This is a genomic window from Phenylobacterium sp., from assembly GCF_037189685.1.
Lineage (GTDB): Bacteria > Pseudomonadota > Alphaproteobacteria > Caulobacterales > Caulobacteraceae > Phenylobacterium.
Map to the genome: position 1 here is coordinate 1 of NZ_JBBCIT010000001.1, position 56,507 is coordinate 56,507.

Consider the following 56,507-nt stretch of genomic DNA (forward strand, 5'->3'; position numbering starts at 1 on the left):
CCCGGAGGGGCCGGGGCAGACAGCTCCCCCGGAGGGGGAGCAATTCTGGCGCTACGTCTTCAGCCGCCAGCCGGTCCGGAAGATCACCGTCACCGCCGCCAGGCAGAGGGCCAGGAATCCCAGGGTTGCGGCCAGGCTCACCCCGACCCCCACGTCCGACGTGCCGTAGAAGCTCCAGCGGAAACCGCTCACCAGGTAGACCACCGGGTTGAAGAGGGCGATCGTCTTCCAGACGCCCGGCAGCATGTCGATCGAGTAGAAACTGCCGCCCAGGAAGGCCAGCGGCGTCACCACCAGGGTCGGCATGATCGACAGCTTCTCCCACCCGTCGGCCCAGATGCCGGTCAGGAAGCCGAACAGGGCGAAGGTCACCGACGTCAGCGCCAGGAAGGCCAGCATGACGAGGGGATGGTTGATCTCGAACGGCACGAAGAGGCGTGCGGTGGCCAGGATGATCAGGCCCAGGATCATCGACTTGGTGGCCGCCGCGCCCACATAGCCCGTCACCACCTCGGCGGCCGAGACCGGCGCCGAGAGCACCTCGTAGATCGTGCCCGAGAACTTCGGCATGTAGATTCCGAACGAACCGTTCGAGATGCTCTCGGTCAGGATCGACAGCATGAGCAGGCCCGGCACGATGAAGGCGCCGTAGCTGACCCCGTCGATCTGCGGCATCCGGCTGCCGATCGCCGCCCCGAAGACGATGAAGTAGAGCGAGGTGGTGATGACGGGCGCGGCCACGCTCTGGACGATGGTGCGCAGCCAGCGGTGCATCTCGAAGAGGTAGATGGCCCGGACGGCGTGCAGGTTCATGCGCGGCCTCCCCGGACCAGGCTGACGAAGATGTCCTCGAGGCTCGACTCGTGGGTGCGCAGATCCTTGAAGTCGATCCCGCGCTCGGCCAACCGCTTCATCAGCTCGGCGATCCCCGTGCTCTCGGCCTGGACGTCGAAGGCGTACGTCAGCTCGGTCCCGTCCGCTCCCAGCTCCAGCGGGAATCCGGGGATGTCGGGCGCGCCGGCCAGCGGGGCCTGGAGCTGGATCGTGAGCTGCTTCTTGCCCAGCTTGCGCATAAGGACGGCCTTCTCCTCCACCAGGATCAGCTCGCCGTGCGAGATGACGCCGATGCGGTCGGCCATCTCCTCGGCCTCCTCGATGTAGTGGGTGGTCAGGATGATGGTCACGCCCTGCCCGCGCAGGCCGCGGACCATCTCCCACATGTCGCGGCGCAGCTCGACGTCGACGCCCGCGGTCGGCTCGTCGAGGAACAGGATGTCCGGCTCGTGGGACAGCGCCTTGGCGATCATCACCCGCCGCTTCATGCCGCCCGAGAGCGCCATGATCTTCTCGCCCCGCTTGTCCCAGAGGCTCAGCGATTTCAGCACCCGCTCCAGGTGCGCGTCGTCGGGCGGCTTGCCGAAAAGGCCGCGGCTGAACTTCACCGTGGCCCAGACGGTCTCGAACGCGTCGGTCGAAATCTCCTGGGGCACCAGGCCGATCTTGCCGCGCGCGGCGCGGAAATCCTTCTGGATGTCGTGCCCGTCGGCCGTGACCTTGCCGCCGGTCATCCGGACCAGGCCGCAGACGATTCCGATCAGGGTGGTCTTGCCCGCCCCGTTGGGGCCGAGCAGGGCGAAGATCTCGCCCCTGCGGATGTCGAGGTCCACGCCCTTCAGGGCCTGGAAGCCGCCGGCGTAGGTCTTCGTCAGGCCCTGGATGGAAATGATCGGCTGCACGTGCGCTCCCTGGAGGCTCCAGATAGGAGTCTCAGGACGCGGCGGCCAGAGCCATCCCGACAGGGTCCGCGCCCGGACGGCCTCTTAGCCGGGCGCGGCGCCGGATTCTGTCAGCAGTGTTGCGCCGGCGCGGCTCCCATCGGCCGCATCTTCAGGTCGGCCAGCAGCGCGTCGTCGGCGTTGCGGCCGGGGTTGTCGGTGGTGAGCAGGCGCGCGCCGACGAAGATGGAATTGGCGCCGGCCAGGAAGCAGAGGCTCTGCAACTCCTTCGACATGTGCTCGCGGCCGGCGGCGATGCGCACCATCGACTTGGGGCAGACCAGTCGCGCCACCGCGATCATGCGCACGAACTCCAGCGGATCGACCGCTTCGGAGTTTCCCAGCGGCGTGCCCGGAATGGGCATCAGGTCGTTGATCGGCAGGCTTTCGGGGTGCGAGGGCAGGATGGCCAGCTGGTGGAGCAGCCCCGCGCGGTCGCGCCGGGTCTCGCCCATGCCCACGATGCCGCCACAGCAGGTGCTCATGCCCGCGTCGCGCACGGCGGCGAGGGTGTCGAGGCGATCCTGGTAGGTCCGGGTGGTGACCACCTGGTCGTAGTAGTCCGGGCCAGTGTCCAGGTTGTGGTTGTAGTAGTCGAGCCCGGCCGCCTTCAGCGCCTTGGCCTGGTCGGGGGTCAGCATGCCGAGGGTGGCGCAGGTCTCGAGACCCAGGGCCTTCACGCCCGAGATCATGGCGGCGACCTTGGGCAGGTCGCGGTCCTTCACGTCGCGCCAGGCGGCGCCCATGCAGAACCGCTGCGCGCCGCCGGCCTTGGCCTCGGCGGCCTGGGCGATCACGGCGTCGGCGTCCATCAGCTTCGAGGCCTTGGTGGCGGTCTTGAAGTGCTGGGACTGGCTGCAATAGCCGCAGTTCTCGGGGCAGCCGCCGGTCTTGATCGACAGGAGCTGGGAAAGCTGAAGCTCGGCCGGGTCGAACCAGCGCCGGTGGACCTCCGCGGCCCGGAACACCAGTTCGGTGAACGGCAGCTCGAACAGCGCCTCGATCTCCTCCAGCGTCCAGTCGTAACGGGGCTGGGCCGGGTCGGCGATAGGGCCCAGAGGACGCCGGTCAAGGGGACGCAGGGGCGCATTCATGGGTCTTTACTCCACGGAAGGAACGGCCCGGATAGACCGGTCACGCTGCGGTGGGCAACGAAAGTCGCATAAAGAATTCTTTATGTGAAAGTTGATCCCCCGCAGGCGCGCGGCTATAGGGGCCGTCAACGCTGACATTCCGATCAGGATCGAAGATGACCGACTATGTCGTGAAGGACCTGTCGCTCGCCGACTGGGGCCGCAAGGAAATCGAGATCGCCGAAACCGAGATGCCGGGCCTGATGGCCACGCGCGCCGAGTACGGCAAGGCCCAGCCGCTGAAGGGCGCCCGCATCGCCGGGTCGCTGCACATGACGATCCAGACCGCGGTCCTGATCGAGACGCTCCAGGCGCTGGGCGCCGAGGTCCGCTGGGCCTCCTGCAACATCTTCTCGACCCAGGACCACGCCGCCGCCGCCATCGCGGCCAAGGGCACGCCGGTCTTCGCCATCAAGGGCGAGACGCTGGTCGAGTACTGGGAATACGCCCACAGGATCTTCGAATGGCATGACGGCGGCTATCCGAACCTGATCCTGGACGACGGCGGCGACGCCACCCTGCTCTGCGTGCTGGGGCCCAAGGCCGAGAAGGACCCCTCGGTCCTCGACAACCCGCAGAACGAGGAAGAGGAAGCCCTCTATGCGGTGATGAAGCGGTACCTGAAGGAGAAGCCCGGCTTCTACACCGCCATCCGCGACGCCTGCCGGGGCGTGTCGGAGGAGACCACGACGGGCGTCCACCGCCTCTACCAGATGCATGAGCGCGGCGAGCTTCCCTTCACCGCCATCAACGTCAACGACAGTGTGACGAAGTCGAAGTTCGACAACCTGTACGGCTGCCGCGAAAGCCTGGTGGACGCCATCCGCCGCGGCACCGACGTCATGCTGGCCGGCAAGGTGGCCGTCGTCCTGGGCTACGGCGACGTGGGCAAGGGCTCGGCCGCCTCGCTGCGCAATGGCGGCGCCCGCGTCATGGTCACCGAGGTCGACCCGATCTGCGCCCTGCAGGCGGCGATGGAAGGCTATGAGGTCGTCACGATGGAAGACGCCGCCGACAAGGGCGACATCTTCTGTACGGCGACCGGCAACAAGGACGTGCTCACCGTCGACCACATGCGGCGGATGAAGAACAACGCCATCGTCTGCAACATCGGCCACTTCGACTCCGAGATCCAGATCGCCGGCCTGCGCAACTTCAAGTGGGACGAGATCAAGCCCCAGGTCCACCACGTGGAATTCCCGGACGGCAAGAAGATCATCGTCCTCAGCGAAGGCCGCCTGGTGAACCTGGGCAACGCCACGGGCCACCCCTCGTTCGTGATGAGCGCCTCGTTCACCAACCAGACGCTGGCCCAGATCGAGCTGTGGGTGAACGGCGCCAAGTACGAGAAGCGCGTCTACACCCTGCCCAAGCACCTCGACGAGAAGGTGGCCATGCTCCACCTCGAGAAGCTGGGCGCCAGGCTGACCACCCTCTCCAAGGATCAGGCCGACTACATCGGCGTGACGGTCGAGGGGCCGTTCAAGCCCGAACACTACCGGTACTGACCCGTGGCCCGATCCCTGCGCGCCGCGCGCGCAGGGTTAGCGGGAGATTACCATAGGTGGTTAAATGGGCGTTATTCACCATTTCTGGTAGAATATCGCTGGTTCACCGCAAGGGGCTGCGTTAGGGGCGATTTTCGTGCCCCTCGCCCTGATCCTCTCCTCGTTCGTCGCCGCATCCCGCATCGGCGGGGCGGCGCAGCAATATGTGCTGGCGGCGCACCGCATCGACCCGGTCCTGGCGCCGACGGTGATGTTCGGCCGCACGCCGGCGCGGGGCGGGCGCGGCGAGGTCACCTCGCCCGACGTGTTCCGGCGGATGCTGGGCGACATCGAGGCCGACGCCCTGTTCGGCATGGTCGACCTGATCATCACCGGCCACTTCTCCGATCCCGAGCAGGTCGAGATCGCCGCCGGGGTGATCGAGCGGGTGCGCGACGCCGACCACGCCGCCGCCGCGGGCGCGCGGCCCCTGGTCATCGTGGACCCCATCCTGGGCGACGCGCCCAAGGGCCTCTACGTGAAGTACGAGGTGGCCGAGCAGGTGGAGAGCCGCCTGGTCGGGCTGGCCGACTGGATCACGCCCAACCTCTGGGAGCTGGGCTTCCTGGCCGACCAGAAGATCGAGACCCTCGCCGAGGCCCGGCGAGCGGCCCGCGCGCTGGGTCGCCCCGCCCTGGTCACCTCGGTCCCGGCCGGCGAGGACGAGATCGGCCTCCTGCTGGTGGACGGCGAGGAGGCCGTGCTGTTCGCCCACCGGCGCGAAGGCGCCGCGCCCAGCGGCACGGGCGACCTGGTGACCGCCAGCTTCGGCGCCGGCCTGATCGAGGGCCTGGCGCCCGCGCGGGCCGCCGAGCGCGCCGCCCGCGCGGCGGCCGAGGCGGTGGCCGCCGCCAAGGCGTGGAAGGCGTCCGAGCTTCCCATCGTCGCCCTGGCCGATCGGATCGTGAAACCCACCGCGGAAGTGCGTATTGAGCGCCTATGAGCGCTGAGATCACGGGTTTCGCCCCGGCCCGCTTCGCCACCGTCAGGGACGCCTTCGCCGCCAGCTTCGCGGCCGGAGAGGAACTGGGCGCCCGCTTCACCCTGGTCGAGGACGGCGAGGTGGTGCTGGACCTGATGGGCGGCTGGGCCGACCGCGCCCGCAGCCGGCCGTTCGGCGCCGATACGCTCACGGCCGTCTTCTCGGTGACCAAGGCCGTCGCCGCGCTGATGATCGCCCGGCTGGCCGACGCCGGGCGGCTCGACTACGACCAGCCGGTGGCCGACGTCTGGCCCGGGTTCGGCCAGGCCGGCAAGGCCGGGGTGACGGTCGGGCAGGCGATCTCGCACCAGGCGGGCCTGCCGGGCTTCCCCGAGCCCATGGACCCGGCGCTCTGGGCCGACTGGGACGCGATCTGCGCGAAGCTGGCCGCCATGCCGCCCATGTGGCCGCCGGGCTCGGCCAGCGGCTACCATCCGGTGACGGTCGGCTACATCGTGGGCGAGATCTTCCGCCGCGTGGACGGGCGCACCATCGGCCGAGCGTTCCGAGAGGACATCGGCGAACCCTACGGCCTCGACCTCTGGATCGGCCTGCCCGACGGCGTCGAGGGCCGGCTCGCGGAACTCCAGCGGCCGGGCGCCCTGCCCGAGTTCGGCGAGATCAACGACGCCACCCGCGCGGCCTTCCTGGCGCCCTGGTCGTCGGCCGCCGGCAAGGCGGGCGCCGACTACCGGCGGATGGAGGTGCCCTCCACCAACGGCTACGCCACCGCCGAGGCGCTGGCGAAGCTGATGGGCGGCCTCGCCGCCGACGGCTGGCTGGACGGCGGCGAGATCCTGTCGCCCGCCCTGATCGCCGAGATGGCCCGCGAACGCATCGCCGGCCAGGACCTGGTGCTGCCGTTCGTGATGAGCTGGGGCGCAGGCGTGATGCGCAACGCGCCGAACTTCCCCTGGGGGCCGGGGACGCAGACCTTCGGCCACTCCGGCTGGGGCGGCGCCTGCGCCTTCGCCGATCCCGGGCGCCGCCTGGGCGGGGCCTATGTGATGAACCGCCAGGGCGCGGCCCTCATGGGCGACACGCGGCCCAAACGGCTGATCGAGGCGGCCTACGCCGCCCTTTAGCCGGGCCGTCGCCAGCTGGCCGCCGAACCACGAAAAAGGGCCCCGCAGGGCCCTTCTCCGACGCGTACGGAAGAGGCCGTCCGTCAGGCGCCGAGGCCCGCGGTGGCGAAGGCCGCGATCAGGCCCAGGCTGAGGAGATAGCCGGGGACCAGGCGGTCGAACTGGCGTTGGATGCGAGAGAGCATGAGACACACCTTTCGTGGGTCTTCGGGTGGAAACCCCGGGGGAGCGGGGCCGTCCGTGTGGACACCCTCTGTCTACCAGCATCTAAGCGCTGCATAGATCAGCGATTTCGCCTGACCGCTATGCGTTTCCGCATGTCACATCCGCGGTCGGGCGCGATCAGGCCGCGGCGTCCACGCGCCGCGCGCCGCGCCAGGCGCCCCAGATGAACACCGCCGCCCCGCCCCAGATGAAGGCGAACGACAGCGCCCGCAGGGGCGTGAACGGCTCGCCCTGGGCGAGGCCGATGAAGAAGCCGATCGTGGGCGCGATGAACTGCAGGAAGCCCATCACCGAGAGCGGAATTCGGCGCGCGGCCCACGAGAAGAGGACCAGGGGGATCGCCGTCACCGGCCCGCAGGCGATCAGCAGCACGGCGAGCCACGGGTCGCCGAAGTGGCCCTCGCCCCGCCCCGACAGCCAGGCGATGTAGGCGGCGGCGAACACGCCCACCAGCACGGTTTCGATCAGCAGCCCGGTCTGGGCGTCGGCCGCCACCTGCTTGCGCACCACGCCGTAGCCGCCGAAGCTGAACGCCAGCACCAGCGACACCCACGGAAGGGTCCCGAGCGCCGCGGCCTGGATGGCCACCCCGGCGAGGGCCAGGCCGATCGCCGCGCGCCCCAGGCCGTCGATGCGCTCGCGGAAGATCAGCGCCCCGGCGGCCATGTTGACCAGCGGGTTGATGTAGTAGCCCAGGCTGGTCTCCAGCATCCGGCCCGACGTCACGGCCCACATGAAGACCACCCAGTTGCCGGCGATCAGCAGGGCCGAGACCAGCAGCCAGCCCAGGACGCGGGGCTGGCGCAGCACCGCCAGCGCCTGGCCGCCCTGCCGCGCCAGCAGCACGAACAGCGCCGCCGTGGGAATGCTCCAGACGATCCGGTGCGCCAGCATCTCCCACGGGCTCACGCCCAGGGCGGCGATGGCCTGGAAGACCAGGGGCACGAAGCCCCAGATGAGATAGCAGGAAAGGCCCGCCGTCAGCGCCCGACCGCCTTCGGAGGTCAATTCCTATCCGCCTTCCGCCATGACGACGTCATGGCCGGGCGCGGGAATCGCCCGACACGTCCGGCGGGCTCATGTCAGGCGGCGGCCGTCTGGCGGAGCAGGCCGCGCTCGTGCAGCAGCTGGGCGATCTGGACGGCGTTGAGGGCCGCGCCCTTGCGCAGGTTGTCGGCCACCACCCACATCGACAGCCCGTTCTCGACCGTGGGGTCGTTGCGGATGCGGCTGACGTAGACCGGGAACTCGCCCTGGACTTCCTTGGGCGTCACGTAGCCGGTGGGCTCGCGCTTATCGACCACGATCAGGCCGGGCGCCTCGCGCAGGATGTCGCGCGCCTCGTCCTCGTCCAGGGGCTCGGCGAATTCGATGTTCACGGCCTCGGAGTGGCCCACCATCACCGGCACGCGGACGCAGGTGACCGTCAGCTTGATCTCGGGATCGATCATCTTGTGGGTCTCGTTCCACATCTTGGCTTCCTCGTCGGTGTATCCGTCGGGGAGGAACGCGCCGATGAACGGGATCACGTTGAAGGCGATCTGCTTGGGGAACTTCTTGGGCTCGCTGGGACCCAGGACGAAGATGCCCTTGGTCTGGTCCCACAGCTCGTCCATGCCCTCCTTGCCGGCGCCCGAGACCGACTGGTAGGTCGCCACCACCACGCGCTTGATCTTCGCGCGGTCGTGCAGGGGCTTCAGCGCCACCACCAGCTGGGCCGTGGAGCAGTTCGGGTTGGCGATGATGTTCTTGCGGTTCGCCCAGCTCACGTCGTCCGGGTTCACCTCGGGCACGACCAGGGGCACGTCGGGGTCCATCCGCCAGGCCGACGAGTTGTCGATCACGATGGGACCGGCGGCCCCGATCCTGGGCGACCATTCCTTCGAGAACGCGCCCGAGACGCTCATCAGGACGACGTCGACCTTCGAGAAGTCGAACTGCTCGACATCCTCGCACTTGAGGATCTGCTCGCCGAACGAGACCTCGACGCCGATGGACCTGCGCGAGGCGATCGCGTGGATCTTCTCCACGGGGAAGTTCACTTCCTCGAGGATGTTCAGCATCTCGCGGCCCACGTTGCCCGTGGCGCCGACGACGGCGACCCGATAACCCATAGGTCGTCTCCTGAAACTCTGAAGGCTGGGACTCTGAAGGAGCGTCCCGTTACGCCCTGCGGCGGGGCAAGGCAACCGAAGCGATCCTGACGGCCGCCTCAGGCCCTCTGGCCGTCCACCCCGAGCGAGAAGGACGATCCGTGGCCCGGCTGATCCTGATCCCCAGTCCCTTCACCGGCCCGTCGGGATGGCGGGCCACGGCCGAACGGTTGCCCGACGCCGCGGCGGCCGACTACGGCGGCGTCCAGTCGCCGGACTGGTACGAAGGCGTGGCGCGGCGGGTCGCGGTCCAGGCCACCAACCGGGCCACGAGCCGGGCCGGCGACGCGCCCTGGATCGCCGTCCTGCACAGCGGCGCCGGCGGCTTCGCCCCCGCCCTGGCCCGGCAGTCACCCGACCTCGCCGGCCTGATCTTCGCCGACGCCATCCTGCCCCATCCCGGCGTCAGCGTGATCGACAACGCCCCGCCCGAACTGGCCCACCGCCTGCGCGAACGCACCGAGGCCGGCCGCCTGCGGCCCTGGAACGAGTGGTTCGACGCCGACCCGAGCGCGCGGCTCATCCCCGACCCGGCCGCGCGGGCGGCGTTCGTCGCGGACCTGCCGCGCACGCCCTTCGCCTTCCTGGAGGCGCCCGCGCCCGAAGCTTCGGAGTGGGAGGCCCTGCCCAGGGCCTACCTCCAGCTCAGCCGGGCCTACGACGACACGGCGGCGCGGGCCGAGGCCCTGGGCTGGCCCGTGCGGCGCGAGCGGCTGCACCATCTGGCGATGATCACCCATCCCGACCGGGTGGCCGCACGGCTCCTGGAGCTGGCGGCGGCGATCGCGCCGGACGCCTGAAGTCCGGAGCCCCAGAGGCCTGGAGAACCGGGAGAACCGGCGCTCAGCGCGCCGGCTTCGCGGCGGCCTCGTCGCGCAGGCGCCGCACCATGTCGCCGGAGAGGTAGCCGTCGGCGGTCAGGCCGCGGGCCTTCTGCCAGTCGCGCAGCGCCCGGCGGGTGCCCATGCCGACCACCCCGTCCGGCGCGCCCGGATCGAAGCCCAGGGCCGCCAGCGCCCGCTGGGCCGTCATGCGGTCCACGAGGCTGAGCGGCGTCTCCGCCGGCCAGGGCCGCACGACCCCTGGTCCGCCGCCGAGGCGGTCGGCCAGCAGGCCCACGCCCAGGGAATAGGCCAGGCTGTTGTTGTACTGGCGCAGGACGAAGTGGTTCGGCAGCAGCAGGAACAGCGGCCCCCCGGCGCCCGCCGGCGCCACGAGCTGGGCCTTGGCCGACTGGTCCGCCGCCGGCCACGGCCGCCCGTCGGCCGGCCGCACGCCCTTGTCGGCCCACCAGGCCGGCGTCTCGCGCGGCCCTTCGGTCAGGCTGAAGTCGAAGCCCGCCGGAACCGTGACTTCGCGCGCCCAGCCCTGGCCGCGCGTCCAGCCCGCTTTGGCCAGCAGGTTGGCGGCCGAGGCCAGCGCGTCGGCGCGCGAACCCCAGATGTCGCGCCGCCCGTCGCCGTCCTGGTCCACGGCGGTCGCGAGGTAGGTGGAGGGGATGAACTGGGTCTGCCCCATCGCCCCGGCCCACGAGCCCTTGAGCCGCGACCGCGGGTGCTCGCCCGACTGGATGATCCTGAGCGTGGCGACGATCTCGCCCTCGGCCCAGGCGCGGCGGCGGCCCTGCGCGGCCAGGGTGGCCAGCGAGCGCAGCACGTCGTTGTCGCCCTGGATCGACCCGTAGCCGCTCTCCAGCGCCCAGATGCCGATCAGGATGTCGCGCGGCACGCCGTAGCGGCTCTCGATGGCGCCGAATTCCGCTACGTCGGCGCGGCGCCGCTGGCCGATGGTCACGCGATCGGCGGTGACCACGCCCTTCAGATAGTCGCCGATGGGCTTGGAGAACTCGGGCTGGCGCGAATCCAGCGCCGCGATGCGCGGATCAGGCGTCAGGCCCGCCATCTCGCGCCGGAAGACGGTGGGGTCGATGCCGACGGCCAGGGCGCGGCCCTGGAAGTCCGAGGCCCAGGCGTCGAAGATCATGTCGCCGGACGCCGTCGGGGGCGCCACCGAGGCCTGCGCCGGGCGGGCGGCGTCTGCGGCGGCGGGCGCCGGGCTGGGGGCCGAGGCGACGGGCGCGGCCGGGGTGGCGCAGCCGGCCAGGAGGAGGAGAAGCGGAAGACGAGTGCGCATCCGACGGAATCTAGGGTGCGTCGGGCTCCGGCCCAATCCCCCCAGCCCCTCCGCGGCGCTCGCCCTCGGCGCTCCACGACCGGCAGGGCCGTGGTTGACTTGTCGGGAGCCCGCCCGTATATGCGCCCGCTCTTGTTCGCCACCCCGGCCGGTCTCCGGCCCGCTTGAAGATACGGTCATGAAGGTCAGAAGCTCGCTCAAGTCGCTCAAGACGCGTCACCGCGACTGCAAGCTCGTGCGCCGCAAGGGCCGGGTCTACGTGATCAACAAGACCGACCCGCGCTTCAAGGCCAAGCAGGGCTGAGCCGGCGCGTGGCGCCGAGGGCCCTCCTCTGGGACTTCGGCAACGTCATCGTGCGCTGGAACCCGCGCACGCTCTACGAGAAGATCTTCCCGGAACCGGCCGACTGCGACCGGTTCCTTTCGCATGTCTGCCCCCTGGTCTGGCACGCGGCCACGGACTGCGGCGTGACCTTCGCCGATAACATCGCCGCCCGCATCGCGCTCCATCCCGAACACGAGGCCGAGATCCGCGCCTGGCATGAGCGCTGGGACGAGATGTTCTCGGGCGCCATCGCCGAGACCGAGGCGGCGATCCAGGCCCTGCATGCCCGGGGCGTGCCGCAGTACGGCCTGTCCAACATCAGCCACGAGACCCTGGACTCCACCCTGGCCATGAGCCCGGCCTTCGCGCGGCTGGACGGCTATGTGGCCTCGGGCCTGGAACGGGTGATGAAGCCCGACCCGGCGATCTACCGCCTGTGCTGCGACCGCTTCGGCCTCGCGCCCGGCGACTTCCTGTTCGTGGACGACAGCGCGCGCAACATCGAGGCGGCCCGGTCCCTGGGCTTCGACACCCTCCACTTCACCGACCCCGCCGCCCTGCGCCCCGCCCTGGAAGCCCGCGGCCTGCTCTGACGCCGCCGCCCCAGAGACGCACCGCCAGGCACGCATCGCCAGGCACGCGCCGCCCCTGCGCCCCGCCGGGCGAACCGCGAAGACGTGGAAGAAAGTCGCGTGAGGGACCGAGCCTACGTCCGTTTCTGAGGTGGCAGGGCGATCGCGGGTGGCGCGCAGCGCCGGAAGGGAGACACCCCTCCCGCCTGCGGGGGCCGCGCACGTCCCCATGCCCTCGGCGCCTCCCGTTTCGGCCACGCGGAGGCCGTGACGCCGTGCTTCCGCGCGAAGCTTGGCCGTAGGGCTTCGGAAACCCTTTTTGCGCCTTGATCCGCGTCCCGGCATCCCCCATGGTCGCGCCGGTTCGAGGGGCGTCATGATCAAGTCCGAACTGATCGCGAAACTTGCCGAAGAGAATCCGCACCTTACCCAGCGCGACATCGAGCGCGTGGTGGGCGTGGTCCTGGAGCGCATGATCGAAGCGCTGGAGAGCGGCGGGCGGGTCGAGCTGCGGGGATTCGGCGCCCTGTCGGTGCGCTCGCGCGACGCGCGCGCCGGTCGCAACCCCCGGACGGGCGAGCCGGTTGACGTGCGGGCCAAACACGTCCCCTTCTTCAAGAGCGGCAAGGAGCTGCGCGAGCGGCTGAACGCCGACGACGAGGGTTAGGACGGCGAGGGCTGACGATTCCGGCCCTCTGACCAGGAGGGTTTCATGGGCGTCTTCTCGGAATTCCGCGAATTCATCGCGCGCGGCAACGTCATCGATCTGGCCGTCGGCGTGATCATCGGCGCGGCGTTCAACGACATCGTCAAGGTTTTCGTCGACCAGGTGATCATGCCGCCGATCGGCCTCCTGACCTCGGGCGTCGATTTCTCGCGGCTGCAATGGGTGCTCAAGCCCGACGATCCGGCCACGGCGGACATCAACGAGCTGGTGGCGATCCAGTACGGCGCCTTCATCAACGCCGGCATCAAGTTCATCATCGTCGCCTGGGCGGTCTTCATGCTGGTGAAGGCGGTCAACGCCATCCGCCGCGAGCCCGCGCCGCCGGCCGACGAGGCGCCCGCGCCGCCGCCCCAGGAGGTCCTGCTGACCGAGATCCGCGACCTGCTGAAGGCGAAATAGCGCGCAAGCCCGGCCCGCAAGCCTTGCGCCGGGGCCGGGGCGTCGCCTAATCCCCGGCCATGTCCGCCAAGGCCAAGATCTGCGGCGTCTCCACGCCCGAGGCCGTGCGCGCCGTCGTCGACGGCGGCGCCGCGTACCTGGGCTTCATGTTCTTCCCCAAGAGCCCGCGCAACATCCCCGCCGAGGCGGCGGCCCGGCTCGCGCCGCCGGCCCGCGCCCGTGGCGTGAAGATCGTGGCCGTGGTGGTCGACCCCTCCGACAGCGACGTGGACGGCCTCGTGGCCGGCCTCTCCCCCGACCTGATCCAGCTCCACGGCAAGGAGTCCCCGGCCCGGGCGCGCGAGATCGCGGTCCGGTCCGGCCGCGGGATCATCAAGGTGGTCCCGGTCTCGGAAGCCGCCGACATCGACGCCGCCCGCGCCTATGAGCCCGTGGTCGAGCACCTGATGTTCGAGACCAAGCCCCCGAAGGACGCCGAGCGGCCCGGCGGGCTGGGCGTCGCCTTCGACTGGACCCTGCTCCAGGGCCGCCGCTTCCAGCGGCCCTGGTTCCTGGCCGGCGGGCTCGATCCCTGGAACGTCGGGGACGCCGTGGCCGCCTCGGGCGCCCCGCTGGCGGACGTTTCCTCTGGCGTGGAACGCGGTCCCGGCTTAAAGGACCCGGCCTTGATCACGGCGTTCCTGGACGCTGTCCGGCGCGCCTGAGATCCGACCCGTTTCCCCCATGAACGCCTCCGCTTCATCCCGTCCGAACGACTACGCCGCCTATCCCGATGCCGACGGGCGTTTCGGTGACTACGGCGGGCGCTACGTGCCCGAGACGCTGATGCCCCTGGTCCACGACCTGGACGCGGCCTATCGCGCGGCCAAGGCGGACCCGGCGTTCCAGGCCGAGCTTTCGGACTACATGCGGCACTACGTGGGCCGGCCCAGCCCGCTCTATTTCGCGAGCCGCCTGACCGAGCACTTCGGCGGGGCGAAGATCTACCTGAAGCGCGAGGAGCTGAACCACACCGGCTCGCACAAGATCAACAACTGCATGGGCCAGATCCTGCTGGCCATGCGGATGGGCAAGACGCGCATCATCGCCGAGACCGGCGCCGGCCAGCACGGCGTGGCCACGGCCACCGTCTGCGCCCGCTTCGGCCTGCCCTGCGTGGTCTACATGGGCGCCGTCGATGTCGAGCGGCAGAAGCCCAACGTCTTTCGCATGAACCTGCTGGGCGCGCGGGTCGAGGCGGTGACGGCCGGCTCGGCCACGCTCAAGGACGCCATGAACGAGGCGCTGCGCGACTGGGTCACCAACGTCCACGACACCTACTACCTGATCGGCACCGCCGCGGGGATGCACCCCTATCCCGAGATGGTGCGCGACTTCCAGTCGGTGATCGGACAGGAGGCGCGCCAGCAGGTGCTCGAGGCCGAGGGCCGGCTGCCCGACGCCGTGGTCGCCTGCGTGGGGGGCGGCTCGAACGCCATCGGCATCTTCCATCCGTTCCTGAACGACGACGGCGTGAAGCTGATCGGGGTCGAGGCGGCGGGTGAGGGCATGGAGACCGGCCGGCACGCCGCCGCGATCAACGGCGGGCGGCCCGGCGTCCTGCACGGCAACATGACCTATCTGCTCCAGGACGCCGAGGGCCAGATCGAGGAGGCGCACTCCATCTCGGCCGGCCTCGACTATCCCGGCATCGGCCCCGAGCATTCCTGGCTCCACGACGTGGGCCGGGCGACCTATGTGACCGCCACCGACCTGGAGTCGCTCGACGCCTTCAAGCTCACCGCCGAGCTGGAGGGCATCCTGCCGGCCATCGAGAGCGCACACGCGCTGGCCCGTGTCGGCGATATCGCGAAGGACGTCGGCAAGGGCGGCGTCGTGGTGCTGAACCTGTCGGGGCGGGGCGACAAGGACGTCGCCACCGTGGCCAATCATCTCGGCATGCAGATTTGAAGGTCTCCCGCAATGTCGCCATTGCCTTTGTCTGCGGAATTGTCGTCGGCATGTCGATAATGGCGATGGCTCGCGTGACGGTGAAGATCGACATGCCGACGGGACCCGTTCAGGAGGAGAAGCGGTGACCAAGGCCCGCATCGACGCGCGCTTCGCCGCCCTGAAGGCCGAAGGCCGCGCCGGCTTCGTGTCATATGTGATGGCGGGCGATCCCGACGCCGAGACGGCTCTGGCGATCCTGAAGGGCCTCCCCGCCGCCGGGGCCGACCTGATCGAGGTGGGCTTCCCGTTCTCGGACCCGATGGCCGAGGGGCCGCCCATCCAGCGCGCCGCCCAGCGCGCGCTCCGCAAGGGCATGACGCTGAGGGGGACGCTGGCCGCCATCGCCGCGTTCCGCCAGGAGGACCGGGACACTCCGGTCATCCTGATGGGCTACACCAATCCCCTCGTGACGTGGGGCTATGAGGCGTTCGCGCGCGACGCCGCCGCCGCCGGCGTCGACGGGGTCATCGTCGTGGACTGCCCGCCCGAGGAGGCCGACGGCCTCGCCGACGCCCTGGACGCCCACGAGGTGGCGCTGATCCGCCTGGCGACGCCGACGTCCGACGACAGGCGCCTGCCGGTCGTCGTCTCGCGGACCTCGGGCTTCGTCTACTATGTCTCGGTCGCCGGCGTGACCGGTGTGAAGGAGGCCGACGCGGCCGCCGTGGCGCCGCACGTCGAGCGCGTCCGCAAGGCGTCGGGCCTGCCCGTGGCCGTGGGCTTCGGGATCAAGACCCCCGAGCGCGCCGCCGCCGTGGCCCGCGTGGCCGACGCCGTGGTGGTAGGCTCGGCCCTGGTCGACGAGGTGGCCGCCGGCCTCGACGCCAACGAAGACGTTACCGGGCGGGTGCTTACAAAGGCCGAGGCCCTGGCTAAGGCTGTCCGCGCCGCGCGCCGGGTCCCGGCCTGAACGGTTTGGAAGGCGATGGCTGACCAGAAGAACGACAAGTCCGCACGGCCGCCGGCCGAGAAGAAGCGGGGCTGGCTGTCCCGTATCGCCCCCGGCGTCCGCAATCCCGGCAAGCGCGACACGCCCGAGAACCTTTGGGTGAAGTGCCCGGACACGGGCGAGATGCTGTATCGGCCCGACCTCGAGGCCGCGCTGTGGGTCACGCCGTCGGGCGCGCACATGCGTATCGGCGCGAAGCTGCGCCTGCAGTTCACCTTCGACGGCGGCCGATTCGAGCGGATCACCACGCCGGTCGTTCCCGACGACCCGCTGAAGTTCCCGGACGACAAGCCCTATCCCGACCGCCTGAAGGCCGCGCGCAAGGCCACCGGCGAACAGGACTCCATGGCCATCGCGTTCGGCGAGATCCGTGGGCAGCCGGCCGTGGTGATCGTGCAGGACTTCGCCTTCATGGGCGGCTCGCTGGGCATGGCGGCGGGCGAGACCTTCGTGAAGGCCGCACAAGAGGCCGTGGCCCGCGGCGTTCCCCTCGTGATCTTCACCGCCTCGGGCGGCGCGCGCATGCAGGAGGGCACGCTCAGCCTGATGCAGATGGCCCGCACGACCCTGGCGCTGAACGAGGTGAAGTCGGCGGGCCTCCCCTACGTGGTGGTGATGACCGATCCCACCACCGGCGGGGTGACGGCGTCGTACGCCATGCTGGGCGACGTCCATCTGGCGGAACCCAACGCCACCATCGGCTTCTCGGGCCGCCGCGTGATCGAACAGACGATCCGCGAGATCCTGCCGCCCACCTTCCAGCGGTCGGAGTTCCTGGTCGAGCACGGCATGGTGGACCAGGTGGTGAGCCGCGCGGAGCTGCCGGAAAAGCTGGGTTCGATCCTCAAGACCCTTATGATGGGGCGTGAGCGCCTTCCCCCCGCCGCCTGACGTTCCCGCCGCCGATCCGGGCCACGATCCCATCCGCGCCTCGGATGCGGTGATCCAGCGGCTGCGCGCCAACCATCCCACGCTGATCGACCTGACCACCGGCCGGGTCGAGCGGCTGCTGGCGGCGCTGGGCCGCCCCGACCTGAAGCTGCCGCCCGTGATCCACGTGGCCGGCACCAACGGCAAGGGCTCGACCGTCGCCTACCTGCGGGCCATCGGCGAGGCGGCCGGCCTGCGGGTCCACGCCCTCACCTCGCCGCACCTCGTGCGCTTCGCCGAGCGCATCCGGCTGGCCGGGCGGCTCATCACCGACGACGAGCTCGCCGCCCTCACCGAGCGAGTCGAGGCGGCCAACGACGGCCAGCCGATCAGCTTCTTCGAGATCACCACGGTCCTGGCCTTCCTGGCCTTCGCCGAAACGCCGGCCGACCTCTGCGTCGTGGAAGTGGGCCTGGGCGGGCGCTTCGACGCCACCAACGTCTTCGAGACGCCGGCGGTCAGCGTCATCACGCCGGTGGACTACGACCACCTGGAGATGCTGGGGCCGGGCCTGTCCAAGATCGCCTGGGAGAAGGCCGGGGTCATCAAGCGCGGCCGGCCCGTGGTGGTCGCCCGCCAGCCCGACGAGGCGCTGGACATGATCGAGCGCGAGGCCGACGACCGCATGGCCCCCATGCTGCTGATGGGCCGCGACTTCGACGCCTGGGAAGAGCGGGGCCGCCTCCTGGTGCAGATGCCCGACCGCCTGCTCGACCTGCCCCCGCCCAGCCTGTTCGGCGGCTACCAGTTCGCCAACGCGGGCCTCGCAGCGGCGGCGGCCCTGACGTTCGACCATGCGCTGCCGGACGAGGTGGTCGGAGGCGGCGTGTCCTCCGCCGTGTGGCCGGCGCGGATGCAGCGGCTGAGCGCCGGCCCGCTGGCCGACCTCGCCCGCGCGCGCGGCTCCGACCTCTGGCTGGACGGCGGCCACAACCCGCATGCCGGCCGCGCGCTGGCCGAGGCCGCGAGCCGGATCGTCGACCGCGATCCGCGGCCGCTGGTGCTGGTCGCGGGCATGTTCGCACGCAAGGACGCCGAGGGCTTCTTCCGCCCGTTCGCCGAGATGCGGCCGCGGGTGATCTGCACGGGCTTCGACTCGCCCATCGCCGCCCCGGCCGAGGACCTCGCCGCCGCCGCCGCCGCCGTGGGTCTCGACGCCGAGACCGCGGCCAACGTCGAGGACGCCGTATCGCGCGCACTGGAGAGCGACGGGCCGGCGCCCCATGTGCTGGTCTGCGGGGGCCTGCACTTCGCGGGCGAGGTGCTGGCCATGAGCCCCGAGACGTGGCCTACATGAGCGACTGATGTTCGGAAGACGCACCTGGCGCCTGGCGCTGCCGATCCCCTGGCTCGTGACCCTGGCGGTCGCGCTGGTGGTGCTGGCCGTCCTGATCCATTTCTATGGGCGAGGGCCGTACGTGATGTTCGGCTGGCTCGCCGGCTGGCTGCTCGCCAGCCGGATCGTGAACCTCATGGTGCGTCGCCGCCGGGGCCCTCCCTCTTCTTGATGGGAGAGCACCCCCTCCTCGCGCCCCCTCCGTCAGCTTCGCTGCCACCTCCCCCGAAGTGTTCCCTTCGGGGGAGGAGCGGGATAATCCCTCCTCCCCCGCGAAGCGGGGGAGGTGGATCGGCCTGAAGGGCCGAGACGGAGGGGGCGCAAGGCGGGCACGCCCTCCCCATCAGGAGGAACTACGCCGCGACGCCGGCCTCGGTCAGCCACTCGAGGATCTTCTGCTTGGGCATGGCGCCGACCTTCATCGAGGCCATCTGGCCGCCCTTGAACAGCATCATGGTCGGGATGCCGCGCACGCCGTAGCGCGAGGGGGTGGTGGGGCTCTGCTCGATGTCGAGCTTGGCGATCGTCACCTTGCCGGCCAGCTCGTCCGAGAGCTGTTCCAGAGCGGGGGCGATCTGCTTGCAGGGGCCGCACCATTCGGCCCAGAAATCGACGAGGACCGGCGTCGCGGAGTCCAGGACGTCGGTCTGGAAGGTGTCGTCGGTGACCTTCACGGTGCTCATGGGATGACTCCTATCGAGGGCTTCACGGCAACGTCTGTCCGCGCCGGTTGGTTCGCCCCAATTCGCATCGGGATGTAGGCGGCGCCAGCGCGCACATCAACCGTCACGGCGGAGGTCGGCAAGGGTGGCGGCGATCAGGTTTTCTGGAACCGGCATCAGCTTCGGCCCATCGGTCCAGACGATCGCGGCCTCGACGCGCCGGCCGGGGAACACCTCGGCCAGCACCGCGGCGTACATCGCCATCTGTCGCAGGTAGGCGGGATCGGCCGCCTCTATGCTCGGCGGCGAGGGCCGGTTGGTCTTGAAATCCACCGCCAGCACGCGCTCCGCCAGCACCACCAGCCGGTCAATCCGGCCCGAGATGGCCAGGCCGGGCGGAAGCGCCGCCGCGCCGCCGGCGACCGGCGCCTCGGCCCGCGAGCCTGGGCCGAACACCTCGGCGAAGCGGTCGTCGCGCAACACGCCCAGGGCGGCGGCGGCCATCTCGCGCCGCTGGTCGTCGGTGAGGTCGGACTCGCGCGCCAGCAGGGCGGCGGCGGCCTCCGGCTGTCGGTCAGGCGGCAGGTCGGGCAGGAGCTGGAGCAGGCGGTGGATCAGGTCGCCGCGGCGGAAGCGGCCCAGGCCCTGGGCGCGGGCCAGCGGCGACGCCGCGGGCGCGGCGGCGCCTTCGCCCAGGTCCGAAGGCGAGGCGTAGCGCGCGAAGGCTTCGCCGTCCGCGGCCAGTCTGCTCCAGGCCGGCAGGGGGCTGGGCGGCAGGCGCGTCACCTGGCCTTCGCCCAGCACCTCCGGGTCATGGCCGAAACGGCGGCCCATGCGGGGAATCTCCCGCACCTGGCCCGCGATCTCGGCGGCCTCGAAGGCGGGCTTCAGGAGGCCCCACCACCCCTTCAGGTTCTCCTCCCTGCGGTTGCCGGGCAGCTTGCCGCACAGCACCAGCCGGTCGCGAGCGCGGGTCAGGGCCACGTAGAGCAGCCGCCAGGATTCGTCGGCCTCGGCCTTGGCGCGGCGTTCGCGGGCGGCGGCGCTGGCGGGCCCGTCCCCCGCCTTCGACCCGCACCAGAGGAAGACGCCGCCGTCCGTCTCCATCAGCGGCGAGTCGCGCCCGCCGCCCTGGGCGGTGGTCTCGGGCAGGAAGACGATCGGGGCCTCCAGGCCCTTGGCGCCGTGGGCGGTCATCACGCGGACCTCGTTGCGCACGGCCTCCATCTCGCGCTTCACATGGATGTCCAGGCCCGCGAAGTCGGCCACCAGGCTCTCGAGATCCAGGACGCCGCGGCCCTCGGCGGCCAGCGCCTGGTTCAGGAACTCGTCCAGGGCGTCGTCGGCCTCGCCGCCCAGCCGGCGCACGATCTCGGCGCGTGCGCCGTTCCGGCCCAGCATCCGGGCGAAGACCTCGAAAGGCGGCGCCTCGCGCGACAGCGCCATCGCCGCCTGCACGGTCGCCAACGCCTCGGCCCACCCCGACCCCTCGGGCGCCTCCGCTGCCCGCGCCTGCAGCGCGGCCCACAGCGATCCCCGCCGGCCATGCGCCAGACGATAGAGGCTCTCGTCCGACACCCGGCAGAAGGGGCTGCGCAGCAGGGCGGCCAGGGTCAGGTCGTCGTCGGGGAACAGGCAGACCCGCGCCAGCGCCAGCAGGTCGTCGAAGACGATGTGCTCCGAAAGGTTCAGCCGGTCGGCGCCGGCCACGGGCACGCCCGCCCGCTTCAGCGCCCGCAGGATCTCCTGGAACAGGGCCGAGCGCTTGCGGACCAGGATCAGGACGTCGCCGTAGCGCGCGGGGCGCCAGTCGCCGGGCCGGCCGTGCTGGTCCTTCAGCCCACGGTCCCAGACGGCGTCGCCGCGCTTCACGGTCGCCTGGATCTCCAGGGCGATCTCGCGCGCCAGCCGGCGGTTGGCGCTCTCCTCGGGCTCCAGGTCCAGCGGCGCGGTCCAGGCCTCGCGCGGCGGCGCCTCGGGCGGCTCGAACAGGGGCCAGATGTCGACGCAGCCAGGATGGCCCCGACGCACGGCCTCGTGCCGCACGCGCTCGGCGCCGGGCGGCGGCGGCACGCCGTCGCGCGTCTCGGGGCTGGCGAAGACGGCGTCCACATAGCCCAGCACCGCCTCGGTGGAGCGCCACGACGCGATCAGCTCGACCCGCTCGAACGGCTGGCCCGCCATCTCGGCCCGCGCCCGGTGCCGCTCGTACTTGGCCTTCAGCAGCGTGGGGTCGGCGCCCTGGAACGAATAGATCGACTGCTTCTCGTCGCCGACCACGAACAGGTTGCGCGGCCGGGGCCGCTCGCGCCCCTCGCCGGCGAAGAACTCGTCCACCAGGGCGTCCAGCACCGCCCACTGGCCGGGCGCGGTGTCCTGGGCCTCGTCCAGCAGGATGTGGTCGATGCCACCGTCCAGCTTGTAGAGCACCCAGGCGGCCAGCGGCGCATGGCGGACCAGCTCGGCGGTCTTCTCGATCAGGTCGGCGAAGTCGAGGGCGCCGCGGGCGTCCTTCTCCAGAGCGTAGGCGGCGAGGTAGGCCCGGGCCAGGACCAGGGCGTCCAGGGTGTCGGCGGCCACGCGGGCCGACTTCACCCGCTCACGAGCCTGGGCCAGCCGGTCCTGTTCGGAGAGCAGCGCCATCTGGACCTGGGGTGCGGCCTTCAGCGCCGCGGCGCGGGCGACCCAGGCGGCGGGCGTCCCCCGGCCGCCCTCGGTGAAGAGAGCCGCGAGCGCCATGTCGAGGTTAGAGGCCGGATCGCCGGCCACGCGGCGGAGGGCCTGGGCCTCCTTGAGCGACTTGCCGGAGGCCTCCAGCAGGCGCGCCGCCTCGGCCCACAGCGGCCGGTCGATGGCCGCGGCGGCGTCGCGGGCGATGGCCTCGGGGTCGGCCGGCCCCTCGAAGCCGCACGCGTCCCACGTCGCCGCCTCGGCGCCTTCCAGCCCGCCCACGCGCTCGAAGTAGCGGGCCAGCGGCTCGCGGCGGTCCTCGAAGGCTCGGAACATGCCCTCGAAGGCCAGGAAGTCCAGCGCCACCGACATGCGGGCGTAGGCCTCGGCGATCCGTCCCTCGGCCTTCAGCGCATGGCGCGCCACGCCCTTGCGCGCCTCGCGGGCGATGACGGCGGCGGCCGCGTCGTCCATCACCGTGAAGCCCGGCGAGACGCCCGCCTCCAGCGGGAAGCGCCGCAAGAGCTTCTCGCAGAAGGCGTGGATGGTCTGGATCTTCAGGCCGCCGGGAGTCTCCAGGGCGCTGGCGAACAACCGCCGCGCACGCGCCAGGCCCTCGTCGCCGTAGGCCTCCGGCGGCTGGCCTTCGAGGTCGGCGAGCGCCCGGCGCAGTTCGTTAGCATCGGCCACGCACCAGCCGCCCAGGCGCTCGAACAGGCGGCGCTGCATCTCGGCGGCGGCGGCCTTGGTGTAGGTGACGCAGAGGATCTTCTCGGGCTCGGCGCCCACCAGCAGCAGGCGCGCGACCCGGTCGATCAGGGTCTTGGTCTTGCCCGAGCCGGCGTTGGCGCTGACGAAGGCCGAGCGGGCGGGATCGGCGGCGACGCGCTGGGGATCGCCCGCGATCAGAGGGGGCGTCATGCCTCGCCCTCGTCGCCGCTCGTGGACCATTCGAAGACGCGCGCCAGGTGGTCGTAGTCGCTGATCCGCGCCTTCAGGAACTGGGGCGCGGTCCGCGACATATAGGGCCGCGCCGGGTTGTCGTACTGGGCGACCAGCTTGCGCGCGCCCTCCAGCGCCAGTCGGGCGGCCTCCTCGCTCTCCTCGCCGGCCAGGGCGCGCACCTCGACCTTGCCCGCCGGCTTGCGGCCGGTGACCTCGAGGTAGGTCAGGTCGCCGGGGCGCGGGCGGCCCAGGCCCTCGAACCCGCCGGCCATCAGGATGGCGGCGGTGAGGGTGAGCTGCGGCGAGAAGCCCGTGTCCACCTCCTTCTGCGACGGCGCCTTGCCGGTCTTGAAGTCCAGGATGTGGCCGAAGCCCTCGGGGTCGATCTCGATGCGGTCGGCCCGCGCGGTGAGCTTGAAGTCGCCGCCGGGCGCGGGGAAGGCGAGCTCGCCCTTCAGCTCCACATGGATCGCCCGGCCGTCGGCGCGGCGCTCGGCCTCCAGGGCGGCCACCCAGGCGCCGGCTTCGCGGGCCAGGGCCGTCTCGCGGGCCAGCGCCTCCTCGGGCATCCCCTGTTCGCGCAACGCCTCCACATAGAGCCGCCGGAACACGGCCGCGGCGTCGGACGGCAGGTCGCGGGGCCAGTCGCGGGCCAGGGTCTCGAAGGCGGTGTGGATGGCCGTGCCGCGCGCGCGCGCGTCCACCGCCTGGTCTGGCGCGTCCAGCGGATAGAGCCGCAGGATGTCGCGCGCCCAGACGGCGTAGGGGTCGCGGGTCAAGGCCTCGATGCGGGTGACCGCCAGCTCGCGCGGGCGGTCCGCCAGCGGCGGCAGCGGCGCGGGCCGCGACGCGGGCCGGTAGTCCTCGGCCGCATCCAGGGCGCGGGCCCAGTCCAGCAGCTCGGGCCGGCCCGGCAGGCTCAGCGGCTCGCCGCGGCTGTCCTTGGCCCCGCCGACCAGGGTCTCCAGCCGCCACAGCCAGCGCGACTTGACGCTGGGCGCACCCTCGCGACGCTCGGAATGCACCAGGACCACCTCGGGCGCGCAGGCCGCCTGGGCGAAGTCGTGGGCGGCCAGGCCGATGCGACGCTCGGGCGGCGGCAGGCCCAGGGCCGCGCGCATGGGCCGCGACAAGAAGGGATCGACCGGCGCGCCCTGGGGCCAGACCCCCTCCTCCAGCCCGGCGACCACCAGCAGGTCGGCCCGCGTCGTCCGCGCCTCGATGGCGCCCAGGATGCGAAGGCGGGAATGGCTGGCGCCGCCCCCGCGCACCGTCTCGCCCGACACCAGCCTGAAGAGGAGGTCGCCGAACCCGCGGGCGGACACCGGTGGCAGGCCGTCGGCGGCGTCGATCAGCCCGGCCAGCAGGCGGCTCAGCGCCTCGCCGCCAGGACCCGACCACAGCCGGCCCGCGTCCGCGGACTCGTCCACGGCGAAGGCCTCCAGCGCGCGGGCCAGCCCCAGGGCCGCCTCGCCCACGGCTGCGGGGCCGGCGGCGAAGGTCGCGGACAACGGCGCCAGCAGGCCTCGGAGCCGCGCGCACAGCGCCAGCGCGTGGGCGCGCTCGTCGTCGGGCGCGCGCCCGGCCCCGGCGATCTTGGCCTCCAGCGCGGGCCAGTCGGCGCGGCGCGGGCCGCGCAGGCCCCGGAGCTCGAACGCGCGCCGCTGGCGGTCCAGGTCGTCGGGCGCCAGCCCCAGGGCCGCGTACGGGTGCTTGAGGGCGGCCAGCATCGCAATCGGGTCCAGCGGGTCGGCGGCCAGCCGGGTGAGGAGGCGGGCCAGCACCGCGGCCGGGCTGACGGCGAGCGGCGCGCCGGCCGAGGAGTCGGGGACCACGTCCCAGCGCGCGAGTCGGGCCATGACGCGACGGGCCAGGACGGGGTCGGGCGTCACCAGGGCGGCGGTGCGGCCGGGGGTCTCCAGCGCCTCGCGCAGGGCCAGCGCGGCCACCGTCGCGGCCTCCTCCTCGTGGCGGGCGTCGACCAGCGACAGGCCCGAGAGGCCCGCCACGAACGGATCGACGCCGTCGTCCGCCCCCTCGGCGCGCAGGGCGGCGATCTGCTCCAGCCAGTCGTCGGTCTTCTCGGGCGGGCGCAGGGCCTCGTTGACGATCCGCCGCCGCCAGCGGCCGCGGAAATCGGGGGCGCCCGAGGCGGGCCAGACCGCCACCTCCGACCGCTGGACGGCCGACCGCTGAAGCAGCCGCCGCATGGCGCCCTGCGGATGCTGCTCGCCGGCGACGCGCCAGGCGGGGTCGGCCAGGTCGAGGTCCAGGCCCGGCAGCACCACGGCGCCCTGCGGCGCGCGCGCCACCACCGCCAGCAGGGCGGCCGTGGCCGGGGCGGTCCCGGTGGAACCGGCGGCCACCAGGACGTTGCGCGGCGGCCGCGCGTCCCACTGCTCGGCGAGGCGGCGCAGCAGCAGCACGCGCCGGGCGCTGACGTCCGCGACGCCCAGTTCCGCGAGGCGGCGCGGCCAGGCCTCGAGCGCCGTCTGAAGGAAGTCGCGCGAGATCGCCCAATGCTCGGCATGGTCTGCGGCGACGAGATCGTCGAGACGACCAGCGGGGTCGATCTCCTCGATCTGGAGGCTGTCCAGGAAGCCGCCCAGGGCGTCGGCCAGCTCCAGGGCGGCGGCGGCGTCGAGATCGCGCTTCAGGGCCGTCTCGTTGGCCTTCACCAGCCGGGCCAGCTCGAAGCGGCGGCGCAGGGGGTCGATGGCGGCGGGCAGGTCCAGGGCCAGATCGCCGGGCTCGAAGGGTGGCTCGCCCGCTTCCAGGTCGCCCAGCGGGCGCATCTGCGGCGGGAGGACGGCGCGGCCGTCCACGGCGCGGACGAAGGCGTCGGCCAGGGCGCGGGCCCCGCGGCGGGTGGGCGTCAGCACCACCGCGTCGGCCAGCGCCTCGGGGCCCTGGGGCGAGAGCGCCCGGTGCAGGCCCAGGGCCAGGTCGTCGGCGAACGGCCGGTGCGCGGGGATCGTGAACCAGCGCGGACCCGGCCGATCGAAGAGGCCCGTCACGGCGCGCCCGCCTCCTCGCGCAACCTGGCCTCGACGGCCGCCAAGGCGCCGGGATCGCCCACCTGCATCCAGAGCCCCTCCTGCTGCAGGCCGAACAGGCGGCCCTGGTCCGAGGCGCGGAACCAGATGTCGCGCAGGCTGAAGACCGCGCGCGGGTCGGCGTAGACCGGCCGGGGGTCGAGGATCTCCACGCCGATCGCGTGCAAGGGCGCCTCCGGTCGCTCGCCACGATGGGTCAGGCGGCCCGCTTCGTCCTGGTAGAAGTCTCCGGGGCTGTCTTCGAAGCCGACGGTGCGGTCCTTCGGGATCACGGTCACCAGGGCGTCCATCCGGGCCGGGTCCCACGCCTCGACCAGAGCGTCGAGAGCGGGCGGGCCGGACTTCCGCCAGACGTAGTCGCTGTTGCACCGGAAGATGGGATCCTCGCCCAGCAGCGCCCGGGCGTGCTTCACGCCGCCGCCGGTCTCCAGCAGCGCCTCACGCTCGTCCGACACCAGGAACTCGGCGTCGCGGCGGCTGCGGAGATAGGCCTCGACCTGGTCGGCGTGGGCATGGACGTTGACCACCACCCGCTCGACACCGGCTTCGATCAGCGGGTCGATGACGTGGGCGATCAGCGGCTTGCCGGCCACCGGCGCCAGCGCCTTGGGCAGGGTGAGCGTCAGCGGCCGCATGCGGGTGCCGAGGCCCGCGGCCATGACCATCGCGGTCCGGGGCGCGCTCACCGGCGGGCCTCCGGCGGGACGTGGCGATCGAACCAGGCCCTGAGGCCGAGGAGCGCGGGATCCTGGAGATTGCGTTCCAGGTAGCGCCAGGTGCGCGGCATGTAGGCCTCGTACTGGGCCCGGCCCAGCAGCGCCTGGCGGGCGAACACCCGGCCCAGGATGCGCGCGGCGTTGGACGCGGCCAGCGCACGATAGTCGGCGAGGAACGCCGCGCGGTCCAGTTCCGGGCGGGCGGCCAGGAAGCGGTCCAGCATCGCCGCCTCCAGTTCGGGCGCCACGTCGCGGCGGGCGTCCTGCAACAGGTGCAGCAGGTCCCAGGCCGGATGGGCGCGAAGGGCGTCCTGGAAATCCACCATGCCCACGCGGGCCGCGCCCGTCCGCGCGGGCAACCACAGGAGGTTGCGGGCGTGGAAGTCGCGGTGGGTGAAGACGCCGGCGCCGGCCTCGCCGCGGACCCAGACGGGCGCCCAGAGCACGTCCCACTCGGCGACGGCCGCATCGCCGAACGGCGGCAGGCCCGCGAACGGCGGCCAGAATTCGAGGAAGGTGTCGGTGGCCACCTTGAGCGCCAGGGTGTCGTAGGTCAGCAGCGGCCAGGAGAGCCCCGCGTGCGACAGCACGGCGGGCGGCGGCTCGGACTGCATCACCACCTGGGCGTCTACGGCCGCCTCGTAGAGCGGACGCTCGTCCTGGCCCGCGCCGATCAGCGAGGCGAAGAGGCCGTCGCCCAGGTCCTCCAGCACCACCAGGCCCAGCTCGGCGTCGAAGGCGTCGATGCGCGGCGCCGAGAGGCCGCGCGCCCTGAGCCACGCGGCGGCCGTGACGAAGGCCGCAACCGAACCCCCCGCCAGCCGCGCGGCGGCGTTGTAGCCCAGCGCCATCCGCTCGGCGTCGCCGGCGCCCGGCGGGCAGACGACGCTCTCCAGGGCCGGCGGCTGGTCCATGAAGAAGCGGGTGGAGCCGTCGGCCAGGCGCAGCCGTTCGAACACGCGCGTCGAGGCGTCGCCGTCGAACGGCGCCCGTCGCGCGTCGCCGAAGCCGGCCGACGCCAGGAATGCGGCCTTTTCCGCCTCACGCTCAGAACTCAATCGTCCGTCCTTTCCAGGCGCCGTGGGGAGCCAGCCGCGCCGTGCGGCCGCCGCCCGGCGCGAGCGCGATCTCTATATCGAGTCGGTCTGGCGGCAGGCGGCCCTCCAGCCGCTCGGGCCACTCGATCACCGCCGCGCCGGTCTCCAGCGCCTCGTCCAGGCCGATCTCATAGGCCTCATCGGGATCGGACAAACGATAGAGGTCGAAGTGGGCGACGGCGAGGCGCGGCCCCTCGTAGAACTGCACCAGGGTGAAGGTGGGGCTGGGCACCTCCTCGCCGGGCGTGGTCAGCGCGCGGACCAGGGCTCGGGCCAGGGTGGACTTTCCGGCGCCCAGCGGGCCCGACAGGCACACGGCCTCGCCCGGCGCCAGCCGCGCCGCCACCGCCGCGCCCAGCCGCGTGGTCGCCGCCTCGTCGGCCAAGGTCACAGGGAGGTCGATGCGGGACGCCCGGCTCATGCGAAGGCCGCGTCGGGATCGGCGGCGAGGTCGCGCTCCACATAGGCCTTGAGGCGGGCGGTGGCCTCCGCCGGGTCGCCGTCCAGCGCGCCCGGCGCGATCAGGGGTCCGACGGCGAGGCCGAACGCCCGCCCCCGCTTGTTCAGCAGCTCGTGGAAGAGGGTGATGTCGCGCAGCTCCGTGGAGACGCCGTTGAACAGGTGGAACAGCGTCGACCACGGTCCGGTCACATGGATCGGCAGGACCGGCGCCTCGTACTTCCGCGCGATCGAGACGGCCGACGACATCCACTCGGGATCGGCCAGCGTCCCGTCGGCCTGGCGGCGCGCCAGCCGGCCGGCGGGGAAGATGGCGAGGCACCGCTCGGCCTCCAGCGCCTCGCGCGTCAGGCCCAGGGTCGCCCGCGTCTTCTCGCGCGTGCGCTTGGCCTCGACCCACTCCACGGGGATCAGCACCTCGCCGAAGGCCGGCGAGACGCGGTGGGCGTCGGCGTTGGCGTAGAAGCAGATATCGGGCCGGATCGCCTTCAGGGCGTCGAACACCGCCACGCCGTCGGCGATCCCCGTCGGATGGTTGCAGATCGCCAGGAGACGTCCCGCGCGGGGGACGCGATCGAGGCCGCTGGCCGTGACCTGAAGCGCCAGGAGATCCGAGACGTGGTCGAGCGCGGCGCGCCCCGGCAGAGGCGCGATGGCGTCGGCCATCCGCCGCGCGCGGTCGTACCCCAGCATCGCATAGAGCATCGGCCGAAACAGGGGCCATGCCGCGCCGCCCGAGAGGCGCGGCGCCCGCTCGGCGATCAGGACGTCCACGATGTGGTCGCGGCCGCGCGGCTTGCGCGCCGCGGCCGCGGGCTGGGCCAGCGTCATGGGGCGATGATGTCCCGCCGAGGCCTAGGACTTCAACCGGGCGATCAGGGCGGCGGTCGAGGGGTCGTGGGCCGCGGCGTCACCCCCCTCCAGTTCGGCCAGAACACGGGCGGCCAGGCTCTTGCCCAGCTCCACGCCCCATTGGTCGAAGCTGTTGATCCCCCAGATCACGCCCTCGACGAACGTCTTGTGCTCGTAGAGGGCCACCAGGGCGCCCAGGCGTTCGGGGTCCAGCCGGTCCAGCAGGATGAAGCTCGAGGGCCGGTCGCCGGGGAAGGCGCGCTGGGGGGCCAGGGCGTCGATCTCCTCGGCCGGCCGGCCGGCCGCCTCCAGCTCGGCGCGCACCGCCTCTTCCGGGCGCCCGGCCAGCAGGGCCTCGGCCTGGGCCACGGCGTTGGCCAGCAGCTTGCGCTGGGCGGCCGGGTCGCCCTCGCTGCCGTGGGCCACGGCGATGATGTCCAGCGGGACGACGTCGGTCCCCTGGTGCAGGAGCTGGAAGAAGGCGTGCTGGCCGTTGGTGCCGGCGTCGCCGAACACGCTGGCGGCGGTGGGGTGCGGCGCCGGCCGGCCGTCGGCGGTCACCCGCTTGCCGTTCGATTCCATCTCGAGCTGCTGGAGGAAGGCGGCGAACAGGCGCAGCCGCTGGGCGTAGGGAACCACCGCGCGGATCGGCCGGCCCAGGCCGTTGCGGTTGAAGATGTGCGCCAGCGCCAGCAGCACCGGGGCGTTCAGCGCCAGCGGCGCCTTCTGGAAATGGGCGTCCATCGCCCGCGCGCCCGCCAGCATCCGCTCGAACACGTCGAACCCCAGCGCCACCGCGCACGACAGGCCCACCGCCGACCAGATCGAATAGCGGCCCCCCACCCAGTCCCAGAAGCCGAACACCTGGTCGGCGGGAACGCCGAAGGCCTGGGCCCTGTCGGGCGCGGCCGAGACGGCGACGAGGTGGCTGTCCGCCTCGGGGCCCAGCGCCCCGCGCAGCCAGGCGCGCGCGGTCTCGGCGTTGGTCAGGGTCTCCAGCGTCGTGAAGGTCTTGGAAACGATCACCACCAGGGTCTCGGCCGGGTCGAGGCCCGTGAGCGCCAGGGCGAGCTCGGCGGGGTCGACGTTGGCCGCGAACCGCAGGTCGATCGGGGGCGACAGAGGGCGCAGCGCCTCCCACACCAGGCGTGGCCCCAGGTCGGAACCGCCGATGCCGATTTGGACGATGGCGCGGAAGGGCCGGCCCGCCGCGCCGCGCCGCAGGCCGCCGCGGACCTGATCGCTGAAGGCCCGCATGGCCGCCCGGGTCGCCTCGACCTCGCCCGAGATCGGCTGGCCGGCCGCCCGGAAGTCGGCGCCGTCGGCGGCCCGCAGCGCCATGTGCAGGGCCGGCCGGCCCTCGGACGCGTTCACGACGCCACCGGCGAACAGCATGCCGCGGGCGGTCTCGACCCCGCTGGCGCGCGCAAGGTCGATCATCGTCTCCAGGTCGGACAGCGACCAGGGGTGCTTGGAGAGGTCGATCTCCAGCCCGGCGGCCGACAGCGACAGACCGCCCAGCCGCTCGGGCTCGGCGCGGAACAGGTCGGAAATGCGCCGGCCGCGCGCGGCCCCGGCGGCCTCGAAAAGGGCCGCCCAGGCGGCGTCGACGGTCAAGACGGGACTCCTAGTCGGCCGAGGCGTACTTCACGCTGCAGCCATAGGGCCGCGTGGCGGGCTGGGCCACGGCGCGACCGGCCTTCACGTCGGCCAGGGCGGCGGTGACGTAGTTCTTCGCGCCTTCCAGGCTGGACGCGGCGGCCGAGGGCTTGTCGTCGATGCCGCCCATGTAGACCAGCGTGCCGGCCTTATCGACGATGTACATGTGCGGGGTGGTCTTGGCGTCGTAGGCGCGGCCCACGGTTCCCTTGGGGTCGAGCAGCACGCCGGCGGGCGCCGCCTTCTCTCGCGCCTTCCAGGCCTTGGCCTGGGCGCCCGTCAGGTAGCCCTGGGTCCCCGGCGCAGAGGAGATGATGGTCAGCCACACCACGCCGTCCCGCGCGGCCTGACCCTGCAGCTTCTGCATGTTGCCGGAGTCGTAGTGCTTCTTCACATAGGGGCAGCCTTCGTTCGTCCATTCGAGGACGACGGTCTTGCCGCGGAACTCGGAGAGCGAGCGGGTCTTGCCGTCGGCGTCCACCGCCTGGAAGGCGGGGGCCGGCTGGCCCAGCACCGGCGCGGCGGCGGCGGGGGTCGCGACGACCCCACAGGCCAGAACGAGGGCGAGGGCGGTTCTGCGGTCGAGGATCATCGTGTCGGCTCCTGATCTGGGGTCGTTACGCGTCAGCTCGGCCTGCCGGCGGCGTCGAGGGCTTTCACCACGAGGCCTTCGGTCAGGATGGCGGGCAGGATAGCCGGGTCTCCGCCTCCCGCGCCATAGACGAGGTACAAGGGCACGCCCGCGCGCCCGAAGCTGGCCAGTTCGGCGGCGATCCCCGGGTCGCGCCGCGTCCAGTCGGCCTTCAGGTAGACGGCGTTGTTGCGGTCCAGCGCCTCGGCCACGCCCCGGGTGGAGAGCGCGACACGGTCGTTCACCTGGCAGCTCACGCACCAGGCGGCGGTGTAGTTGACCAGCACCGGGCGGCCCTCGGCGCGCAGGGCGGCCAGCCGCTCGGGGCTGTAGGCCTCGTCGTCCAGCTCGGCCGAGGCCGACGCGGTGTCGGTGGCGACGGCGTAGGTGGGCCAGACCGCGCCGCCGGCGACGGCGGCCACGGCCAGGGCCGCCGCGGCGCCCGACAGCCCCGCGGCGCGCCCGCCCACGATCGCCCGCCGCTGGGCCGCGCCGTACAGCCACCCGGCCAGCGCCAGCACCACGCCCGCGCCCAGGATGCGCGGCACCGCGTCGGGGCCGACCTGGACCGTCAGCACCCAGACCAGCCAGACGACGGCGGCGTACATCGGGAACGCCAGCGCCTTGCGGAACACGTCCATCCAGGGGCCGGGGCGCGGCAGGCGCTCGACCAGGCCGGGGATGAAGGCCAGCGCCACGAAGGGCAGGGCGAAGCCCAGCGCCAGCGCCAGGAAGACCGTCAGCGCCGCGGCGGGCGGCTGGACCATCGCCCAGCCCATCGCCGGCCCCATGAAGGGCGCCGTGCAGGGCGCGGCGACCACCACGGCCAGCACGCCGGTGAAGAAGGCGCCGGACAGGCCGCCGCGCGCGGCCAGGCCCGAACCCACGCCCTGGAGCGAGGCGCCGATCTCGAAGACGCCCGACAGGTTCAGCGCCACCGCCAGCATGATCAGCGCGAGGATGGCGACGACGGTGGGGTCCTGGAGCTGGAAGCCCCAGCCGGCCTCGAGACCGGCGGCCCGGAGCGCGATCAGGCCGCCCGCCAGCGCGAGGAACGAGGCCACGACGCCGGCGCCGAAGGCCAGGCCCTGGCGCCGCGCGTCGCCGTGGGCGCCGCCGTGCCCGGCCAGGGAGGCGGCCTTCATGGCCAGCACCGGGAAGACGCAGGGCATCAGGTTCAGGATCAGGCCGCCCGCGAAGGCGAACACGGCCGCCGAGATCAGGCCCAGGCTCGCCCCGCCGCCCCCGGGCCCCGCGCGGGCCGGCGGCGGCCCCAGGCCGGCGGCGCCCGCAGGCGCGGGACCCGCCACCGCGGTCACCTCGTACGCCGCGCCATCCAGCGCCAAAACGCCCGCGACCTCCTTCGGCGGCGTGGGCGACTGGAAGTCGTAGCCCGGCGAGATCGACAGGGTGAGGCCTTCCGGCCCCCGTTCGATGGCCTGGGGCTTGGCGTGGTCGATCAAGGTCCCCGAGAAGGGGAAGAAGTAGGCGCCGGCCAGATCGCGGCCTTTCAGCGGCGCGCCGGTCACCGCGAGTTTCAGCAGGTTCCCGGACGTCTCGAACGCGGCGGTCAGGCCCGCAGGCTTCGGCGCCTCGGCGAGAGCCTTCTCGATGCGCGGCCCCCACTTCGGGTCGGCCGGCGCGGGCTGCGGCGTCACCGGCAGGGCGAGGGCGAGCGTCGCCTCCTCGGGAACGCAGATGTCGGCGCAGACCAGGAACGTGGCCTTGGCGCTCAGCGTCACCGTCCCGCCCGGCGCGGCGCCGGCGGGCGCCGTCACCGTCATGGGCAGCAGGACCTCGCCCTCGTAGCCGTAGTTGACCAGGGGGCCAAAGGGGATGCGGTGCGGCGTGGGCCAGGTGAAGCCCGAGGCGGACCAGCCGGCCGGCAGAGTCCACGCGATCTGGGTCGCCTCGCCGGAGTCGCCGGCGTTCCGCCAGTAGGTGTGCCAGTCCTTCTGGATGTCCTGACGCAGGGCGACGTGGATCGTCTGCCCCGGCGCCACGCCCCGGACGGCGCTGACGAGTTCGGCCGTCAGATGGCCTGTGTTCACGGGCTGCGCCGCCGCCGCCCCGGGCAGGGTCGCTCCGCACATCACGAGGGCGCCCAGAACGCCCGGCAGGAACCGCATCGTCACCTCGTCAGCCGGCACAGGCCTACGGCCGCTATATGGCGCGGCTATGGCGCGCCTGCAAAGCACGCTCGACACAGGTGCGACCGCGAGCTCCGCGCGGGCTCGACTCTGTCGAGCGGCGGTCCATCATCGGAAGGGTTCAGGGGAGATTCGCCGTGCCCGCCTCGTTCGACGACATTCAGATCGGCCAGGTCGCCTCACTGGGGGCCATGGCGGTCGATCCCGCCGCGCTGGAGGCGTTCGCGGCGGCGTTCGCACCCGGCTGGACCACCGACCGCGGCGCGCCGGATTCGATGATCTTCGCGATCTGGACCCGGCTCGACGCCCTGGCGGCCGGCAACTTCCAGCAGACCAAGCGGCTGGGCGTGGACGCCCTGCGCTGGATGCGCAACCCGCCCGCGGGCGAACTGCTGCGCGGCCGCATGACGGTGATGGCCAAGGACCCGGTGGGCGACGACAAGGGCATCGTCATCGCCCAGCACGACCTGCTCGACGAGGCCGGACGCCTCGTCTTCTCGTGCCTGACCCGAAGCGTTTTCCAGCGATGATCATTGCTCCCCCTTCGGGGGAGCTGTCATCCGGGATGCATCCCGGATGACGGAGGGGCTTCATCTGCGGAGCGGAAGCCCCCTCCGTCCCGGCGCGGCGCGCCGGGACACCTCCCCCGAAGGGGGAGGAATTCCTAGCTATTGCAGGTTCGCCGCCTGCGGCTGCTGCGCCGCCTGGCGGGCCATGGCGAGGGCGACCAGGCGGTCCCAGCCCACCAGCGAGTGGATATGGGCGTAGATCTGGCTGAGCGCGCCATTGTCGCGCAGCTCGACCAGCTTGTCGGCCGGGAGCTTGTTCAGCTTTTCCTCCGAGACGCCGAAGTACTCGGCGATCTTCTGGGGCTGGCCCGCCGTGCCATCCGGATTGGTGGGGGTGAAGTTGGCTTCCTTCGACTCGAAAAGGTCGAGGTCCTTCAGGAGCTGGACGAAGGCCAGGGTCCGCTGACGCTCGACCTCGAAGTTGTTGCAGAACTCGATGCAGCCCTTCGTGTACTCGGTGGGCTCGCCGGCGGCGTCGAAGAACGCCATGTCATAGCCCTTGTCGGTGATGAACTCGGCGTCGCGGTCGATGCACAGCACCATCTGCTTGTTGGCGTCGTCGTTGGCGAACACGAACGGATAGCGGCGGACGTAGGCCGGGATATAGACGCCGTTCTCGAAGGTGCCGTCGTCGCGGACGAACATGTTCTCGCCGGCGTTCAGGCCCATGACGGCGATCGGAACCTTGTCGTCGCCCACGAAGATAATCGGGCCGGTCACGGCGGCCAGCGGAAACTCGCCCACGGTCAGGGGAATGGCGTGGCCGGCGCGGGCGAAGCCGAAGGGGCCGTCCATGCGCTTCACGCCCAGGTTCGAGTGCAGCTCCTTCGCGAGCGGCTCGGGCTTGCTGTAGAACAGGACGTTGCCGGACAGCTGGCCGGGCATCTGGGCGGTGGTCATTCGTGAGCCTTCGAAGTCGTGGCGCCGCGATTCCGGCCTCCGGGCCTCGCGTGCAAGGTCGCCGCTTCTAGCCGATCCCGCCCTGCCCGGCAAATTCGCCCGAGAGGAGTCGCGAAAGGCTTGCGCCCGCAGCCGGCGGCCCGTTGAATCGCATTTCAACCGAGACGAGACCGTCGTGCATCGCCCCTTCCTCCTCGCCGCCCTCGCCATGACTCTGTCGGCTTGCGCGACCGACCCTGCGCCCCCCGCCGCCAGTCACGCGCCAGGACACGCCACCGGCCAGCCCGCCGCGCCGCAGCCGACCACCCTGACCGGCTATTTCGCCGCCAACCCGCTGGATGGGAAGACGATCCTGGGACCGCCCCCCGCCGTGGACTCGCCGCACGGCCGGGCGGACCGCGCCGTCTTCGACGAGACCCGGGCGCTGGCGGGCTCGGACCGCTGGAAGGCCGCGATCGAGGACAACGACCTGTGGGGCGGGGCCGCGATCCGCCGCTTCTCCTGTGCGCTCGGCGTCGACCTCAACGAACGCGAGACGCCGGCCGCCCTGCGCCTGCTGCACCGCGTGGAGCTGGACGTCCGTACGGTCGGCACGCCGGCCAAGGACGCCTACGCCCGGGTCCGTCCCCTCATCGGCAACGACCAGCCGATCTGCGTGCCGCGCGAGGACTGGATGCGGACCAACGCCTCGTACCCCTCCGGCCATTCCATGACCGCCTGGGCCTGGGCCCTGATCCTGACCGAGGCGGCGCCGGCCCGCGCCGACGCGCTGCTCGAACTCGGCCGGGAGAGCGGCGAGAGCCGGGTGGTCTGCGGCGTCCACTTCCCCTCCGACGTCGAGGCCGGCCGCACCCTGGCCGCCGGCATGGTGGCGCGGCTGCACGCCGACCGCGCGTTCATGGCCGACCTGGCGAAGCTGAAGCGCGAGGTGGCGGCGGCGCGGTCCGCGCCAAAGGCCTGCAAGGGCGCCTGACCCGCGCCACGCCGCACCCCGGAGGGCAGGCACGTCGGCTCAGGGCCGCCGGGCGGCGAACACCACGTGCCGGCGCAGGGGGTGATCCCCGGCCAGGGTCGGGTGGTCGAAGTCGCGGGAGGGGTCGGGCGCCATCCCGATCCGGCGCATGACAGCCTGGGAACGGACATTGGTCTGCGCCGTCCAGGCCAGGATCTCGGCGACGTCGTGATGCGCGAAGCCCCAGGCCAGCGCCGCCTTCGCGCCCTCGGTGGCCAGACCGCCGCCCTGAGCCTCGGGCGAGAGACGCCAACCCAGTTCGAGGCAGGGCGCGGGCGGCGCGGCGGCCTGGCGGCGCAGGCCGATCATCCCCACGAGCCGGCCGTCCTCGCGCCGCTCGGCGGCCCAGAAGCCGAAGCCGTCGGCGGCGATCTGGGCCTGGAGCCGGTCCATCAGGGCGTCGCTGGCCGCCCGGTCGATCGCCCCGCCCAGCCAGTCGCCCACGCGCGGGTCGCCGTTGATCGCCGCGAAGGCGGGGCGGTCCGCGTCGCGCCAGGGCCGCAGGAGCAGGCGGGCCGTTTCGATCACGCCGGTCGCGGCCCCACCAGTCCGCCGTACAGGTCGGTCCGCCGGTCGCGGAAGAAGCCCCAGGCCGCGCGATGGGTGGCCAGGAAGTCCAGGTCGAACGTCGCGGTCAGCACGCCCTCGTCCTCGCGCCCGGCGGCGGCGGCCAGGTCGCCGCGGTGGTCGGCGATGAAGCTGGAGCCGTAGAACTGCTGGCCGCCGTTCGGATAGCCGTCCCAGGGCTCGAACCCCGTTCGGTTCGCGCCCACGACCGGGATCACGTTCGAGACCGCGTGGCCCTGCATCGCCCGGCGCCAGGGGGCGGCCGTATCCAGCGTCGCATCGTGCGGCTCGGAGCCGATGGCGGTGGGGTAGAACAGCACCTCGGCCCCCATCAGCGCCATCGCCCGCGCGCATTCCGGGTACCACTGGTCCCAGCAGACGCCGACGCCCAGGCGGCCGAAGCGGGTGTCCCAGACGCGGAAGCCCGTGTCGCCCGGCCGGAAGTAGTACTTCTCCATATAGCCGGGGCCATCGGGGATGTGGCTCTTGCGGTAGACGCCCATCAGCGAGCCGTCGGCGTCGGCCATGACCAGGCTGTTGAAGTAGTGCGGCCCCTCGCGCTCGAAGATCGAGATCGGGATCACCACGCCAAGCTCGCCCGCCAGGGGCGCGAGCGCCGCGACACACGGGTGCTCGCGCCACGGATAGGCCGTGGCGAACCACCGCTCCTCCTGCGCCACGCAGAAGTAGGGTCCCTGGAACAGCTCGGACGGCAGGATCACCTGCGCGCCCTTCGCCGCGGCCTCGCGGATCAGGGCCTCGGTCTTGCGGATGTTGGCCGCCATGTCGTCGCCGTACGACGCCTGGAGCGCGGCGACCTGGATCATGCGGGCCATCAGGCGGGCTCCTGCTGGGTGATGCAATGGAACGAACCGCCGCCGGTGAGGATCGCCGTCGACGGCAGGCCGACGACCTCGCGGCCGGGGAAGATTTCCTTCAGCGCGCCCACGGCGAACGCGCCCGGCTCCTCCTCATACAGGGGCACGATCACGGCTCGGTTGGCGATGACGAAGTTCATGTGGCTGGCGGGGATCGGCCCGTCCATGTCCGGCCCTTCGATCCAGCCGGGCGAGGGAATGCGGACGACCTTGATGGGGCGACCCTCGGCGTCGGTCATACCGGCCAGGCGGCGCGCGGCGTCGTCATAGGCCTCGCCATTCGGGTCGGCCTTGCCCCAGGCGACGGGGACCGCGACCGTGGCGGGCGCGACGAACCGGGCCAGGTTGTCCACGTGGCCGTCGGTGTGGTCGTTGCGCAGGCCCTCGCCCAGCCACAGCACCTTGCGCGCGCCCACGCTGTGGCGCAGGGCGTCCTCGGCGTCAGCGGCCGTCCAGCCGGGGTTGCGGTTGGGATTCAGCAGGCACTGGTCGGTGGTCAGGATCGTCCCGGCGCCGTCGTGGTCCACGGCCCCGCCCTCCAGCACGAAGTCGTGCGTCACCAGCGGCGCGCCGGTGATCTCGGCGATCTGGTGGGCCACCGTGTCGTCGTGCTCCAGGGCGTACTTCCCGCCCCAGCCGTTGAAACGGAAGGCCAGCGCCTTGCCGTCGGCGAAGATGGGGCCGGTGTCGCGCAGCCAGATGTCGCCGAACCGGCCCTGGACCAGCTCGACGCCAGGAACGCCGCCCAGGAGTTCGCGGGCGGCCGCCTCGCCACCGGGATGACCCGTCATCACCCGCACGTGCTCGCCGCCGGGACCGGCCAGGGCGCGCGCCAGGGCCGCCACCTCGGCCTGGGCCACGGGCAGGTCGTCCTGCCAGAGATCGGCATGGCTGGGGAAGCCCAGCCACATGGCCCGGTGCGGCCCCCATTCCGGCGGTACGACGAAGCTCATCGAAAGGTGAACCTCCAAGAGAGTCCGGGCGTCGGCAGAATGCCGGGCGTCAGGGGCCGCGCATGTGGCCCCCGACCGGGGTGTCGTCAAGCGCGGCCCAAAAGAGAAAGGGCGGCCGCGTCGCCGCGACCGCCCCGTCATTGGCCGTCTTCGCGTCCGTCAGAACTCGTAGCGCAGCGAGAGCTGGGCGTACCACAGCGAACGGGCGTTGTTGACCGAGCGGGTCAGCGCCGTGGTGCTGGGGTTCGAGTAGCGGTAGCGCACGCAGGTCGGGCTGCCGTTGCCGGCGGCCGCGCCGGTGGCGGTGGCGCACTGGACGTCGACGATCCGGTTGTTGCCCTGGCCCGAGCCGGTGGAGCCGTACTCCTCGACCGTACCCCACTTGTTGTTCAGCAGGTTGAGCACGTTCTGGATGTCGAGCTGGACACGGAACTTGTGGCCGTCGATCGGCGTCGGGATCTCCTGGCTGATCTGCAGGTCGACCTGGTTGACGTCCGGGTTGCGGTTGTAGCCCTTCGGGACGATGCCGGTGGGCAGGTTGAACCGCGCCACGGCGTCCTTGAACCGGTTCAGGGTCGCCACGCTGTCGAAGGTCACGAAGCCGACGTCCAGGTCGTTCGGGTTCGGGTCGGCCGCGAAGTCCGGCACATAGAGCTGGTAGGCGCTCCGGTTGGTGCCGAAGATCGGGCTGCGGTTGCCGCCCTGGCTGGCCATGGTGACATTGAACGGGCGGCCCGAACGGGTCTCGGCGAACAGCGTGAACCGGGTCTTGGCGTTCTCGATGAACTCCTTCTCGTAGCTCAGTTCGAGCTTCACGCGGTCGCGAACCTCCTCGTACCCGCGGCCGTAGGCGTCGCTGTTGGAGTCCCGCGCGTCGGCAAGCTGACTGGCGTAGAGCGAGCCCGAGGTGGTGCCGAAGCGCACGCCGCTCGCACCCTCGCGCAGGTTCTGGCGCACATATCCCAGGCCCACCCGCAGGTCGTCGTCGAGGAAGGTCTTCGAAACGCCGATGGCGGCCACCCAGCCCTTGCCGCGCTTCTCGTTGCCGACCACGAGGTCGGCGGCGTTCTGCACGTTGGTTCCCGCGACCCCGGCCGCAGCCCGGGCGGCATCGGTCATCGTCAGGCCGTCGAAGCGCGGACGGCCGTCGGGCGTGAACTGCTGCTGGCCGTTGACGATCAGCGGCTGGACCTTGAAGTCCGAGTAGCCGATCGTGCTCACCGTCTCGGTCACGACCAGATCCGTCTGGGCCCTGACGCCCCAGGGGAGATCGGCCGAACCGCCGATGAAGAACTTCCAGGCCGACGGGATCTTGAAGGCCGGGTTCAGGGCGATGACTTCCGACGTGGTCGGCAGGAGCGCCGGCGTCACGAGGCCGGTCACGCTGGCGGGCAGATCGTAGCCGAAGCGCGGGTCCGAGACGGCGACGTTCAGCGCCGTCGCGCCGATCCCCTGCGTGAAGCCGGGGTTGGCGCCCAGTTCGCGGAAGGTGCCGTCGGCGTTGCGCTCGACCGTGATGCCCGCCGCCGCATAGCCGGTGGTGCTGAACGAGGTCGAGATCAGCACGTCCGGAATGCCGCCGGCGAAGATGCCGGCGCCGCCGTTGATCCGGAACCACGACTTCGGGTCGTACTTGAACGCGACCCGCGGCATCAGGATCGACTTGCCGTCGTAGGTGGTCTGGTTCGAGAAGCCGTTCCGCTGCACGAAGAACGGGTTCAGGATCGGCTTGTCGTCGCTCTTGTACCAGTCGTAACGGAAGCCCGCCGTCACCTGGAAGCTGTCGGTGATGTCGTAGATATCCTGGATGTAGACGCTGTTCTGCTGGTAGTCGAAGACCGCCGCGGCGTCGTACGGATTTCCGGAAGGCGCGTTCGAATAGACGAAGCGGTTCGCCCGGCCCGCCTGGAAGTCCGCGATGGAGTCGAAGTAGTAGACGCCGTCACTGTTCGGGACGAACAGGTTGACGATCTCCAGGTTCTGCGACTCGAAGCCGAACTTGAACAGGTGTTCGCGGTATGCGTAGGTGGCCTTGAACTGTACGTTCAGGTTGTGGGTCTCGAGTTCGTTGGCCTGACGGAAGCCGTCGGGACCGATCCGGATGTTCGAGAAGCCGCTCTGGCAGGTCGTGAGGACGGCGTCCGAAGTGGGCGCCGAGCAGATCTGGAGCTCGCCGAACTCCTGGCCGGACGGCGGGTTCTGGCGACGCTCGTAGTCCCGATAGGACACCCGGAGCTGGGTCGTCAGGGCGTCGGTCCACTGCGAGTTCAGTTCGCCGACGTAGGAGTAGTCCTCTTCGCCGCTGAGATAGAAGTTCGAGGACAGGCCGGCGGTGCCGGTGTTGAGGTTCGACCGCGCGGTCACTTCCGAGAGCGAATAGCGGTAGGTGAACGACGCCCGGTGGCGGTCGTTGATGTTCCAGTCGATCTTGGCCGAATACTTCTCGTCGAGGATCGGCGTGGACCGAGGGATGCCGCCCGCGTCGAAGTCGGTGGCGTAGGTGGTGTTGAGGATGCCGACGACCTGGTCGATCGTGGCCTGGGTGACGCCGGTGATCGAGTTGGCGAAGCCCGCGCCCGTCGGGCCGACCGGGACCTGCTCGGCCGACTTGTACTTCTCGTACGAGATGGCGAAGAACAGGGTGTCCTTCAGGATCGGGCCCGACAGGAAGCCCCCGAAGTTCTTCTGGCTGATGACCTGATCGACGCGGCGTCCCTTGAACTTCCGGCCGACCATGCCGTCGTTCAGATAGTTCACGAAGGCGCTGCCGTGGAAGTTGTTGGTCCCCGAGCGCAGCACGATGTCGATGGCGCCGCCCTGGAAGTCGCCGTTCTCGACGTCATACGGCACGGCCTGGACCGTGAACTGCTCGACGGCGTCCAGCGAGACGGGTCCGCGAAGGGTGGGCAGGCCGCCCGAGTTCAGGCCGAAGTCGTCCTGCACCGAGGCGCCGTCGATGGTGATGCGGTTCATCTTCGGGTTCGAGCCGGCGATCGAGATACCGCCATCCGACAGGGTGTTGGACGAGACCAGCAGGTTGCGGCGGGCCAGGTCCCGGATGTCGCGCGTCACGGTCACGACCGACTCGATGCTGTCGCGCGCGAGGGTCGAGGAGAGGCCCGAGTTGTTGGCTTCGGGGTTGCGCGCCGCGGTGACGACCAGTTCGTCGACGGCCATCGCCGCATTGAGGTCGAGATCCAGCCGCAGCGTATCGGCCTGGGCCAGCCGGACACCCGAAACGGCCTCGGCGTCGTAGCCCGGCGCCGAAACGCTGATGGTGTACGGGCCGCCGACCCGCAGGCCGCGGGCGTCGAACACGCCGTCCGAGCCCGAACGCGTGATGGTGCGCGTTCCCGAGGGCGTGTGGATGATGGTCACGGTGGCGTTTGCGACGGGCGCTCCGCTTTCCCCTCGCAGCGTGCCCCGGATCGCGCTGGTGGTTTCCTGCGCGTACACCGCCGTGGCCGTGCCGCACGCCAGCGCAGCCAGCGCCGCGCCATAGGCGAGCCGTCTCATGCTCATTCGAATTCCCCTCTCAACAGGTATCCAGGCGCGAAAAAAATCCCCACAACGTCGCCTGACCTTGCCGCCCTATACCGTCAAAAACCGGGGTGTTGGTGACTGTTTTGCGACGGTTCGCCCGAGACTGTCATAGTGAGGCAGAAAGGCCGCACCTTGACGGCAAAGCGATCGAAAAGGCGGCAAGCTTTTGCCCCGCGCCCAGGAGCGCTAGGTTCGAGTGGCCCCCGGGGAATCGAAATGCCGCAAAGCCTTAGGCCGCAAGGCGCCGCTCCGGATCTGCGCGCGGCGATCCTGCTGACGGCCGCCCTGACCTTGGCGCGACTGGCGGCCCTCTTCGCCACGCCGCTCGAACTCTATCCCGACGAGGCGCAATACTGGCTCTGGTCGCGATCTCTGGATTTCGGATACTATTCCAAGCCGCCGATGATCGCGTGGGCGATCTGGGCCAGCACCCAGATCGGCGGCGACGCCGAGGCGTGGATCCGGGCCCCAGCCGCCCTGTTCCAGGCCGGCGCCACCCTGTTGACCTTCCTGATCGGCCGCCGCCTCTTCGACGCCCCGACGGGCCTGGCCGCCGCCGCGCTGTACGGCCTGATGCCGGGGGTGCAGCTGTCGGCCCTGGTGGCGGCGACCGACGCGCCCCTCCTGTTCTTCCTGGGCCTGTCCCTGCTGGCCTACACGGCCTTCCTGTCGGCGGCCGAGCCGCGACAGCGGCGCCTGCTGGCCGCCGGCCTGGGCGCGAGCCTGGGGCTGGCGTTCCTGTCCAAATATGCGGCGGTCTATTTCGGGGTCGGCCTCGCGCTCCACCTGGCGCTCTCCCGGGAAGCGCGCAGCGCCTGGACCCCCGCGTCCGCGGCGGTGGCGACGCTGGCGCTGACGGCCGTCCTGGCGCCGAACCTGGCCTGGAACGCGACCCACGGCTTCGCCACCTTCCAGCACACCGCGGCCAACGCCGCCTGGAGCGGCGTGCGCCTCTTCAACATCGGCGAGATGGGGGCGTTCCTGGGGTCTCAGTTCGGGGTTTTCGGCCCTATTCCACTGGGCGCGCTGATCGTGGGCGTCGGCCTGTTGGTGCGGGAACGGGTGATCCGGCGGCGGGCGATCCGCCGCGAGGACCTGCTGCTGCTCTGCTTCACCCTGCCGCCGCTCCTCATCGTGACGGGCCAGGCGTTCATCAGCCGCGCCAACGCCAACTGGTCGGGCGCGGGCTATCTCGCGGGCTCGGTCCTGGTCGCCGCCTGGCTGATGCGCTGGCGGGCCAGGCTATGGCTGCGGGCGGCGGTCGCGATCCAGGCCGGGGTGGCCGCCTTCTTCCTGGCGGCGGTGATCTCGCCCGCTCTGGCCGACAAGGCCGGGCTGGCCAACGGCCTGAAGCGTGCGCGCGGCTGGTCCGACACCGCCGACCTGATCCTGGATCGCGCCTGGCGCGAGCCGGGGCTGACGGCCATCGCCGTCAACAACCGCTTCCTCTTCTATGCCACCGCCTACTACGGCCGCGACCGCCTGGCCGAGCGGGGCGCGCCGCTGACCAGCTGGCTGCTGATGGAGGGGCCGCGCAACCAGGCCGAGACGGCCGCACCCCTCACCGACGACCTCGGGGCCAGGGTGCTGATGGTGTCCTACGAGGGCTGGCGGCGGGCCGAGATGCAGGCCGACTTCGCTCACGCCTCGGGCCTGGAGATCGGCAGCGTGCGGCTGGACGCCAAGCGCAAGCGCCGGATCGAGATGTTCGTGGGCGAAGACTTCGCGCCGCGTCCGCGCGACCCGGTCAGCGGCCTCCCCATACGGCCCTGAGCGACTGATCGCGCCGGCAGCCGATCCGGTAGCGTTCGTAGTGGGCCGGATTCTTCTTCGCGTAGTCCTGGTGATAGGCCTCGGCGTTCCAGAACGGCGCGGCGGCGCGGGTGGCCACCGTCACCCTGGCGCCCAGCAGTTTCTCCACCTTGGCCTTCTCGGCCTCGGCGACCTGCCGCTCGGCGTCGTTCGCGACGAAGATCGCCGTCCGGTACGACGGGCCCTTGTCGCAGAACTGGCCGGCGGGATCGGTGGGATCGATGTTGCGGTAGAATTTCTCGACGAGCTTGGCGTAGCTCACCTTGGCGGGGTCATAGGTCACCTTCACGGCTTCCAGGTGGCCCCGGTGGTTCTCGTAGGTGGGATTGGCCGTGGTCCCGCCCGAATAGCCCGAGACGGCCTTCACGACGCCGGGCGTGGCCTCGAAGAACTTCTCCACCGACCAGAAGCAGCCGCCGGCGAACACCGCCGTCCGGCTCGCGGCGGCGGCCGGCGCGGGAAAGGTCAGGACTCCGGCCAGGGCCGCGCCTCCGACCAGGGCGACCGTCGCGAACGTCAGGGTCTTCATGGGTCCGCTCTTCCTCACGCCTGCCTATTACGCGAGGAACATGGCGGCGGCTTCAAGGCCGCATCCCTCCCCATTAAGGGGAAGGAGGGGCCACTTCGAAGGGGGCTTCGGTACGGGCCTTGATCTCGTCCAGCGTCACGCCGGGCGCCAGCTCGAGCAGGGTGAGCGGCTTCTTGCCGCGGCTGACGTCGAAGACCCCCAGGTCGGTGACGACGAGGTCCACGACACCCTGGCCCGTCAGCGGCAGCGTGCAGGCGTCGAGCAGCTTGGGCGCGCCGGTCTTCTCGTTGTGCTCCATCACCACGACCACGCGCTTGACGCCGGCCACCAGGTCCATGGCCCCGCCCATGCCCTTCACCATCTTGCCCGGCACCATCCAGTTGGCCAGGTCGCCGTTCGCCGCCACCTGCATGGCGCCCAGGATGCTGAGGTCGATGTGGCCGCCGCGGATCATCGCGAAGCTGTCGGCGCTGGAGAAGTAGCTGGACGACGGCAGGGCGGTGATCGTCTGCTTGCCGGCGTTGATGAGGTCGGCGTCCTCCTCGCCCGCATACGGGAAGGGGCCCATGCCCAGCATGCCGTTCTCGCTCTGCAGCGTCACGCTCATGCCCTCGGGGATGTAGTTGGCCACCAGGGTCGGGATGCCGATCCCCAGGTTGACGTAGAAGCCGTCCTTCAGCTCGCGCGCGGCGCGGGCGGCGATCTGGTCGCGGGTCCACCCCTTGGCGTCCTGGGCCATCGTCTCTACGCCTCCTCGCGCTGGCGCACGGTGCGCTGTTCGATCCGCTTCTCGTGGACACCCTCGACGATGCGGTCGACGAAGATGCCCGGCGTGTGGATATGGTCGGGATCGAGCGTCCCTGTCGCGACCAGCTTCTCCACCTCGGCCACCGTCACCTTGCCGGCGGAGGCCATCATCGGATTGAAGTTCCGCGCGGTCATCCGGTAGATCAGGTTGCCCTCCTGGTCGCCCTTCCACGCCTTCACGATCGACAGGTCGGCCGTCAGGCCCCGCTCCATCACATAGAGCTCGCCGTCGAACTCGCGCACCTCCTTGCCCTCGGCCACCAGGGTGCCGACGCCGGTCCTGGTGAAGAAGGCGGGGATGCCCGCGCCGCCGGCCCGGATGCGCTCGGCCAGGGTGCCCTGGGGGTTGAACTCCAGCTCCAGCTTGCCGGAGAGGTAGAGCTCGGCGAACAGCTTGTTCTCGCCCACGTAGGACGAGATCATCTTGCGGATCTGCCCGCCGGCCAGCAGCACGCCCAGCCCGAAATCGTCGACGCCGCAGTTGTTGGAGACGACCGTCAGGTCCTTCACGCCGCTCCGGCGGATGGCCGCGATCAGGGTCTCCGGGATGCCGCACAGCCCGAAGCCCCCGGCCATGATCGTCATGCCGTCGAAGAGCAGCCCCTCCAGGGCCTCGACCGCATCGTTGCGAACCTTGTCAGCCATGCCGGCCCCATATGCTGCAAACGCCCCGCCGAGAACCGGAACGGGGCAGAATTCATCACCCGATGAACACCGGCGCCCTCGATTTGGTCAAGGGGTCCGGGCGTCTTCGCGCTCCCGGCCCAGAACTTCGGCGGCGTCGGGATTGAGCGCCTCGCCACCCTTCTTCGGCGTCGAGAACGGTTCGGGCGTCGGTGTCGCCATGTTGCCGCGCATCAGCCAGCGCCCGGCCTGGAGGCCGCCCGCGACCTGCAGTTCGAAGCGTTCGTTGTCGCGCTTGCGGGCGTCCTTGACCAGGTCCGCCGCCTCGACCTCGTCTACGCCCATTTCGATGAGCGTCCGCTTGGAAAATTGCAGGGCGGATTCGAAGGTCTCGCGGATCTGGAAGTCCACGCCCGCCTCGACGAGCCGCAGCGAGTGGCCGCGGTCGAAGGCGCGGACGAACAGCTTGGCCAGCGGGAACTCGGCCTTCACCAGCTCGACGATCCGGTCGGCCACGTCGGGCTTGTCCACGCAGACCAGGATCGCCTCGGCGTTGCCGGCGCCCGACGCGCGCAGCACGTCGAGCCGCGTGCCGTCGCCGTAATAGACCTTGAAGCCGAAGGCGGCGGCGGCGCGGATCATCTCCACGTCGTTCTCGATGGTCGAGACCTCGATCCCCTTGGCCAGCAGCGGCTGGCTGACCACCTGGGCGAACCGGCCGAAGCCGATGATCAGCACCCGGCTCTGGAGGCCGTCGGCCTTCTCGACGCCGTCGAACGACTCCTTGGGCGGCGGCATGGCGGCCTTCATCGCGATCACCACCAGGGGCGTCAGCGCCATCGAGATGATGACGATCGCTGTCATGCCGGCGCTGGTGCGGCCATCCATGACGCCCGCCGACACCGCCGCGGCATACAGGACGAAGGCGAATTCCCCGCCCTGGGCGAACAGGGCGGCCCGCCGGATGGCCTCGCGGTGGTCCGAGCGGAACAGGCGGGCGACACCGTATATGGCCAGCGCCTTGACGATCATGAACGCGGCGACCCCGGCGAGGATCATGCCCCATTCCTGGGCGACGACCGACAGGTCCAGCGACATGCCGACGCTGAGGAAGAACAGGCCCAGGAGGATTCCGCGGAAGGGATCGATGTCGGCCTCGAGCTGGTGGCGGAAGCTGGATTCCGAGAGCAGGACGCCGGCCAGGAAGGCGCCCATCGCCATCGACAGCCCGCCCCATTGCATGAAGAGGGCCGTGCCCAGCACCACCAGGAGCGCCGCGGCCGTCATGATCTCGCGCGCGCCGGTCCCGGCGAGGATCTGGAAGAACGGGTTCAGGAGCCAGCGGCCGGCGGCCACCACCGCGGCGATGCAGCCCAGGGCGATGAGGACCGACATCCAGGCCGGCTGGGTCGACTCCACCGGGCCGCCCGAGAACGAGGCCAGGATCGCCACCAGCGCCAGGAGCGGCACGACGGCCAGGTCCTCGAGCAGCAGGATGGAGATCGCCCGCTGACCGGCATCCGAGGCCGTCTCGCCCTGCTCGTCCAGCATCTTCATGATCACGGCGGTGGACGAGAGGACGAAACCGCTGGCGCCGATCACCGCCGCGGCGGGCGGCAGGCCGGCCAGGATCGCCACCCCCGACAGCAGGGCGCAGCAGAGGACCACCTGGGTCGCACCCAGGCCGAAGATCTCGCGCCGGAGCGTCCAGAGTTTGGCGGGCCGCATCTCCAGCCCGATGATGAACAGGAACATCACCACGCCCAGCTCGGCGACGTGCAGGATCGCCTCGGGGTCGGTGAACAGGCGCAGGCCGAAGGGGCCGATGGCGAGGCCCGCGGCCAGATATCCCAGGACCGATCCCAGCCCGAGCCGCCGGAACAGCGGCACGGCCGCCACGCCGGCCGCGAGCAGGATCACCACCTGGCCGAGGTTCGCTCCGCCCGCCGCCTCGGCCGCCATGCCCCGTCTCCTTCGCCGCACCGTGACGGGCGGCCGCATCCTATGTGGTGTGCAATCGGGCCGCTGCGCAACATGCGGCGCGCCCAGTCTGGTGGAGCGGCCCGCCGCGTGGGTGTAGAAGGCGGCCATGAGCCAAGCGCACGCCCACCAGGACAGCATCGAACCGGTCTCGTTCCGGCTGTTCGACCAGGACTTCCAGACCTTCACCCGCAGGCTGGGCGACAGCTACGCCCGCTGGGGGTTCGCGGTGATCTCGGACCACGGCCTGCCGCAGGACCGGATCGACGCGGCCATCGACCAGATGAAGCGGTTCTTCGCCCTGCCCGAGGACGCCAAGCTGAAGTACAAGCTGCCGCTGGCCGGCCAGCGCGGCTACACGCCCTTCGGGGTCGAGACCGCCAAGGGCGCCCGGCACTACGACCTCAAGGAGTTCTGGCACGTCGGCCGCGACCTGCCCCCCGGCCACCGTTTCCGCGACCACATGGCCGACAATGTCTGGCCCGACGCCGAGCTGCCCGAGTTCCGCGCGGCGGTGCATTGGCTCTACGGAGCCCTCGACACGATGGGCCTGAAGGTGCTGGAGGCGATCGCGGCCTACCTCGACCTGCCCCGCCATTTCTTCGACGACAAGGTGGACGTGGGCAACTCCATCCTGCGCCTGCTGCACTATCCGCCCGTCCCGAAGGACGGCCCCCACATCCGGGCGGGCGCGCACGAGGACATCAACGTCATCACCCTGCTGCTCGGCGCCGAGGAAGCCGGACTGGAGGTCAAGGACCACGACGGGCGGTGGATCGCCATCAACCCGCCGGCCGGCAGCCTGGTCTGCAACATCGGCGACATGCTGCAGCGGCTGTGCAACCACCGCCTGCCGTCGACCACCCACCGGGTGGTGAACCCGGCGCCCGAGCGCCGGGGCTTCGCGCGCTATTCGACGCCGTTCTTCCTGCACTTCAACTCGGACTACCGGATCGAGACGCTGCCCAATTGCGTCGACGCCACCCATCCCGACCGGTATCCGGAACCCATCACCGCGGACGACTACCTCAAGGAGCGGCTGCGCGAGATCAAGCTGGCCTAGCGCGCGTCCTGCCGGCGTGATCACCGATCCGATCTTCTACGCCGTGGCCCTGCCGGCCGTGGTCCTGATGGGTTTCGCCAAGGGCGGGTTCGCCGGCGTCGGCGCCCTCTCCATGCCGCTGCTGGCGCTGACGGTGTCGCCGGTGCGGGCGGCTGCCATCCTGCTGCCCATCCTGATCGTCCAGGACGTGGTGGGCGTGTGGGCCTTCCGCCGTGAGTGGGACCGGCGGATCGTCGCCATCATGCTTCCCGGCGCGGCGGTCGGCATCCTGGCCGGCTACCTGCTGGCGGCGAAGGTGTCGGCCGCGGCAGTGCTGGGCGCCCTGGGCGCCATCTCGATCCTGTTCGCGCTCCACAGGCTGTGGCTCATGCGCGGCGGCGCGGTCCAGGCGCCGGCCAACTCACCGCCGGCGGTGGGCGTTCTGTTCGGCGCGCTGAGCGGTTTCACCAGCCAGATCGCCCACGCGGGCGGCCCGCCGTTCCAGATGTGGGTGCTGCCGCGCGGCCTCTCGCCCCGCGGCCTGGCCGGCACCACGGCCATCTTCTTCGCCGTCATCAACTGGCTGAAGGTCCCGGCCTACGCGGCCCTGGGTCAGTTCACGCCCGGAAACCTGCTGACGGTGGCCGCCCTGCTGCCGGTGGCGATCGCCTCGACGTTCGGCGGCGTCTGGCTGGTGAAGCGCATCGCCGCCGAGCGGTTCTATGTCGTCATCTACGGCCTCATGATCCCGGTCGGCGCCCACCTGGTCTGGAAGGCCCTCACGGGGTGAGGCCGGGTGAAGCGCGCGCGGCGCGCCCTCCGCCGTCCGGTCACCAGCCGCACTTCTGGCCGCGGTTCTGCTTCACCAGCCAGGCGTCCAGCGGCTTGAAGTAGTCGGCCACGGCGCTGGCGTCGGTGCGGGTCTCGCCCGAGAAGACGGCCAGGGTCTGGGGCCAGGGTTGCGACTGGCCCAGCTCCATCATCCGGTTGAACTTCTCGCCCACCGCCTTCTGGCCATAGACCGAGCAGCGGTGCAGCGGGCCCTTCCATCCGGCCTGCTGGCAGGCCGCCCGGTGGAACTGGAACTGGTAGATGTGGGCGAGGAAGTAGCGCGTGTAGGGCGTGTTGCCGGGGACATGATACTTGGCGCCCGGATCGAAGGCGTCGGCCGGACGCTCGCCCGGCGGCGTGATCCCCTGGTACTTGAGGCGCAACGCGCTCCAGGCCTTGTTGTAGTCATCCGGGCCGGTCGCGCCCGAGAACACGTCCCAGCGCCACCGGTCGACCAGCAGGCCGAACGGCAGGAAGGCGATCTTGTCCAGGGCCATCTTGAGCAGGAACGGAATGTCCTCCTCGGCGCCCGGCACGGTTTCCAGAAGACCGATCTGGTTCAGGTAGGTGGGGGTGGACGCCGACAGGGCCGCCCAGTCACCGATGGCCTCGTGGAAGCCGTCGTTCGCCCCGCTGCGGAACAGGGTGGGCTGGTCCTTGTAGGCGCGCTGATAGTAGTTGTGACCCAGTTCGTGGTGGACGGTCTGGAAGTCCTCGCCGTTCACCTTGGTGCACATCTTGATGCGGATGTCGTCCTTGCTGTCGATATTCCAGGCCGAGGCGTGGCACACCACCTCACGATCTCGCGGCCGGGTGATGAGCGAGCGCGCCCAGAACGTCTCGGGCAGGGGGGCATAGCCCAGCGACGAGTAGAAGGTCTCGCCGGTCTTCACCATCCTGACGGCGTCGTACCCCTTGGCCTCGAGAAGCTTGTCCAGATCGTAGCCGGAGCTGGCGGCCTTCGGCGCGACGATGTCGTAGATATTGCCCCACTGCTGGGCCCACATGTTGCCCAGGAGGTCGGCGCGGATCGGGCCGGTCCTGGGTTGCACCGCGTCCCCGTACCGCGCATTGAGCTGAGCGCGGACATAGCAGTGCAGGTTGCGGTAGAATGGCGCGACCTGGGCCCACAGGCGGTCGGTCTCGGTCGCGAACGCTTCGGGCGACATGTCGTAGTTGGACCGCCACAGCGCGCCGGTGTCGGCGAAGCCCAGGCCCTTGGCGCCCTCGTTCGAGAGGGCGGCGAAGCGGACATAGTCGGCCTTGATCGGGCTGGCGGTGGCGTGCCACCCCTCCCAGACCGCCTTCAGTTCGGCCGGATCGCGGCTGGCCCGCAGCACGTCCTCGGCGTCGTTCAGGGTGATCGGCTGGCCCTTGAAGTCGAATTTCGCCGTCGAATAGGCGCTGTTCATCCGGGTCAGCAGCTTGGCCAGTTCGTCGGCGGCGCCCGGACGGTTCGGGGCGGGCGACACGGCGTACAGCTTGAGCAGCTTCAGCTTGCGGGCGGTCACCGGATCGGCCGCGACGCCGTCGAACCGCGCGGCCTCCGTGGCGAGGCCCGCCAGCAGGGCGCTTCGCTCGGCCGAGGCCTTGGCGTCGAGCCACTGGGTGTCGTCGGTGATGAAGTTGGCCCGGACCCAGGCCGCACGACTGGCGAAGGCGTTGGCGGTGTCGATCCGGGCTTCGGCGGCGTCGACGAAGGCCTTGGCCTCGGCGGGCGTGGCGCGGGCATCGACCTGGGCCAGCGCCGTGGCGGGCCCCATGCCGGCGAGGACGGCCGCCGCGGTGGCCGCCATGAGTTTCAGTTTCATTCCGTCTTCCTGGACGTGGCTTCTTGTGGCGGCGTCACGCCGCCGGCTGGGTCCGAGGAGAGAGCCGCCCGGCGGGAGCGTCAACCCTTGGGAACGCGCCATCCCTGAGGGGTAACGTCAATCCAAGGCCGAGGGACGGCGGCTCAGTCGGCGAATTCGGCCAGGTCCTCGGGGCCCGCGACGGTCACGTCGAGGTCGGTCACCAGGCCTGTGCCCAGGGTGTAGACCCAGCCATGGACGCTGAGCGCCTGGCCACGCAACCAGGCCTCGCGGACGAAGACGTCCGACGCGACGTTGCGCACCTGGCGGATGACGTTCAACTCCACCAGCCGGTCCCACTTGGCCCGCTCGTCCGGCAACGCCTCCAGTTCATGCCGGTGACAGTGGTGGACCTCGCGGATGGGGTGCAGCCAGTGGTCGACTAGGCCCCGGCGCTGACCGTCCACCGCGGCGGCCACGCCGCCGCACCCGTAGTGGCCCACGACCAGGATATGCTTCACCTTGAGCACATCGACGGCGAACTGCAGCACCGACAGGTAGTTGGCGTCCTGGGGCGGGGCGAGATTGGCCACGTTTCGGTGGACGAACAGCTCGCCGGGGTCCAGCCCCACGATCTCGTTGGCCGGCACGCGGGAGTCGGCGCAGCCGATCCACAGGTACTCGGGGGCCTGCTGGCCCTCCAGTCGCCTGAAGAAGCCGGGGTCGACGGCGACCTTGCCGGCCGCCCAGGCGCGGTTCTTGGCTTTGAGGTCTTCCAGGGTCTTGGGCATGTGGGTCGCCTTCCTCAAGCCTTCGCCGCATCGGGCTGGCGGTCGGGATGGGCCGCCTGGAAGGCGGGCTGCGTATCCGCGTGGGCCGCCACCCTGGCGATCGCCGGCCAGGGCGCCATGTCCAGGCTCCAGCGATGGGCGCCGTAGACCTGGGGGACCAGGCAGCAGTCGGCCATCGTGGCGCTGTCGCCGAAGGCGAAGCGGCCGCCGTGCGCGGCGATCAGGGGCTCCAGCGCGTCGAAGCCCTCGATCATCCAGTGTTTCATCCAGGCGATGTACTCGTCCTGCGAATGACCCATCTCGAGCTGCAGGTGACGTCCCACCCGGGTGTTGTTCAGCGGGTGAATGTCGCAGGCGACGATCCCCGCCATGCGGCGGACCATCGCCCGGTCCAGCGCCGAACGCGGCAGGATCGGCGGCTGCGGCCGGGTCTCCTCGAGCCATTCCAGGATGGCCAGGCTCTGGGCCAGGACGGCGCCGTCGCCCAGATCCAGAGCGGGCGTCAGGCCCTGGGGATTGACCGCGCGATAGGCCGGCTCCCGCTGCTGGCCGGCGATGAGATCGACGGGGGCATAGTCGTAGGCGACGCCCTTCAGCGCCAGGCCGATACGGACCCGATAGGGCGCGGAGGCGCGCCAGGCCGAATGCAGGGTCAGCGCCATCAGCGCACCGTGAAGGCGAGGTGGCCCACGCCCTCGACCTCGCCTTCCACGCGGTCGCCGCGGACCAGGACGCCGACACCCTCGGGCGTGCCGGTGTAGATCAGGTCGCCGGGCGCCAGCGCCCACAGCCTGGAGGCTTCGGCGACGATCTCGGGGACGTTCCAGAGCATGTCCGCGACCACGGCGTCCTGGCGCGTCTGGCCGTTCACCGAGAGCGCGATGCGCCCCTGGGGCGGCGGCCCGTCCCAGCGGCGGATGGCCGAGATCGGCGCGCTCGCGTCGAAGCCCTTGGCCGAGTCCCACGGCTGGCCCTTGTCGCGCGCGGCGGCCTGGAGGTCGCGGCGGGTCAGGTCGACGCCCACCGCATAGCCGAAGATGTGCGACAGGGCGTCGGCGACGTCGATGTCGCGACCACCCTTGCCGATGGCGACCACAAGTTCGATCTCATGGTGCAGATTGGCCGTCGCCTGGGGATAGGCCGGATCCTCGCCCGGCGGGACCACGGCGTCGGCGGGCTTGGCGAAGAAGAACGGCGGGTCGCGGTCGTCCCCGCCCATCTCGCGCCGGTGGGCGGCGTAGTTGCGCCCCACGCAGAGGACGCGGCGCACCGGGAACGCGGCGGCGCCGCCCTCGACGGGGACAGTCGGGACGGGCGGAAGGGGCAGCGCATAGGGCATGGGGCGCAAATAGGCCCATGGCCGCCATCTGTGAACCCCGGCGCCGCTGCGGAGAATGACGTTGGGGAAGCGTGGGCGCCGCCCGATCCAGGGCGCCACGGAAACGGAAAGGGCTCCCGCCTTGCAGCGGAAGCCCTCCGTCGAGTTTGGCGGGGACGGCCCCGAAGGGCCGGCCCCCAGAGGGCCTCAGCCCTATTCCTTCGACGCCTTCTCGCGCAGGGCGGCGCCCAGGATGTCGCCGAGCGAAGCGCCGGAGTCCGACGAGCCGAACTGTTCGATGGCTTCCTTTTCCTCGGCCATCTCCAGCGACTTGATCGACAGCGAGATGCGGCGGGCCGCCTTGTCGACGTTGGTCACCTGGGCGTCCACGCGGTCGCCGACCGCGAAGCGCTCGGGGCGCTGGTCGGCGCGGTCGCGGCTCAGGTCCGACTTGCGGATGAAGGCCGTCATCGGGGCTTCCTCGTCGCCGAACTTCACCTCGATGCCGCCCGAGGTGACCTCGGTGACGGTCGTGGTGACGGTCTGGCCCTTGCGGAAGGTGTCGCCCTGAAGCGGGTCGCCCGCCAGTTGCTTGATGCCGAGGGAGATCCGCTCCTTCTCGACGTCGACGTCCAGGACGCGCGCCTTGACGGTCTCGCCCTTCTGGTACTTGGCGATGGCTTCTTCGCCCGACATCGCCCAGTCGAGGTCGCTGAGGTGCACCATCCCGTCGATGTCGTTGTCCAGGCCGATGAACAGGCCGAACTCGGTGGCGTTCTTGACCTCGCCCTCGACGACCGTGCCGATCGGGTGATCCTGCACGAACTTCTCCCACGGGTTGGCCAGGGCCTGCTTGAGGCCAAGGGACACGCGGCGCTTGGACGGATCGACGTCCAGCACGACCACGTCCACCTCCTGCGAGGTGGAGACGATCTTGCCGGGGTGGACGTTCTTCTTGGTCCACGACATCTCCGACACGTGCACCAGGCCCTCCACGCCCGGCTCCAGCTCCACGAAGGCGCCGTAGTCGGTGATGTTGGTGATGCGGCCGGTGAACTTCGCGCCCACCGGGTACTTGGCTTCCACGCCGTCCCACGGGTCGGACTGGAGCTGCTTCATGCCGAGCGAGATGCGCTGGGTGTCCGGGTTGATCTTGACGATCTGGACCTTGACGGTGTCGCCCACGGCCAGGACCTGGCTCGGGTGGTTGACGCGCTTCCAGCTCATGTCGGTGACGTGCAGCAGGCCGTCGATGCCGCCCAGGTCCACGAACGCGCCGTAGTCGGTGATGTTCTTGACCACGCCTTCGCGGACTTCACCCTCTTGCAGCTGCGACACCAGTTCGGTGCGCTGCTCGGCGCGGGCTTCTTCCAGGATCGCCCGGCGCGAAACCACGATGTTGCCGCGGGGCCGGTCCATCTTGAGGATGGCGAAGGGCTGTTCCTTGCCCATCAGCGGGCCGACGTCGCGGACCGGACGGATGTCCACCTGCGAACCCGGCAGGAACGCCGAGGCGCCGCCCAGGTCGACGGTGAAGCCGCCCTTCACGCGGCCGACGATGACGCCCATCACCGGCTCGTTCTTGGCGTAGACCTCTTCCAGGCGGGTCCAGGCTTCCTCGCGGCGGGCCTTCTCGCGGCTGATCACCGCTTCGCCCATCGCGTTCTCGACGCGCTCCAGGAACACCTCGACGGTGTCTCCGGCCTTCAGCGGCGGACGGTCTTCGCCCGGCGCGGTGAACTCTTTCAGCGGGACGCGGCCTTCGGTCTTCAGGCCGACGTCGACGATCGCGAAGTCCTTCTCGATGGCCACCACCTTGCCGTGGACCACCTGGCCTTCCATGAAGTCACGCCCGCCGAGGGACTCGTCGAGCAGCGCGGCGAAATCGTCGCGCGAGGGATTGAGGCTGATATCGTTCGCCATGAGATCTTTCGTTCGGAATGATCGAAGTCCACGCAGCCAGCGGCCCGCGGTCCGATCGGGGTCAGGGGTTGAACCGAAGGCGCGGGAAACACCCCGCGCGGGTGAAGTCTGCCCGCGGCGATCGAGGGAAAGGCGCGGTTGGATTTGCCTTGCCGGCCAAGCCTCCTATCGGAAAGCTTCCCAGCGGGCGCGCGCCGCCTCGACGATGCGGCGGGCCGCATCGGCGGCGTGCTCTATAGTCATTTCGGTGGTGTCGAGCAACTCCGCGTCGGGCGCGGCGACCATGGGCGCGGCCTCGCGGGCGCCGTCGCGAGCGTCACGGCGGCGGATGTCGGCCAGCACATCGGCGTATTCGACCGTCTCGCCCTGGCCCACGAGCTGTTTCCAGCGACGCTCGGCGCGGACCTCGGGCGTGGCGGTGACGTAGAGCTTGGCCGGCGCGTCGGGGCAGATGACCGTGCCGATATCGCGGCCGTCCAGCACCGCGCCGCCCGGCTGCGCCGCAAAGGCGCGCTGGAAGTCCAGAAGAGCGGCCCGGACCCCGGGATGGACCGCCACGCGGCTGGCCAGCTCGCCCGCGCCGCGGGTGCGCAGGGCGGGGTCCTCCAGGACCGCGGCCGTCAGCCCGCGCGCGCCGTCCCAGGCAGCGGCTTCGTCGTCCGGGTTCCCGCCTGCGCGGTCGGTGAGCACGCCCACCGCGCGATAGAGCAGGCCCGTGTCCAGCACCGGCAGGCCGAACATCCGCCCCAGCCGCACGGCGATCGTTCCCTTTCCCGAGGCGGCGGGGCCGTCCACGGCGACGACGAAGGAAGGCGTCGTCATCCTTCCTCCTTCCCGCCTCACGCCTCGACCGCCTCGCCGATTCCGGCCCCCAGGCCGCGCATCAGGTCCACGAACCCGGGGAAGCTGGTGGCGATCATGCCGGGCTCGTCGACGGTCACGGGCGTTTCGGCGGACAGGCCCAGGATCAGGTGGCTCATGGCGATGCGGTGATCGCCGTGGGTGACCACGCGCGCGCCGCCCTCCACCCGGTGATTGCCGCGCTTGGCGCCGACCACCGTGAGGGCCTCGGCCTCCTCCTCGATCCCGACGCCGCAGGCGGCCAGCCCCGTGGCCATGAGGGCGATCCGGTCGCTTTCCTTCACGCGCATCTCGCCGATGCCGCGCATCACCGTCTTGCCCTCGGCGAAGGCGGCGGCGACCGCCAGGATCGGGTATTCGTCGATCATCGAGGGCGCGCGCTCGGGCGGGACGTCCACGCCCGAGAGTTCGGAATAGCGCGCCGTGACGTCGCCCACGCTCTCGCCGCCCTCGTCGCGGATGTTGGTCACCGACAGGTCGGCCCCCATGTCGCCCAGGGTGTCGAGCAGGCCGATGCGGGTGGCGTTGAGCAGCATGCCCTGAACCGTCACCTCCGAGCCCGGCGTGACCAGGGCCGCCACCAGCGGGAAGGCGGCCGACGACGGATCGCCCGGCAC

At 71.2% G+C, this 56,507-nt stretch carries 51 protein-coding genes (1 of these 51 running past the window's edge); 19 read left to right on the top strand and 32 right to left on the bottom strand.

The features are described 5' to 3' along the window. Positions 1-51 precede the first annotated feature (51 nt). The 3 genes from WG212_RS00005 to bioB all read right to left on the bottom strand — a co-directional run bounded on the left by WG212_RS00005 (position 52) and on the right by bioB (position 2,869). Positions 52-813: an ABC transporter permease gene (locus tag WG212_RS00005; RefSeq protein WP_337185009.1), complete on the bottom strand. Its 762-nt coding sequence runs from the start codon at positions 811-813 to the stop codon at positions 52-54. Then, on the bottom strand, positions 810-1,736 hold the full coding sequence (locus tag WG212_RS00010) for an ABC transporter ATP-binding protein (RefSeq protein WP_337185010.1): 927 nt from the start codon (positions 1,734-1,736) through the stop codon (positions 810-812). The genes WG212_RS00005 and WG212_RS00010 overlap by 4 nt, the downstream gene beginning before the upstream one ends. 110 nt (positions 1,737-1,846) lie before the next feature. Then, positions 1,847-2,869 carry a biotin synthase BioB gene (gene bioB, locus WG212_RS00015; protein WP_337185011.1) on the bottom strand — a complete coding sequence of 341 codons (1,023 nt, stop codon included), beginning with the start codon at positions 2,867-2,869 and terminating at the stop codon, positions 1,847-1,849. 155 nt (positions 2,870-3,024) lie between these two features. Here bioB and ahcY point away from each other — a divergent pair, with 155 nt between their 5' ends. From ahcY to WG212_RS00030, 3 genes are all read left to right on the top strand, one after another. Beyond that, positions 3,025-4,416 carry an adenosylhomocysteinase gene (gene ahcY / locus WG212_RS00020; protein ID WP_337185012.1) on the top strand — a complete coding sequence of 464 codons (1,392 nt, stop codon included), beginning with the start codon at positions 3,025-3,027 and terminating at the stop codon, positions 4,414-4,416. A gap of 136 nt (positions 4,417-4,552) precedes the next feature. After that, the gene (locus tag WG212_RS00025) at positions 4,553-5,398 is read left to right on the top strand and encodes a PfkB family carbohydrate kinase (RefSeq protein ID WP_337185013.1); all 846 of its coding nucleotides are present in this window, start codon (positions 4,553-4,555) and stop codon (positions 5,396-5,398) included. Then, the gene (locus WG212_RS00030) at positions 5,395-6,522 is read left to right on the top strand and encodes a serine hydrolase domain-containing protein (protein WP_337185014.1); all 1,128 of its coding nucleotides are present in this window, start codon (positions 5,395-5,397) and stop codon (positions 6,520-6,522) included. Before WG212_RS00025 ends, WG212_RS00030 begins: the two co-directional genes overlap by 4 nt. 342 nt (positions 6,523-6,864) lie before the next feature. Here the strand turns inward: WG212_RS00030 and rarD are convergent, their stop codons facing one another. Together rarD and WG212_RS00040 are read right to left on the bottom strand one after the other, a co-directional pair. Then, a complete protein-coding gene (rarD, locus tag WG212_RS00035) occupies positions 6,865-7,755 on the bottom strand; it encodes an EamA family transporter RarD (RefSeq protein ID WP_337185015.1) in 891 nt (296 codons plus the stop codon). A 74-nt stretch (positions 7,756-7,829) separates the two neighbouring features. Next, on the bottom strand, positions 7,830-8,861 hold the full coding sequence (locus WG212_RS00040) for an aspartate-semialdehyde dehydrogenase (protein ID WP_337185016.1): 1,032 nt from the start codon (positions 8,859-8,861) through the stop codon (positions 7,830-7,832). A 140-nt stretch (positions 8,862-9,001) separates the two neighbouring features. Here WG212_RS00040 and WG212_RS00045 point away from each other — a divergent pair, with 140 nt between their 5' ends. Then, entirely contained in the window at positions 9,002-9,700 is a 699-nt protein-coding gene (locus WG212_RS00045; protein WP_337185017.1) for a hypothetical protein, read from the top strand. 43 nt (positions 9,701-9,743) lie between these two features. On the opposite strand, the gene WG212_RS00050 is transcribed toward WG212_RS00045, so the two are convergent. After that, positions 9,744-11,033 carry a lytic murein transglycosylase gene (locus tag WG212_RS00050; RefSeq protein WP_337185018.1) on the bottom strand — a complete coding sequence of 430 codons (1,290 nt, stop codon included), beginning with the start codon at positions 11,031-11,033 and terminating at the stop codon, positions 9,744-9,746. A 178-nt stretch (positions 11,034-11,211) separates the two neighbouring features. Between WG212_RS00050 and ykgO the strand changes: the two genes are divergently transcribed. The 10 genes from ykgO to WG212_RS00100 all read left to right on the top strand — a co-directional run bounded on the left by ykgO (position 11,212) and on the right by WG212_RS00100 (position 18,435). After that, positions 11,212-11,337: a type B 50S ribosomal protein L36 gene (gene ykgO, locus WG212_RS00055; protein WP_012523667.1), complete on the top strand. Its 126-nt coding sequence runs from the start codon at positions 11,212-11,214 to the stop codon at positions 11,335-11,337. 8 nt (positions 11,338-11,345) lie between these two features. Next, positions 11,346-11,951: an HAD family phosphatase gene (locus tag WG212_RS00060; protein ID WP_337185019.1), complete on the top strand. Its 606-nt coding sequence runs from the start codon at positions 11,346-11,348 to the stop codon at positions 11,949-11,951. A 355-nt stretch (positions 11,952-12,306) separates the two neighbouring features. Continuing rightward, positions 12,307-12,597 (top strand): integration host factor subunit beta, encoded by a 291-nt coding sequence (locus WG212_RS00065; RefSeq protein ID WP_337185020.1) that lies wholly within the window; start codon positions 12,307-12,309, stop codon positions 12,595-12,597. A 45-nt stretch (positions 12,598-12,642) separates the two neighbouring features. Next, on the top strand, positions 12,643-13,056 hold the full coding sequence (gene mscL / locus WG212_RS00070; RefSeq protein ID WP_337185021.1) for a large-conductance mechanosensitive channel protein MscL: 414 nt from the start codon (positions 12,643-12,645) through the stop codon (positions 13,054-13,056). 59 nt (positions 13,057-13,115) lie between these two features. Next, a complete protein-coding gene (locus WG212_RS00075) occupies positions 13,116-13,760 on the top strand; it encodes a phosphoribosylanthranilate isomerase (protein ID WP_337185022.1) in 645 nt (214 codons plus the stop codon). 19 nt (positions 13,761-13,779) lie between these two features. Beyond that, complete coding sequence (gene trpB, locus WG212_RS00080; protein WP_337185023.1) at positions 13,780-15,006, top strand: tryptophan synthase subunit beta; 1,227 nt, start codon at positions 13,780-13,782, stop codon at positions 15,004-15,006. A 124-nt stretch (positions 15,007-15,130) separates the two neighbouring features. Further along, entirely contained in the window at positions 15,131-15,958 is an 828-nt protein-coding gene (gene trpA, locus WG212_RS00085; protein ID WP_337185024.1) for a tryptophan synthase subunit alpha, read from the top strand. A gap of 15 nt (positions 15,959-15,973) precedes the next feature. Further along, on the top strand, positions 15,974-16,888 hold the full coding sequence (gene accD / locus WG212_RS00090) for an acetyl-CoA carboxylase, carboxyltransferase subunit beta (protein ID WP_337185025.1): 915 nt from the start codon (positions 15,974-15,976) through the stop codon (positions 16,886-16,888). Next, positions 16,863-18,224 carry a folylpolyglutamate synthase/dihydrofolate synthase family protein gene (locus tag WG212_RS00095; RefSeq protein ID WP_337185026.1) on the top strand — a complete coding sequence of 454 codons (1,362 nt, stop codon included), beginning with the start codon at positions 16,863-16,865 and terminating at the stop codon, positions 18,222-18,224. The genes accD and WG212_RS00095 overlap by 26 nt, the downstream gene beginning before the upstream one ends. Positions 18,225-18,231: 7 nt before the next feature. Beyond that, on the top strand, positions 18,232-18,435 hold the full coding sequence (locus tag WG212_RS00100; protein WP_337185027.1) for a hypothetical protein: 204 nt from the start codon (positions 18,232-18,234) through the stop codon (positions 18,433-18,435). A gap of 181 nt (positions 18,436-18,616) precedes the next feature. Here the strand turns inward: WG212_RS00100 and trxA are convergent, their stop codons facing one another. The 10 genes from trxA to WG212_RS00150 all read right to left on the bottom strand — a co-directional run bounded on the left by trxA (position 18,617) and on the right by WG212_RS00150 (position 33,139). Then, complete coding sequence (gene trxA, locus WG212_RS00105) at positions 18,617-18,946, bottom strand: thioredoxin (RefSeq protein ID WP_337185028.1); 330 nt, start codon at positions 18,944-18,946, stop codon at positions 18,617-18,619. A 96-nt stretch (positions 18,947-19,042) separates the two neighbouring features. Further along, positions 19,043-22,516: a double-strand break repair helicase AddA gene (gene addA, locus WG212_RS00110; RefSeq protein WP_337185029.1), complete on the bottom strand. Its 3,474-nt coding sequence runs from the start codon at positions 22,514-22,516 to the stop codon at positions 19,043-19,045. Next, on the bottom strand, positions 22,513-25,557 hold the full coding sequence (gene addB / locus WG212_RS00115; RefSeq protein ID WP_337185030.1) for a double-strand break repair protein AddB: 3,045 nt from the start codon (positions 25,555-25,557) through the stop codon (positions 22,513-22,515). Before addB ends, addA begins: the two co-directional genes overlap by 4 nt. After that, a complete protein-coding gene (locus WG212_RS00120; protein WP_337185031.1) occupies positions 25,554-26,282 on the bottom strand; it encodes a nucleotidyltransferase family protein in 729 nt (242 codons plus the stop codon). The genes addB and WG212_RS00120 overlap by 4 nt, the downstream gene beginning before the upstream one ends. Further along, the gene (gene amgK / locus WG212_RS00125; protein WP_337185032.1) at positions 26,279-27,370 is read right to left on the bottom strand and encodes an N-acetylmuramate/N-acetylglucosamine kinase AmgK; all 1,092 of its coding nucleotides are present in this window, start codon (positions 27,368-27,370) and stop codon (positions 26,279-26,281) included. The genes WG212_RS00120 and amgK overlap by 4 nt, the downstream gene beginning before the upstream one ends. Beyond that, the gene (tsaE, locus tag WG212_RS00130; protein WP_337185033.1) at positions 27,360-27,830 is read right to left on the bottom strand and encodes a tRNA (adenosine(37)-N6)-threonylcarbamoyltransferase complex ATPase subunit type 1 TsaE; all 471 of its coding nucleotides are present in this window, start codon (positions 27,828-27,830) and stop codon (positions 27,360-27,362) included. The genes amgK and tsaE overlap by 11 nt, the downstream gene beginning before the upstream one ends. Next, a complete protein-coding gene (locus tag WG212_RS00135) occupies positions 27,827-28,699 on the bottom strand; it encodes a 1-acyl-sn-glycerol-3-phosphate acyltransferase (protein ID WP_337185034.1) in 873 nt (290 codons plus the stop codon). The genes tsaE and WG212_RS00135 overlap by 4 nt, the downstream gene beginning before the upstream one ends. 24 nt (positions 28,700-28,723) lie before the next feature. Next, complete coding sequence (pgi, locus tag WG212_RS00140) at positions 28,724-30,337, bottom strand: glucose-6-phosphate isomerase (protein WP_337185035.1); 1,614 nt, start codon at positions 30,335-30,337, stop codon at positions 28,724-28,726. A 10-nt stretch (positions 30,338-30,347) separates the two neighbouring features. Next, positions 30,348-30,971 (bottom strand): thioredoxin family protein, encoded by a 624-nt coding sequence (locus WG212_RS00145; RefSeq protein ID WP_337185036.1) that lies wholly within the window; start codon positions 30,969-30,971, stop codon positions 30,348-30,350. A 32-nt stretch (positions 30,972-31,003) separates the two neighbouring features. After that, complete coding sequence (locus tag WG212_RS00150; RefSeq protein WP_337185037.1) at positions 31,004-33,139, bottom strand: protein-disulfide reductase DsbD domain-containing protein; 2,136 nt, start codon at positions 33,137-33,139, stop codon at positions 31,004-31,006. 158 nt (positions 33,140-33,297) lie between these two features. Between WG212_RS00150 and WG212_RS00155 the strand changes: the two genes are divergently transcribed. Beyond that, positions 33,298-33,690, top strand: a complete 393-nt coding sequence (locus tag WG212_RS00155) for an acyl dehydratase (protein ID WP_337185038.1) — start codon at positions 33,298-33,300, stop codon at positions 33,688-33,690. 138 nt (positions 33,691-33,828) lie between these two features. On the opposite strand, the gene WG212_RS00160 is transcribed toward WG212_RS00155, so the two are convergent. Continuing rightward, positions 33,829-34,629, bottom strand: coding sequence for a SapC family protein (locus WG212_RS00160; RefSeq protein WP_337185039.1), 801 nt, complete (start codon positions 34,627-34,629; stop codon positions 33,829-33,831). 175 nt (positions 34,630-34,804) lie between these two features. On the opposite strand from WG212_RS00160, the gene WG212_RS00165 reads away from it, so the two are divergent. Beyond that, positions 34,805-35,602 carry a phosphatase PAP2 family protein gene (locus tag WG212_RS00165; protein WP_337185040.1) on the top strand — a complete coding sequence of 266 codons (798 nt, stop codon included), beginning with the start codon at positions 34,805-34,807 and terminating at the stop codon, positions 35,600-35,602. Positions 35,603-35,641: 39 nt separating this feature from the next. Here the strand turns inward: WG212_RS00165 and WG212_RS00170 are convergent, their stop codons facing one another. The 4 genes from WG212_RS00170 to WG212_RS00185 form a co-directional block, all read right to left on the bottom strand. After that, positions 35,642-36,169, bottom strand: coding sequence for a GNAT family N-acetyltransferase (locus WG212_RS00170; protein ID WP_337185041.1), 528 nt, complete (start codon positions 36,167-36,169; stop codon positions 35,642-35,644). Beyond that, entirely contained in the window at positions 36,166-37,044 is an 879-nt protein-coding gene (gene aguB, locus WG212_RS00175) for an N-carbamoylputrescine amidase (RefSeq protein WP_337185042.1), read from the bottom strand. Before aguB ends, WG212_RS00170 begins: the two co-directional genes overlap by 4 nt. After that, positions 37,044-38,039 (bottom strand): agmatine deiminase family protein, encoded by a 996-nt coding sequence (locus tag WG212_RS00180; RefSeq protein WP_337185043.1) that lies wholly within the window; start codon positions 38,037-38,039, stop codon positions 37,044-37,046. Before WG212_RS00180 ends, aguB begins: the two co-directional genes overlap by 1 nt. A 159-nt stretch (positions 38,040-38,198) precedes the next feature. Next, the gene (locus WG212_RS00185; RefSeq protein ID WP_337185044.1) at positions 38,199-41,561 is read right to left on the bottom strand and encodes a TonB-dependent receptor; all 3,363 of its coding nucleotides are present in this window, start codon (positions 41,559-41,561) and stop codon (positions 38,199-38,201) included. Between the two features lie 237 nt (positions 41,562-41,798). Here WG212_RS00185 and WG212_RS00190 point away from each other — a divergent pair, with 237 nt between their 5' ends. Continuing rightward, on the top strand, positions 41,799-43,355 hold the full coding sequence (locus tag WG212_RS00190; RefSeq protein ID WP_337185045.1) for a glycosyltransferase family 39 protein: 1,557 nt from the start codon (positions 41,799-41,801) through the stop codon (positions 43,353-43,355). Here WG212_RS00190 and msrA read toward each other — a convergent pair. The 4 genes from msrA to WG212_RS00210 form a co-directional block, all read right to left on the bottom strand. Further along, positions 43,330-43,923, bottom strand: a complete 594-nt coding sequence (gene msrA / locus WG212_RS00195; protein ID WP_337185046.1) for a peptide-methionine (S)-S-oxide reductase MsrA — start codon at positions 43,921-43,923, stop codon at positions 43,330-43,332. The genes WG212_RS00190 and msrA overlap by 26 nt on opposite strands. Positions 43,924-43,996: 73 nt before the next feature. After that, positions 43,997-44,662 (bottom strand): 3-oxoacid CoA-transferase subunit B, encoded by a 666-nt coding sequence (locus tag WG212_RS00200; protein WP_337185047.1) that lies wholly within the window; start codon positions 44,660-44,662, stop codon positions 43,997-43,999. Positions 44,663-44,667: 5 nt separating this feature from the next. Then, a complete protein-coding gene (locus WG212_RS00205; protein WP_337185048.1) occupies positions 44,668-45,375 on the bottom strand; it encodes a CoA transferase subunit A in 708 nt (235 codons plus the stop codon). A gap of 87 nt (positions 45,376-45,462) precedes the next feature. Beyond that, positions 45,463-47,316 (bottom strand): monovalent cation:proton antiporter-2 (CPA2) family protein, encoded by a 1,854-nt coding sequence (locus WG212_RS00210; RefSeq protein ID WP_337185049.1) that lies wholly within the window; start codon positions 47,314-47,316, stop codon positions 45,463-45,465. A gap of 127 nt (positions 47,317-47,443) precedes the next feature. On the opposite strand from WG212_RS00210, the gene WG212_RS00215 reads away from it, so the two are divergent. Together WG212_RS00215 and WG212_RS00220 are read left to right on the top strand one after the other, a co-directional pair. Continuing rightward, positions 47,444-48,397, top strand: coding sequence for a 2-oxoglutarate and iron-dependent oxygenase domain-containing protein (locus WG212_RS00215; RefSeq protein ID WP_337185050.1), 954 nt, complete (start codon positions 47,444-47,446; stop codon positions 48,395-48,397). A gap of 16 nt (positions 48,398-48,413) precedes the next feature. After that, complete coding sequence (locus WG212_RS00220) at positions 48,414-49,166, top strand: sulfite exporter TauE/SafE family protein (protein ID WP_337185051.1); 753 nt, start codon at positions 48,414-48,416, stop codon at positions 49,164-49,166. A 40-nt stretch (positions 49,167-49,206) separates the two neighbouring features. Here WG212_RS00220 and WG212_RS00225 read toward each other — a convergent pair whose 3' ends face one another. From WG212_RS00225 to aroA, 7 genes are all read right to left on the bottom strand, one after another. Beyond that, positions 49,207-51,018 (bottom strand): M2 family metallopeptidase, encoded by a 1,812-nt coding sequence (locus WG212_RS00225; protein WP_337185052.1) that lies wholly within the window; start codon positions 51,016-51,018, stop codon positions 49,207-49,209. 143 nt (positions 51,019-51,161) lie between these two features. Beyond that, entirely contained in the window at positions 51,162-51,788 is a 627-nt protein-coding gene (locus tag WG212_RS00230) for a carbonic anhydrase (RefSeq protein WP_337185053.1), read from the bottom strand. 14 nt (positions 51,789-51,802) lie between these two features. Next, positions 51,803-52,450 (bottom strand): maleylacetoacetate isomerase, encoded by a 648-nt coding sequence (gene maiA / locus WG212_RS00235; protein ID WP_337185054.1) that lies wholly within the window; start codon positions 52,448-52,450, stop codon positions 51,803-51,805. Beyond that, complete coding sequence (locus tag WG212_RS00240) at positions 52,450-53,127, bottom strand: fumarylacetoacetate hydrolase family protein (protein ID WP_337185055.1); 678 nt, start codon at positions 53,125-53,127, stop codon at positions 52,450-52,452. Before WG212_RS00240 ends, maiA begins: the two co-directional genes overlap by 1 nt. A gap of 192 nt (positions 53,128-53,319) precedes the next feature. Then, entirely contained in the window at positions 53,320-55,029 is a 1,710-nt protein-coding gene (gene rpsA, locus WG212_RS00245) for a 30S ribosomal protein S1 (RefSeq protein WP_337185056.1), read from the bottom strand. A gap of 165 nt (positions 55,030-55,194) precedes the next feature. Further along, positions 55,195-55,851, bottom strand: coding sequence for a (d)CMP kinase (gene cmk, locus WG212_RS00250; protein ID WP_337185057.1), 657 nt, complete (start codon positions 55,849-55,851; stop codon positions 55,195-55,197). A gap of 17 nt (positions 55,852-55,868) precedes the next feature. Further along, positions 55,869-56,507: the final stretch of a 3-phosphoshikimate 1-carboxyvinyltransferase gene (aroA, locus tag WG212_RS00255; RefSeq protein ID WP_337185058.1), read on the bottom strand. It continues 699 nt past the right edge of the window; the window shows 639 of its 1,338 coding nt (coding positions 700-1,338); its start codon lies off the right edge, out of view; its stop codon occupies positions 55,869-55,871.

What these genes read in the sequence shown, in the direction of transcription:
- WG212_RS00005 (WP_337185009.1), bottom strand. Translation starts at nt 813, where the DNA reads ATGAACCTGCACGCCGTCCGGGCCATCTACCTCTTCGAGATGCACCGC.
- bioB (WP_337185011.1), bottom strand. Translation starts at nt 2,869, where the DNA reads ATGAATGCGCCCCTGCGTCCCCTTGACCGGCGTCCTCTGGGCCCTATC.
- ahcY (WP_337185012.1), top strand. Translation starts at nt 3,025, where the DNA reads ATGACCGACTATGTCGTGAAGGACCTGTCGCTCGCCGACTGGGGCCGC.
- WG212_RS00030 (WP_337185014.1), top strand. Translation starts at nt 5,395, where the DNA reads ATGAGCGCTGAGATCACGGGTTTCGCCCCGGCCCGCTTCGCCACCGTC.
- WG212_RS00040 (WP_337185016.1), bottom strand. Translation starts at nt 8,861, where the DNA reads ATGGGTTATCGGGTCGCCGTCGTCGGCGCCACGGGCAACGTGGGCCGC.
- WG212_RS00050 (WP_337185018.1), bottom strand. Translation starts at nt 11,033, where the DNA reads ATGCGCACTCGTCTTCCGCTTCTCCTCCTCCTGGCCGGCTGCGCCACC.
- ykgO (WP_012523667.1), top strand. Translation starts at nt 11,212, where the DNA reads ATGAAGGTCAGAAGCTCGCTCAAGTCGCTCAAGACGCGTCACCGCGAC.
- WG212_RS00065 (WP_337185020.1), top strand. Translation starts at nt 12,307, where the DNA reads ATGATCAAGTCCGAACTGATCGCGAAACTTGCCGAAGAGAATCCGCAC.
- mscL (WP_337185021.1), top strand. Translation starts at nt 12,643, where the DNA reads ATGGGCGTCTTCTCGGAATTCCGCGAATTCATCGCGCGCGGCAACGTC.
- WG212_RS00075 (WP_337185022.1), top strand. Translation starts at nt 13,116, where the DNA reads ATGTCCGCCAAGGCCAAGATCTGCGGCGTCTCCACGCCCGAGGCCGTG.
- trpB (WP_337185023.1), top strand. Translation starts at nt 13,780, where the DNA reads ATGAACGCCTCCGCTTCATCCCGTCCGAACGACTACGCCGCCTATCCC.
- accD (WP_337185025.1), top strand. Translation starts at nt 15,974, where the DNA reads ATGGCTGACCAGAAGAACGACAAGTCCGCACGGCCGCCGGCCGAGAAG.
- WG212_RS00100 (WP_337185027.1), top strand. Translation starts at nt 18,232, where the DNA reads ATGTTCGGAAGACGCACCTGGCGCCTGGCGCTGCCGATCCCCTGGCTC.
- trxA (WP_337185028.1), bottom strand. Translation starts at nt 18,946, where the DNA reads ATGAGCACCGTGAAGGTCACCGACGACACCTTCCAGACCGACGTCCTG.
- addA (WP_337185029.1), bottom strand. Translation starts at nt 22,516, where the DNA reads ATGACGCCCCCTCTGATCGCGGGCGATCCCCAGCGCGTCGCCGCCGAT.
- tsaE (WP_337185033.1), bottom strand. Translation starts at nt 27,830, where the DNA reads ATGAGCCGGGCGTCCCGCATCGACCTCCCTGTGACCTTGGCCGACGAG.
- WG212_RS00135 (WP_337185034.1), bottom strand. Translation starts at nt 28,699, where the DNA reads ATGACGCTGGCCCAGCCCGCGGCCGCGGCGCGCAAGCCGCGCGGCCGC.
- WG212_RS00145 (WP_337185036.1), bottom strand. Translation starts at nt 30,971, where the DNA reads ATGATCCTCGACCGCAGAACCGCCCTCGCCCTCGTTCTGGCCTGTGGG.
- WG212_RS00150 (WP_337185037.1), bottom strand. Translation starts at nt 33,139, where the DNA reads ATGCGGTTCCTGCCGGGCGTTCTGGGCGCCCTCGTGATGTGCGGAGCG.
- WG212_RS00160 (WP_337185039.1), bottom strand. Translation starts at nt 34,629, where the DNA reads ATGACCACCGCCCAGATGCCCGGCCAGCTGTCCGGCAACGTCCTGTTC.
- aguB (WP_337185042.1), bottom strand. Translation starts at nt 37,044, where the DNA reads ATGGCCCGCATGATCCAGGTCGCCGCGCTCCAGGCGTCGTACGGCGAC.
- WG212_RS00180 (WP_337185043.1), bottom strand. Translation starts at nt 38,039, where the DNA reads ATGAGCTTCGTCGTACCGCCGGAATGGGGGCCGCACCGGGCCATGTGG.
- WG212_RS00185 (WP_337185044.1), bottom strand. Translation starts at nt 41,561, where the DNA reads ATGAGCATGAGACGGCTCGCCTATGGCGCGGCGCTGGCTGCGCTGGCG.
- WG212_RS00190 (WP_337185045.1), top strand. Translation starts at nt 41,799, where the DNA reads ATGCCGCAAAGCCTTAGGCCGCAAGGCGCCGCTCCGGATCTGCGCGCG.
- msrA (WP_337185046.1), bottom strand. Translation starts at nt 43,923, where the DNA reads ATGAAGACCCTGACGTTCGCGACGGTCGCCCTGGTCGGAGGCGCGGCC.
- WG212_RS00200 (WP_337185047.1), bottom strand. Translation starts at nt 44,662, where the DNA reads ATGGCCCAGGACGCCAAGGGGTGGACCCGCGACCAGATCGCCGCCCGC.
- WG212_RS00205 (WP_337185048.1), bottom strand. Translation starts at nt 45,375, where the DNA reads ATGGCTGACAAGGTTCGCAACGATGCGGTCGAGGCCCTGGAGGGGCTG.
- WG212_RS00210 (WP_337185049.1), bottom strand. Translation starts at nt 47,316, where the DNA reads ATGGCGGCCGAGGCGGCGGGCGGAGCGAACCTCGGCCAGGTGGTGATC.
- WG212_RS00215 (WP_337185050.1), top strand. Translation starts at nt 47,444, where the DNA reads ATGAGCCAAGCGCACGCCCACCAGGACAGCATCGAACCGGTCTCGTTC.
- WG212_RS00225 (WP_337185052.1), bottom strand. Translation starts at nt 51,018, where the DNA reads ATGAAACTGAAACTCATGGCGGCCACCGCGGCGGCCGTCCTCGCCGGC.
- WG212_RS00230 (WP_337185053.1), bottom strand. Translation starts at nt 51,788, where the DNA reads ATGCCCAAGACCCTGGAAGACCTCAAAGCCAAGAACCGCGCCTGGGCG.
- maiA (WP_337185054.1), bottom strand. Translation starts at nt 52,450, where the DNA reads ATGGCGCTGACCCTGCATTCGGCCTGGCGCGCCTCCGCGCCCTATCGG.
- WG212_RS00240 (WP_337185055.1), bottom strand. Translation starts at nt 53,127, where the DNA reads ATGCCCTATGCGCTGCCCCTTCCGCCCGTCCCGACTGTCCCCGTCGAG.
- rpsA (WP_337185056.1), bottom strand. Translation starts at nt 55,029, where the DNA reads ATGGCGAACGATATCAGCCTCAATCCCTCGCGCGACGATTTCGCCGCG.
- cmk (WP_337185057.1), bottom strand. Translation starts at nt 55,851, where the DNA reads ATGACGACGCCTTCCTTCGTCGTCGCCGTGGACGGCCCCGCCGCCTCG.